This window comes from Streptomyces sp. NPDC088810 (assembly GCF_044750305.1).
Lineage (GTDB): Bacteria > Actinomycetota > Actinomycetes > Streptomycetales > Streptomycetaceae > Streptomyces.
In genome coordinates this window covers 1-55,191 of the sequence record NZ_JBIVJQ010000020.1, presented here as the reverse complement: position 1 = coordinate 55,191, position 55,191 = coordinate 1, and the positions used below count along the sequence as shown (strand labels likewise).

Genomic DNA, 55,191 nt, shown 5'->3' with positions numbered 1-55,191 from the left:
TCCGGGCACGGCCGGCGCGAAGGAGGGCTACCAGCCCGAGCACGGCACAGTGGCCGGGGAGCCGCTGCGCGGCGTAGGCACGGAGGAGCAGGAGGGGGAGAAGCGGCAAGAGGGCGAGGGCACGGGTTCCGGCGGGTAGCCACCGGCCGGGCCTACGGCACGGCGCGCCGGGGACGGTTCAGGAATCGGCCGACTGCCGCTCTCCGTCCCCGGCCGCCGTCTCCACGCGCGGCGAACCGTCCGCGGACGGACGCCGTACCACCAGGCTCGCCACCTCGAACGACATCTCGGTCGTCCCGGGGTCGGGTGCCGGGTGGTAACGACCGGCGCTGACCGAGAGATTGACGATCAGGTAGGCGTGCCAGGTGTGCCCCACTCCTCGTCTGTCCGCGAAGACCCGCGCGCCGTTCAGCCACCAGACCACCGAGCGCGCCCCGAAATCGGTGCGCAGGTCCACCCAGGCGCCGGGTCGGACGGAGTCGTCCCGGAGGTAACTGCTGCCGCCGCGCACATGGTTGGTGAACTCCAGCAGGTCAGGGTTGTCGGGGTGGTACTCGAAGACGTCGACCTCCTGGTCGCCGTCCCGCCAGGTCCAGATGGCCGGCCAGGCACCGACCTCCTCGGGCAGTCGTACGCGCGCCTCCAGTACGTCCCCCGACTGCACGGTGAACTCGTCCTGGCTGCCCTCGGTGGTCAGCAGCCCCGTGTTCCACCGTCCGTCCGGCCGGCGGGTGGCCCGGAAGACGCCCGAGCGGCTGTAGTCGGCGTCGGGCACGAGGTAATCCAGCTTGTTGTCGCCCGGGTTGACCGGTCCGCCTCCCGGATAGGCCCACGAGCGCCCCGCCACCCACTGGGTCTCGGAGGCGAAGTCCGCCGTGAACACGACGTCGGGCGGGGGCGGGACGCGAGGACCCGGCAGCGGGCCACGGGATGTCGATTCGTCCATATGCGATGTCTCACCGGCTGGCGACCGGCCATGCGCCCGGGCGGCGGCCCAGCCGGGGGCACATCCGTTCGGCGCTTCCACCGCCCGATGCCGGTCCGCACGTGCCGGGTCAGTGCAAGCTGGCGCCCTGCGCACGGAGTTCCCGCTGGACCTCGCTCACCGGGACGTCACGCGGCTGCCGGCCCCGGGTCGCGGCGAGGGCCGCGCAGACGCCCGCCGCTTGCCCGGTGGCCATGGAGATCGGCATCACGCGGTAGGAGGAGTGCGCCACGTGGTCCCCGGAGATGCAGCGGCCCGCGACGAGAACGCGTTCCACGTCCCGGGGGAGGAGGCAGCGCAGGGGGATGTCATAGGACTCCCCGCGCGGCAGGCGTTTCAGCGTGGTGCCGCGACCGCTCGGGTTGTGGATGTCCACCGGGTAGGCGCCGCGGGCGACGGCGTCCTCGAACGTGCGGGCCTTGAGCACGTCGTCGCCGGTCAGCTGGTACTCGCCCAGGATCCGGCGGGTCTCCCGCACGCCGACCTGCACACCGCTCTGGACGACGTAGGAGTCGGCGAAACCGGGCACACGGTCGCGCAGGAAACGGGCGATCTGCGCCATCTGGCGGTGGGCCGTGAACTCCGCACGGGTGAGGTCCCAGACACTGGTGCCGAGCACCTCGGTGACACGCGTCGAATTGACCGCCACCTCACCGCTGTTCGGCGTGGCGAAGAACAGCACGTCCTCGCGCGGCAGGTCCAGCTCCCCGGCGTCCGCGGCGGCCCGGACCAGGTCCCACAGGCCGTGCACGCCCCTCCACTGGTCCGGGTGGGCGCGGGTGTAGGCGGTGAACTCCTCGTGGTCGAAGCGGACCATGCGGAACATCAGCGACATGGGCTGCGTCCAGCCGTCCTCCGGCCGGCCGATCTCGTACGACGCCCCGGCCGCCGCCGCGATGTCGCCGTCCCCGGTGCAGTCCACGATCACGTCCGCGTCCATGACGAGGGGACCCGACTTCGTCTCGAACACCGCACGCGCGCGGTCGGGCAGGCTGATGACGTCGGAGGCGAAGGCGTGCAGGAGCGTACGGACCTCGTGGCCCTCCAGCAGCTCGTACAGCACCAGCTTGAACAGCTCCGGATCGAAGGGCACGGTGTAGCCGGTCTCCAGCGAGGGCCGGATCGCCGCTCCCACCCGCACCAGCTGGTCGAGCAGCACCCACAGCACCCCGCCGACGACCGGCTCGCCCTCGCCGTGATCAGGCGGCAGCAGGCGCGTGGTGTCACCGGCCACGGCCTGCTTGACCTCGTTGTGGAAACTCATCAGCGGCATCACCAGCGCCGCGGTCGCATTGCCGCCGAGGAACCCGTACCGCTCGACGAGAACGACCTCGGCGCCCGCGTTGGCGGCACCGAGGGCCGCGCCGATGCCGGCCGGCCCGCCACCGATCACCAACACCTGCGTGGAGCCCGCGTGCAGCGCCCGACGCGGCGGAAGCTCCACCGTCCGGGGAACGCGGGGCGGCATCAGGTACGACACGTTCACTCCCTCCGGGGACCGGTGGCCGTCGGCCCTAGCCCAGGGTGGAGGCGGGCACGGGCGCGGCACCCTGCAGGACCCGCTGCGCGGCCGCGCCGTCCAGATAGGCGAGGAGCCGCTCGGCGGTCTCCGCCGCCCGCAGCCGCATCGCCGCCGTACGCACGGCTGTCTCGGCCGCACGGGCACGCCGCTCGTCCCACAGGCGGTCCACCTCCGCCAGCAGCAGCCCCGCCGTCTCCCTGACCACACCGCGCAGGGCCGGCGCGCCGATCCGCTGGGCGAAGTCGAAGACCTTGCCCGCGTACGGCAGCGGCAGCAGGGGGATCCCGGCGAGCGCGGCGAAGATCAGGAAGTGCAGCCTCATCCCGACGGCCAGGTCCAACTGGCTGACGATGTCGAGGACCTGCTGCGGCCCGTGGTCGCCGCGCAGCACCGTGCACCGGTCCGCCTTCGCCATGCGTGACGCCACGGCGTGCGCGTGCCGGATGTCGCCGCGTTCCATGGAGACGAAGACGACATGAGCATTCAGCCGGTGCACGAGGAAGTCACCCACACTGGCGAGAAGCTGGTGATACTCCTCCTCGTCCAGGTGCTCCGCCGCACGCCCGGGCTCGCGCACGCTCATGCCCACCAGGCGCACCCGGCGCGGCACGGCCTCCGCCCGCAGCAGCGCCCCGCCGCGATCGCCGGGCACCAGCAGCAGCGCCGGATCGGCGGTGACGGTGACGGGCCGGGCCAGTCCGGCCTCCTCGAGCACGAGCTTCGACTCCTCGTCCCGGACCGTCACCTCGACCGCGTCCGAGAGGACCGTACGGACCCACGCACAGTCCGCCTCGTCGGTGAGCGGACCGGCCCCCACCGCATAGGTGAAGACGGGTACGCCGAGGTCCTGGGCGGTGCGGGCGGTCCGCAGATAGCGACGCGCCTCGGTGTCGTACAGGATTCCGCCGCCCCCGAGCACCAGGACGTCCAGCCGCCGCAGATGGGTGGAGATGCCCTCCCGGCAGACCCCCTCCCAGCCGACGACCTCCACCTGCGGATGGACGCTGCGGGTGTGCTCGGGATGGCGGGAGAAGATCACGAAGCGGGTTCCCGGCCGGCCGGCGCGGACGCGGTCCAGCAGGGCGGTGAGAATCGCCTCGTCGCCCACGTTCCGGCCGCCGTAGGAGCCCAGTACGCCTACGGTCACGTCGTCTGCGCCATCCATGACCGCTCCCTGCCGTACGACTCTTCGGGCATGTCGGTACCAGCTTGCAGCCTTCCGGTGAGAACGCGCGACCGCGTCGCTCAGGGGCGGTCCGTCCGGCGGGACCCTCGCGCCCCGCCGCCTCCCGCACGAGCATTTCCGCCCGTTCGCGCGGTCGGGTGAACATGGGCCAGTGACCGGTGTCCAGCTCGACCAGCCGCCACCGTTCGCCGGTCAGCAGCTCGGCCACCTCGGCGTCGAGCCCGGCACCGTTGAGCAGGCACCTGACGTGCGTCGTCGGGATCTGCGGGAGGGGGCGGGCAAGGACCGCCGGCTCGGTCAGCGTGTCACCTGGATGCGGCGTCGAGCGGTCCACGATGACCGCTCCGCCGTTCGGCCACCGGGCCACGCACGACTCGCCGTCGGCCGGCACCGGCGCGTCCACGAGCACCAGGCGCACCAGCCGGTCGCCGATCCTCCCGGCGGCCTGAGCGGCGGGAACGCCGCCGTAACTGTGTCCGACGAGGACGACGTCCCGCACGCCGGGACGTGCCGCCGCGCCGAGGACGTCCCGGACATGGGTCGACTGCCGTGCCGGAACACCGCGCTTCTGGGCCTCGTCAGCGGACGAGGCGGTGCTTCCTGCCCCCTCGGTGGAAGCGCACGGCGCCGTAGACGAGATCGGCGACGAGCACGACGACGCCGATGACCAGCAGATAGAACAGGCCGTGGGTCACGACACCGATGATGCCCAGGGCGACGGCCACGAGGATCAGGAACAGGAAAATGCTCATCGGAGCTCCCGTCGGCTTCGGTAGGTCAACGGCGGCCCAGGCGCCGCTCGCCGCCGGCGCCCGGTGTGTAGGTCAACTCGTAGTGGGCGAAGATGGACGGCTCGTCGGCGGCGGGCAGCTCCCCGTCGATGTCGATCGACGGTGCCTTCTTGACCCGGTCCTTGCCGTGCGCGACCTTCAGATACCCCGGACCGACGGTCGCACCGGGGAGGGGCACGAACACCAGCCGACGGCGGGTGGGCAGGCCCACGGTCACAGTGGCGAAAAAGGGCTGGTCGGTGCTGGTGTCCACGTAGACGGCCTCCAGCGTGCCGATCTTGTGCCCGTCCGCGTCGACAACGTCGTGCCCTCGCCATTCGCGGATATCGGATGCCTCGAACATCACAACCTCCTTTGCGGGGGTACCCATGCTGGGGCCGGTGATGTCACCCCGCCAGCCGGGTTGCGCCCGAGTCGGTCCCGTTCCCGCCCGGGTCCAGCCGGACCTGCAGGCTCTGGACGCTGCGGGCGACCCGGGCCGGGCTGTACGACACCGGGTGGCCCGTCGGCCGGGGCCGGCGCGGGAGCAGGTGCGCGAGCGCCGCGGTGGCCTCCAGGCGGGCCAGTGCGGCGCCGAGGCAGTAGTGGCTGCCCAGCCCGAAGGCCAGGTGCCGTGGCTGCCGGTCGAGCCGGAGCCGGTGCGGCTCGGGGAAGACGCGCGGATCACGGTTGGCCGCGCCGAGCAGAACCAGGACGAGGGTGCCGCGCGGTACGGGCGTACCCGCGATGTCGGCGTCGACCAGGGCACAGCGGGGCGCCAGCTGGATCGGCGGATCGAAGCGCAGCAGTTCCTCCACGGCCACGGCGCACGCCTGCTCCGAGTGGCCGGCGGCCGCGAGCCACGCCAGCTGGCCGGGATGCCGGAGCAGGGCGTGCGTGCCGTTGGCGATCAGGCCTACGGTCGTCTCGTATCCGGCCGCGACGAGCTGTGCGCACGTCGCCACGGTCTCCGCCGGTGCCGGCCGGTCGTCGGAGCCCTGGGCGAGGGCGCGCAGGATTCCCGTGCCGGCCGGACGGCGCAGGGCGACGCCGATGTCCCGCGCCAGCCAGACCCGCGCCCGCGCGATCCGCTCCCGCGTGCCCGGGTCGATCAGACCGGGCGGATCCATGCCGCGCACCAGCAGCGCGGCCGCCTGCGTGAAGCGGTCACGCAGATCCTCCGGCACGCCGATGAGATCGGCGACCACCCTCGCGGACAGGGGCCGCGCGACATCCGCGACGACGTCCGCCGTACCGGACCGTGCCGCCTCCTCGACCAGACGCGCCGCCACGTCGCCGACGCGGCGGCGCAGGGACAGGACCTCGCGCGCGGTGAAGGCGCGCCGTACGCGTTCGCGCTGCCGGGTGTGGCCGGGCGGATCGGTCAGCAGGAAGGTGCGGGCCGGCACGCCGTAACCGGTCCGGTCCTGAGCCGTCTGGGCGCCGTGGCCGAAGCGCGGATCGCCCAGGACGGCCTTTGCCTCGAAGTAGCCCAGAACGACGATGTCACCCGAGTCCGTGCGGTGCACCGGACCACTCGAACGGCGTACCTCCTCGTAAAAGCGGTACGGATTCCGCACGAACTCGTCGGTGCCGATGTCGAAGGGCAACTGGCCGGTCAGACAGTCGATGAACGTATCGGATGCTTCCATGCGGACTCGGCTCCATTGCCGTAGCAGCGGGCACACATTCTGATAAAGAGTGCACATGACGGCTGAGCGCGGAACGGATGGCGTCGCTTTTCACGCGAGTGCGGGAAGAACGCGGGGACGCTGGGTGAGCGCCGGGGCCGTCTGCTCGGGGCTCTTTCTGCTCGGCATGGATCTCACCGTCCTCAACGTCGCGATCCCCGAACTGCAGAGCGCGCTCGGTTCGTCCGCGGGGCAGACCCAGTGGATCGTCGACGCCTACGCGCTGGTGCTGGGCGGTCTGGTGCTGTCGGCAGGAGGCGTCACCGACCGGATCGGCCGCAGACGAGCGTTCCTCGCCGGCCTGGTCACCTGCGTTTTCGCCTCCGTGGCGGGCGCGCTGGCCGCCGTACCGTGGCAGCTGATCCTCGCCCGTGGCGCCATGGGCGCGGGCGCGTCGCTGATCATGCCCGCGACCCTTTCGCTGCTCACCACCCTCTTTCCGGAACGGGAACTCCGGCGCCGGGCCATCGCGCTGTGGGCGGCCGTGGGAGGGGTGGGCGGTGCCCTGGGGCCGGTGATCGGTGGCTGGCTGGTCAGCCATCACTCCTGGCGGGCGGTGTTCTGGCTGAACGTCCCGTTCACCGCGGCCGTCATCGTGCTCACGCTCCTCGTGGTCCCCGCACCACCGCCCGCCCGCACCGAGCCCGTCGATCTCCCTGGAACCGTACTGTCCGCGACCGGGCTGCTGGCGCTGGTCTGGGCGATCATCGAAGGCCCCGCCCGAGGGTGGACCAGCACGCCGGTCCTCGCCGTGTCCGCCGTGGGCGCCGGGCTGCTGGCGTCCTTCGGGGTGTGGCTGCGGCGGGCGCCGGCGGCCATGCTGCCCCGGCATGTACTGCGCCGTGCGGTCACCGTCCCGGCGGCGGCCCTGGCCATGATGTCGTTCGCGATGTTCGGCGCCCTCTTCGTCATTTCCCTCTATCTGCAAGGAGTGTTGGACTGCACTCCCTGGGAGGCCGGTGTGCGCACCCTGCCGTTGCCGGGCGCTCTCATCGTGGGCGCGGGGCTGGCCGCGCCGCTCACCGTGCGGCTGACCCACCGGTCGGTCATGGTGAGCGGCCTCCTCGTGACCGCCGGCTCCTTCGTGCTGCTGTCCCGTACGACCGCGGAGTCCGGTTATCCGTACCTGGCCCTGGTGCAGATCGTCGCGGGCCTGGGGGCGGGCCTGACGGCCGCGGCCGGAACCGCCGCGGTGATGGAGAGCGTGGGCGAGCCGTACGCCGGTGTCGGGTCCGCCGTCAACGACGCCAGCCGCCAGGTCGGCGCGACCCTCGGCGTCGCCGTCCAGGGCTCCGTCCTGGCCACTGTCTACCGGGACAGGATCAGCGACGCGCTCTCCCATGCGGGACTGGGCGGCCTGCCGTCCGCCGCCCGGGACGGCGTCGTCGCGGCCGCGCGGGCGGGCCGGCAGGCCACGCCCGCCGTGAGGCACCAGTTGCTGGCCGCCGCGACAGACGCCTTCGTCGCCGGGCTCACCCGCACCGCGTGGGTGGCGGCCGTGGTCGTCGTCGCCGGTGCGGTGGCCGTATGGCGGGGGCTGCCCCGCCTCCCCGCCGTCCCCGCTTCACCCCGTTCGGAAAGGTGCGCCGCGCAGAGCAGCGCTCCGTAGACCACTCCGGTCATTGTTCGCCGACACGCGCCGGTGCTTCCCCGGCGCGACTGTCCCGGGTGCGCTTTGCTGGCTGTCCGCCGAATCGAACTTTCCTTCCCGGGGTGAATTCTTGGCCGACCAGCTGATCGTCGACACACTTGTCCGTCTCATCGTCCGCCATTTCGAAATGGACCCGGCGCAATTGAGCGCCGACAGCAATCTGCAACACCTCGGCCTCGACTCGATCGCCCTGGCGGAACTACTCGTCGTGGTCGAGGAGGAGACCGGCATCGACGTCCCCCTCACCGACGAGGCCATGCCGACGGGGCCAGAAGTCACCCTCGGCGCGGTGGCCGACTACGTGGCCCGGTTCGCCGACGAGTCCACCCGTGCCGTTCTGCACACCCTGGCCGCCGCACCGGCGGACGTGGACGCGTGAAGAGGTCCCGGACCGTCGTCACGGGCATCGGTCTGGTCACCCCGGGAGGTGTCGGGGCCGACGCGACCTGGCAGCGGCTGTGCGCGGGGGCACCGACGGCGTCCACCGACCCCGGGCTGGCGGGCCTGCCCGTGGACTTCAGCTGCCGGGTCCGGGACGAGGAACTCGCCGCCGCGCTCGGACGGGGGCTGCGCTGGCGCACCGACCGTTTCATCCACCTCGCCCTCGTCGCCGCGCGGGAGGCCGCCCGGGACGCCGGTCTGGAACCGGGGCGGTGGGACGCCGACCGGGTCGCCGTGGTCATCGGGGTGGGCAGCAGCAGCCACGACACCGACGTGCACGTCCTGCGCTGCCTGACGTCCGGCGCGTACCGGAAGATCTCACCGACCACGGTCCCGCGGGCCTTGCCCAACATGGCCGCCGGCGAGGTCGCCGCCGACCTCGGCGCGAAAGGACCCGGTTTCGGCGTCAGTACCGCCTGCGCGTCCGGCGCGACCGCCATCGGCATCGGCCGGCAGCTGCTGAACGCGGGCATGTGTGACATCGCGCTGGTCGGCGGGGCGGAGAGCGCCTGCGGGCCGCTGTCCAGCACGGGGTTCTGGCGGCTGGGGGCGCTTTCCACCCGCTGCCACGACCCGGTGGGTGCCTCACGTCCCTTCGACGCGGAACGGGACGGCTTCGTGCTGGGCGAGGGCGCTGGTGTGCTCGTCCTGGAGCGGGCGGAGCACGCACACGCCCGCGGCGCCCGGGGGAAAGCCGTCCTCTCCGGATTCGGCGCCACCAGCGACGCCCATCATCCGACGAGCCCGCATCCCGAGGGGGAGGGCGCCGAACGCGCGGTGCGAGCAGCGCTGGCGGAAGCCGGCCTGACGCCCGCCGATATCGACCACGTCAACGCGCACGCCACGTCGACGCCGCTGAACGACCGCAGCGAGGCCGCCGTCCTGCACCGGGTGTTCCGCCGGCCGCCGCCCGTCACCGCCACCAAGAGCATCCTGGGGCACTCGCTGGGGGCCGCGGGTGCCGTCGAGGCCGCCGTGTGCGTGCTGTCCCTGCACCACCAGACCATCCACCCGACCGCCAACCTCGGCACGCCCGAACCCGGCATCGACCTCGACATCGTCACCAAGGCCGTCCGCGTCTGCCGGATCGAGACGGTCCTGAGCACCTCGTTCGGCTTCGGCGGTCAGAACGCCGTCCTCGTCTTCCACACCCCCTGACCGGTGCGCCGAGCGTCAGCCGAGCGATACGCCGGTGAGGCGTTCCAGTTCCTGGACGAGCCGGGCCTGGAACGCTTCGTCCTGCGCGGCGGGGTGCGGGGTCTGGGTCTGCCGGTGGTACCAGTAGCCGCCGGTCGCCGGGGTCACGTCGTGGCCGGTGGCGAGCCACACCTGGGTCTGGTGCCCGGCGGCCAGGTCGTCGGGTGCGCAGGCACCGCCCATCCGGGTGGGGACCCAGCCGGGGTCGACCGCGTGGCTGGTGGTTCCCTCCCAGCGGGACGCGCAGGCGAGCGCGAGGGCGGTGACCCACAGCTTGCTGTCGTCGTAGGAAGCGGTGCCGTCGGCCAGCCGTCGCAGGTCGGTGGAGCCGGTCCGGTGCATCGAACTGCTGAGGTAGACGAGCCGGGCCGGCTTGTCCATGAGGGCAGTCAGCAGGTAGGGCGCGACGGTGTTGACCGTGCTCACGTCGGGGGAGTGCAGGACGCCGGCATTGTGGATGACGGCGTCGAAGCGGCCGAACCCGCCGGACTGCCGGGCCACGTCACGGATCTGATCGACTTCGGCGAGGTCACCCGTGACGACACCCTTCCACCGGGCGGTGTCGTCCGCGCCCGTGAGACGGGACGGGTTGCGGACGTGGACGACCACGTCGTGCCCGTCGTCGGCCAACGCGTGCGCCGTGTCGCGCCCGAGCCCACTGGATGCGCCGGTCACCAGAATCAGTGCCATGTCCGTCCGTCATCTCCCGTGCTTCCCTCGTCTTGCACCTGCCCCACCAGCGTCGCATTCCGCCGCGCGGCGCGGCGAGCAACGTGCCGAGGTGTCGGCTCGCCGCCCTGAGCAGCTCCTTCACGGACGGTGAGCCTGCTGTGCATGGCGATGTGCCTGTCGGACGGCGTGGCGGGTGCTCTGGACGCGACGGGCGGCCGGGAACTACGCCGAGCCCCTGCCCGACTGCGGGGGCGCACGGCGCCGGCGCCATTGGCGAACAGCAGCGTGCCGCGGCCGAACCCGGGGGGCCGGGCATCCGCTGCCGGGCCCCGGACGTGTGAGGCTGCGGTCAGGGCTTGAGCAGGGCTTTGATGGCGCGGCGCTCGTCCATCGCCTTGTAGCCCTCGGCGACCTGGTCCAGGGGCAGGGTCAGGTCGAAGACCTTGCCCGGGTTGATCCGGCCGGACAGGACGCGGTCGATCAGGTCGGGCAGGTAGCGACGGACGGGCGCGGGACCGCCGCGCAGGCCGACCTGGGAGAAGAACAGCTCCTGGCCGTCCACGGCCACCTCGTGCGGGACGCCGACGAAGCCGACGTTTCCGCCGGGCCGCGCGGAGTGCAGGGCCTGCCGCATGGCCTCGGGCGTGCCGACGCACTCCAGCACCGAGTCGGCGCCGATGCCGTCCGTCAGGTCCTTGACGCGGGCGATGCCTTCGTCGCCGCGCTCGCTGATGACGTCGCTGGCGCCGAACTCGCGGGCGAGCTTCTGCCGGGACTCGTGCCGGCTCATGGCGATGATCCGCTCGGCGCCCAGTTCCCTGGCGGCGATGACACCGCACAGGCCGACCGCTCCGTCGCCGACCACGACGGCCGTGGAGCCGGGCTTCACCTCGGCGGCGAGAGCGGCGTACCAGCCGGTGCCCATCACGTCGGAGACGGCGAGCAGGCTGGGCACGACGTCGCCGGTCGGGTGCTCGTTCGTGGCGACCAGGGTGCCGTGGGCGTTGGGAATGCGGACGTAGTCGGCCTGGCAGGTGCTCATGAACTCGCGGTTCAGACAGCTGGACTGCCAGCCGTTGCGGCAGTTCGCGCAGGTGTTGTCCGAGGTGGCGAAGGAGCCGACCACGAACTGCCCCGGCTTGACGTGGGTGACCTCGCTGCCGACCTCCTCCACGATGCCGACGTACTCGTGACCCATCGGGTGCGGATCATCGATGGGCTCCGCACCGCGGTACGGCCACAGGTCCGAGCCGCACACGCAGGTGGCCACCGTGCGGATGATCGCGTCGGTGGGCCGGCTGATCTTCGGGTCGTCCAGGTTCTCGAAGCGCACGTCGCCGGGCGCGTGGATGACTGCTCCGCGCATGGTGGGTCTTCCTTCGGTACGAGGGTCTTGTGCCGCAGCCCTGGGTGACAGACGGCTGCTCACGGTCGAGCCTCACACCGGAAGGCCGGCGCGAAAAGCGGAGAAATCCATCCGGGGAGGCAAACATCAGCCTGTGCTGCAGGAGACCGTGGGCCAGTTCCAGTTGCCGTTGGGCTGGATGGTGACGCCCCAGTTGTCGCCGTTGCCGTTGGGTTTGGCGACCAGCACCTGGCTGCTGGGATAGCTGGCGCTGACGTTCCAGGTGGAGAGGACCTTCGCCGGGGACGGCACGTTCATCGTGACCGTCCAGTTGCCGGAGCCGGAGACGGCGACGTTCAGGTTGTACCGGTCACCCCACTGCTGGCCGGCGGACAGCGTCGCGGTGCAGTTGCTGCCACCGCCACCGCCCGAACCGGCGCCGTTCACCGTGATGTCGGAGCTGCCGCTGCTCTGGTATCCCTCGGTGGCGAGGATCATGTAGTAATTGAAGCTGCCGAGGGGCATGCCGGCGCGGGCCCAGGCGTCGAAGTGGTTGCCGGTGGTGATGGTGCCGCCGGTCCGCTTGGTCTGCCGGACGCTCCAGTACTGGTTGAAGGTCTTGTTGCCTTCCACGGACGGGGCGTTGTACCGGGTCGTCTGGTAGATGTCGTACGTGCCCCCGTCACTGGTGACCGTGCCCTTGTACGTTCCGGTGGGCCGGTAGGTGCCCCAGTTGTCGACGATGTAGTACTCCACCAGCGGGTTCGAGGTCCACCCGTACAGCGCCAGGCAGGCGTTGCCGGACGGGTTGAAGGTGCCCGAGTACGTCACCGCCCTGCGTCCGCCGTTGCTCCAGCCCTTGCCGGCGACGAAGTTGCCGGTGTTGCTCCAGGAGGTGCTGTAGTTGCCCCCGGAGCCCAGGTTCATGGACACCGTTCCCGGTGCGTCCGTCCAGAACGAGTAGTAGTAACCGTTGTTCGTCCCCGTCTGGTTGCTGGTGATGACCGTGTCGGCCTCGGCGGTGCCGGGCAGCGTCAGCGCGGCCACACCGACCAGCAGCATGGTGCAGGCACTGCTGACCAGCAGCCTGAAGCGGTGTAAAAGTGCGTCCTTCATGCTTCCTCCTCGTCGTCGCGCTCCGACCCCCCTCAACGGCGACAGTGTTGAGCGGCCCTGATGGACTGTCAATATTTTCGGAGATGATTCCGAAACATCAGTGAGGCCCGGCTTGATGGGCTGCGACCTGATCCCCCTGATCAGAGCCATGATTCGTCAGCGCGGGGCGACACACTATTCGCCACAGTTGCCGAGGAGGGGACAGGATGCAGGATCTCCATCCCGAATGTTTCGGATCCGCAAGCGACTTGCTGCGGTCACTGGACGGTCCGCAATCGGCGCGGCGGCTGTGCCACCGGTTCGGGCAGGCGCAGGGGCGCCAGGCCGGGGGTGATGCTGCCGAGCAGCGTGGCCCTGGAGGCGCCGGTGGCGCTGGGGTGGGTGCCGGGCAGGCCGTGGACCGTGAGGAATCCCAGGACGGCGAAGGCGAGGGCCTCCTTGGCGTCGGAGGGCAGGCCCAAGTCGTCACTGGGACGCACCGGTACGCCGGGCAGTTCCTCGGTGATCATGCGCATGAGCACCGGGTTGCGGGTGCCGCCGCCGGAGGCGACGAGCTGGGTGACCCCGTGGGCGCGGCAGGCATCGGCCACGGTCACGGCGGTCAGCCGGGTCAGCGTGGCCAGCACGTCGTCAGCGGCGGGCGTGGGCACGGCGTCGAGCGCCCGCTCCAGGTAGGGGAGGTGGAAGTGTTCCTTGCCGGTGGTCTTCGGGGCGGCCCTGCGGTAGTAGGGGTCGTCCAGGAGGACGCGGAGCAGTTGCGGGCGTACCCGTCCGGCGGCTGCCCGGCGCCCGTCCGCGTCGTAGGCGGCAGCGCCGTCCGTGAAGTGGTGGACGGCCGCGTCGAGCAGGGCGTTGGCGGGGCCGGTGTCGAAGGCCAGCGGTGCGGCGCCGGGCGCGAGGACGGTGACGTTGGCGATGCCGCCGAGGTTCAGCGCGGCGGGGGTGCCGGGGAGGCCGCGCAGCAGCAGGGTGTCGGTCATGCCGACGAGCGGGGCGCCCTGGCCGCCGGCGGCGACGTCCCTGCTGCGCAGGTCGGAGACGACGGGGAGCCCGGTGGCCTCGGCGATCCAGGCCGGCTGGCCGAGCTGCAGCGTGCCGCGGACGATGCCGTCCTCGACCCAGTGGTGCACCGTCTGGCCGTGCGAGACCACCAGGTCCGCGGCGCCCGCGCACAGCTCCCGCAGGGCCCGCCCGGCCGCGCCGGCGAAGGCCTGACCGATCCCGCTGTCCAGGGCACAGACGGCCTGTGCCGTCGTGACCGCCGGCGGCAGGACGGCCGCGACGCGGGCGCGCAGGTCGTCCGCGTAGGGAACCGAGAGGTGCCCGAGGAGCCGCAGGAGCAGGGTGTCGTCGTCCAGGGTGAGGTCCGCGGCGGCCGCTTCGATCGCGTCGTACGAGGTGCCCGACATCAGGCCGATCACCCGCATGGCGTCTCCCGTTCGGCGAGCGGAGTGGACTGCGGCTGGGGCATGGTGCCTCCGAGATGTCGGCCGGACGCGGGGCGCGGGCGGTCAGTTCGGGCGGGTGGCCGCCGTGACCCGGCCCTCGCCGGGGTCCGGATCGTTCGTGCCCACGCGGACCTCGGCCGGCTCGGGGGCGCGGTGCAGCAGGCTCATCAGGCCGCCGACGGCGAGGGTGACGACCACGCCGATCGGGACCAGCCACTGGGCGGCGATCGCCGTCGGGACGGTGGCGCCGGCCGTGGTCACGTCGATCTTCACCGCGCGCACGATGTACGTCATCACCGCGACGGTCACCAGGAAAGCCACGACGGAGTCGGCCTCGTTGGCGCGCCGCACGGTCCTGCCCAGCAGGAACGCGCCGAGCAGGGCGCCGTAGGTGTAGCCGGCGATGGTCAGACCGGTGAGGTAGACGTTGCCGGTGCCGGCACTGAAGGCACAGGCGAAGACCGCCATCAGTGCCGCCCACAGCAGGGTCATCACCCTGGCGAGCCTGAGCAGTGACGCCTCCGAGGGCGTGGTGCGGAAGAAGCTGTGGACGATGTCGGCGACGGTCGAGTTCGACATGGAGTTCAGCGCCGAGGACAGCGAGCCCATGGCGGCGCCGAGGATGCCGGCCACGAGCAGGCCGGAGATCACCACGGGCAGCCCGTGCAGGATGAAATTCGGGTAGAGGTTGTCGGAGCTGCTCAGGCCCAGTTCCTGGAAGCTCTTGCCCTCGTTGTACGACCACAGCAGCGCGCCGACGAGCGAGAAGGCCGCGAACTGGAGGGTGACGAAGACACCGGAGGCGACCATGGCCTTCTGGCCGTCGCGCAGGGAGCGGGTGGCCAGGACGCGCTGGACGATGAGCTGGTCGGAGCCGTGGCTGGCCATGGCGAAGATCGCGCCGCCGACGATGGCGGTGGGCAGGGCGAACGGGCTGGTCAGGATGTGTGCGAGGGTGAAGTCGGTGTCGAACAGCCGGAACCGGCCCGCATCCAGGGCGCGGGAGAAACCGGTGCCGCCGACGTGCGCGGACAGGACGGCGACGGCCAGGACCGCGCCGCCCAGGTAGAGCCCCATCTGGATGGCGTCGGTCCAGATGACCGCCTTGATGCCGCCGAGATAGGTGTAGACGACGGTGATCACGGTGAGCACGACGATGATGACCCGGTAGTCCGCGTGCACGCCGAACTCGTCGAGCAGCAGCTTGATGGGGATCGCGGAGGCGAACAGCCGGACGCCCTCGGCCAGGAGCCGGGTGAAGACGAAGGTGACCGAGGCCAGCCCCTGGAGTCGGCGCCCGAACCTGGTGCCCAGGTACTGGTAGGCGCTGACGAAGCCGCCCCGTTTGTACAGGGGGATGAGCGCGGTGGCGACGACGACGCGGCCGACGACATAGCCCAGGGCCAGTTCGACGTTGCCGAAACCCTGGCCGCTGTAGGCGCCGCCGGGCACGCTGATGACGGTGAGCACGCTGGTCTCGGTGGCGACCACGGAGAACGAGACGGTCCACCACGGCATGCTGCCCTCGCCGACGAAGTAGTCCTTCGACGTCTTCTGCCGGCCGGCCAGACGGAGTCCGAGCACGGCGATCGCCACCAGGTAGACGACGATCACCACGAGGTCGAGTTGGCGCACACTCTCTCCGACTGCTGCTGTCATGCGGCACGCCTTCGTGTCCAGGGATCCGTCACGTATGTCAACAAGTAACCATCCCTGGTGAGTCGCGCGGATACCTGACGCGCCGAACGGGTGCGGTTACCGTCACCAACGCCCCGCGCTCCGCACATGACGGACCGCCCGTTCGTGGGCGTCGCCCAGCGGGGCTCCGACGCCGCGTCCGGCGCCGCAGGCCACCGCAGGGCCGACGCCACACCGCTCAGTCCAGGGGTACGACCACCTCGCCCGCGCCCGTCGCGGTCGTGCCGCCGGCGACGCGGACGGTGAACGGGCGGTCGCTGCCGCGCGCGGTGACCCGCAGCCGGGCGCCCTCGCGGCGGACGGTGAAGGCGGCGGCCGGGGCGCCCGTCAGGTCGGGCACCGTCGTCTCGGCGGTGTAGTCCGGCGCGTCCGTGGGGTGGACCAGCAGGGTCGGCGTGTCCAGCCAGTCGCCGTCGGGGCGGCCGTCGTCGGAGGCGAGCGGCAGGAGGGCGCCCTCGCGGACGTACAGCGGCAGGCTGTCGTAGGCGTGCCGCTCGGTGCGCCAGACCGGGCCGGTGACCCGCTCGCCGGTCAGCAGGTGCGTCCAGGTGCCCCCGGGGAGGTAGACCTCGACCTCGCCGTCCTCCGTGAACACCGGCGCGACCAGCAGGTCCGGGCCGAGCATGTACTGGCGGTCCAGCGGCCGGCACGCCGGGTCCTGCGGGAACTCCAGGAGCATCGGCCGCATCACCGGGACGCCGGTGCGGTGGGCCTCGGCGGCGGCGCCGTAGAGGTAGGGCATGAGGCGGTGCTTGAGCAGCGTGAACTGCCGGGCCACCGCCACGGCCTCGTCGCCGAAGTTCCACGGCACGCGGTACGACGTGGAGCCGTGCAGTCGGCTGTGCGAGGAGAGCAGCCCGAAGGCGAGCCAGCGCTTGAACACCGCCGGGTCGGGCGTGCCCTCGAAGCCGCCGATGTCGTGGCTCCAGAAGCCGAAGCCGCTCAGGGACAGGGACAGCCCGCCGCGCAGGGACTCGGCCATGGCCTCGAAGGACGCCCAGCAGTCGCCGCCCCAGTGCACGGGGTACTGCTGGCCGCCCGCGGTCGCGGACCGGGCGAAGAGGACGGCCTCGCCCTCGCCCCGCTCCTTCAGCAGCAGTTCGAAGACGGTCCGGTTGTACAGGTGGGTGTAGTAGTTGTGCATCCGCTCCGGGTCGGAGCCGTCGTGCCAGACGACGTCGGTGGGGACGCGCTCGCCGAAGTCGGTCTTGAAGCAGTCCACGCCCTGGTCGAGCAGCGTCTTGAGCTTGCCCTGGAACCAGGCGCGGGCGTCGGGGCTGGTGAAGTCGACCAGACCCATGCCGGGCTGCCACAGGTCCCACTGCCACACGTCGCCATTCGGGCGGCGCACGAGGTGGCCGAGGGTGGCCGCCTCCTCGAACAGCGGGGACTTCTGGGCGATGTACGGGTTGATCCACGCGCTGACCCTGAGGCCCTTGTCCTTGAGGCGGGCCAGCATGCCCTCCGGGTCGGGGAATACGGCGGGGTCCCAGGCGAAGTCGCACCACTGGTACTCGCGCATCCAGAAGCAGTCGAAGTGGAAGACCGTCAGCGGGATGCCGCGCTCGGCCATGCCGTCCACGAAGGACGTCACCGTCGCCTCGTCGTAGTCGGTGGTGAAGGACGTGGTCAGCCAGAGGCCGAACGACCAGGCGGGCGGCAGGGCCGGACGGCCCGTGAGGGCGGTGTAGCGGGCCAGGACCTCCTTGGGAGTGGGGCCGGCGATCACGTAGTACTCGAGGCTCTGGTCCTCGACGCTGAACTGCACCTGGCCGACGGACTCGGAGCCCACCTCGAAGGAGACCCGGCCGGGGTGGTTGACGAAGACGCCGTAGCCGCGCGAGGAGAGGTAGAACGGGATGTTCTTGTAGGCCTGCTCGCTGCTGGTGCCGCCGTCGGCCTGCCAGATGTCGACGACCTGGCCGTTCTTGACGAACGGGGTGAAGCGCTCGCCGAGGCCGTAGACCTGCTCGCCGACACCGAGCGCGAGCTGGGCGAGGACATGGTGCGCGCCGTCCTCGGTGGTGGCGAAGGCGGTGCCCTTGGCGCCGGCCCGGGTCACCTCCCGCCCGTCCGGGCCGTGGAAGGCCAGGGCCCAGGGAGCCGCCTCGTCCAGACGGAGGGTCAGCGGGCCGCTGGTCAGCTCCGTGACGGTGCCGTCGCGGCGCACGGCGCCCGCACCGTCCGGCTCGGGGGTGAGGGCGAAGTCCGGGCCGGGGTGGCGCTTGCCGGCGTGGTGCGTGACCCGGACGCCGATGACGCCCTCGGCCGGCGAGAAGCAGTCGACCGTGAGGAGCGGCGCGTTGAGCGTGTCCCCTCTCCGGGTCACCTTCCGCACGGCGGCATAGGCAGTGAAGCGCTTCGATTCACTGCGTACATCGCGTGCCTCGGTGGCGTACGCGATCTGCACGCCGTCGCGGACGCGCCAAAAGCCGTTGGTGAACTTCATGTTCTTCCCTCGGGGGAGCTGGACGGGTGGGAGTGGGGCGCTGAGGCGTCGCCCGGCCGTTTGATCGTACACAGGACAGGTCCCCGGCGGACCGGGTCGAACGGTGGAAAAATCTCTCTGACCTGCCAGGATAAGGGTTTTCTCGGCCATCGTCGTGACGGACTGTGAACGAACGGGCATCTGCCCGGGTCTGGCGCCGGACCCGCGCATGGCGTATTAGTCATGCCAATAAACAAACGCGTCCGGCAGTGCCGCCGGACAGTAGGAAGCAAGGGCCACGCATGTCGAAGCGCTTCAATAGACGCTCCCGCAGTGCCGTGCTACCAGTCGCAGCCGCCTCCGCCCTGGTCGCCGGGGCCGCGCTGACAGGCTGCGGTCAGCAGCGCGACAGCTCCGTCTACACCGTGCTGAACTCGTCGACCGACGAGACGTACCACCGCTGGGACGCGCAGGCGATGGCCCGCTGCGGCAAGCAGCTGGGCGTCACCGTCGAGCAGCAGAGCGTCCCGGCGGCGCAGGTGATGACGAAGGCACTGCGGATGGCGTCCTCCAAGTCGCTGTCCGACATCGTGCAGTTCGACGCATCGGAGATGCCGACGTTCGCCGAGGCCGGCGGACTGATCGACCTCCGCACGCTCGGGCTGGGCACCGAGGACATCCCGCAGGGCATCGTCAACTTCGGCTCGTACAAGGGGACGTACTACGGAGCCGCCCGGTCGGTGAACACTCTCGCGCTCTTCTACAACAAGGACGTCCTCGACCAGGCGGGTCTGCAGGTGCCCGCCACCTGGGCCGAGCTGCGACAGACGGCGAAGGAGCTGACGCGCGGGAAGCGGTACGGCCTCGCGCTCAGCGCGGGCGGCGCCGAGGACGGCGTCTTCCAGTTCACGCCGTTCATGTGGTCCAACGGCGGGGACGAGACACGGCTCGACGGGCCGAAGGTGGTCGAGGCGCTGGACTACTGGAAGAGCCTGCTGAAGGACGGCTCGCTGTCGAAGTCGACGGTGGGCTGGACGCAGGCCGACGTCAACGACCAGTTCATGGCGGGCAACGCCGCGATGATGATCAACGGCCCGTGGCAGGTCGAGACGCTGAACACCAGGAAGTCACTGCACTGGGGCATCGCGCGGATCCCGGTGCCGAAGGCGGGGGAGAAGTCCGTGGGCCCGCTGGGCGGTGCCGTGCTCACCGTCCCGAACACCGGTGACGAACGGCGGGAGCGGATGGCGGGGAAGATCGTCGCCTGCCTGTCGAGCGAGCGGGAGCAGCTGACGTACGCGCGCAACAGCTGGATGGTCCCGGCCAACGAGAAAGCCGCCGCCGCATGGCGCAAGCAGGTGCCCGAGCTGGACGCGCTGGCCGACCAGGTGGCCGCGGCCCGGTCCCGTACGGCCGAGCTCGGCGCAGGCTGGTCGGGCGTGTCGCTCGCCCTGCAGAGCGCCTTCCAGGCCGCCCTGACCGGCCAGTCCAGCCAGGCCGCCCTCCAGCGCGCCCAGCAGCGGGCCACGAGCGGGAACTGAGGAACGCGCAGATGACCACGTCCACCGTCACCGCACCCACTGCGGTGTCCGAGGCCGGCCGACCGGCCCCCGCCCGGCTCCGGCGCCGGCGCAGGCTGGCCCAGTGGGGGTTCGTCGCCCCTGCGGTCCTCTTCATGCTGCTGTTCTTCGGCTACCCGCTCGTCCGCAACGTCGTGATGAGCTTCCAGCACTACACGCCGACGACGTTCTTCACCGGCGAGGCGCCCCTCAACGGCTTCGACAACTGGTCGAAGGTCTTCCAGGACGCCCTGTTCGGCAAGGCGCTGTGGCACACGCTCGTCTTCACCGCGGGCTCACTGCTCGGCCAGTTCTGCATCGGCCTCGCCCTCGCCGTGTTCTTCAGCCGGAGGTTTCCGCTGAACGGCGCCCTCCGCTCGCTGATCCTGCTGCCCTGGCTGGTGCCCATGGTGGTCTCCGGCATCGTGTGGCGACGCATCCTCGACCAGGACACGGGGGTGCTGAACTCCTTCCTCGACACGCTCGGCCTGGGCGGCCACACTCCATGGCTGACCAGTCCGCACATGGCGCTGCTGTCCGTCATCCTGGTCAACATATGGATCGGCATCCCGTTCAACATGGTCATCCTGTACGGCGGTCTCCAAGAGGTCCCCCGTGAGCTGTACGAGGCGGCCGCCCTGGACGGCGCCTCCGCCTGGCGGACGTTCCGCTCGATCACCCTGCCGATGCTCCGGCCCGTCATCACGGTCGTCCTCGTCCTGGGCTTCATGTCGACGGTCAAGATCCTCGACCTGATCCTGGCCCTCACGGACGGCGGCCCCGCCGACGCCACCCAGACCCTGGGCACGCTCACCTACCAGAACTCCTTCGTACGGCTGGACTTCGGGGCGGGCGCCGTCGTCGGCAACGTACTGATCCTGATCTCCGCGGTGTTCGCGGTGTTGTACCTGCGGGCCAACCGCACCGAGGGGAAGTGACCGACGATGGCCGCTGAGAACGCCAAGCCGTCTGCCGGCAAGCGCCGTTGGGGCTCCACCGTGGCCGGTGTGCTCGTCCTGTGCGTGATGCTGTTCCCGCTGTACTGGATGCTCAACACGGCACTGCAGCCCGAGTCCGGGCTGCTGGAGGTCGATCCCGTACCGCACAGCCTGAACCTGTCCGGCTTCTCCAAGGCGCTCGGCGACCAGGGCGGCCACCTGCTGACGTCGCTGGTGGTCTCGCTCGGCGCGGTCGTCGTCTGCCTGGCGATCGCGGCTCCGGCGGCGTACGGGCTGGCGCAGTTCCGGCTGCGCGGCACGCGCACCCTCGTGTTCGGCACGCTGATCACGCAGATGGTGCCGGGGATCGTCATCGCCAACGCGCTGTACACCTCGTACGTCGATCTGGGCCTGGTCAACTCCTACGCCGGCCTGATGCTCGCGGACGCCTCACTGGGCATCCCCTTCTCGATCGTGCTGATGCGGTCGTTCATGCTGTCCATCCCCGGCGAGGTGATCGAGGCCGCGCAGATGGACGGGGCGGGCCGGCTGCGCACCTTCGTGCAGGTGGTGCTGCCGATGAGCCGCAACTCCCTGATCACCTCGGGCCTGTTCGCGTTCCTGTTCGCGTGGAGCGACTTCATGTTCGCGCTCACCCTCAACACCACCGACGACGTCAAGCCGATCACGCTGGGCGTCTACCAGTACATCGGCGCGCACGTGGGCGACTGGGGCTCGGTGATGGCCGCTTCCGTGCTGTCCGCGATCCCCGCCGCCGTCCTGCTCGTCCTCGCGCAGAAGTACATCGCCGCCGGCATCACCGGCGGATCCGTCAAGTGACTTCCGGAGCACCGCACATGACCGACTCCCAGGCCTTCCCCCGCTTCCCCGGGGGGTTCGTCTTCGGCGCCGCCACCGCCTCCTACCAGATCGAGGGCGCGGTGGACGAGGACGGCCGCGGCCCGTCGATCTGGGACACCTACAGTCACACCCCCGGCCGGGTGGCGAACGGCGACACCGGTGACGTCGCCTGCGACCACTACCACCGCTACCCCGAGGACATCGCGCTGCTGCGGGAACTCGGCGTCGACTCCTACCGGTTCTCGATCGCCTGGCCGCGGATCGTGCCCGACGGCTCCGGCCCGGTGAACCCCAAGGGACTGGACTTCTACTCCCGTCTCGTCGACGAACTGCTCGCGGCGGGCATCGAGCCGGCCGCCACCCTCTACCACTGGGACCTGCCGCAGGCCCTGGAGGACCGGGGCGGCTGGCGGGCCAGGGAGACCGCCGAGCGGTTCGCCGAGTACACGGCGGCCGTCGCCGCACACCTGGGCGACCGCGTACCGCGCTGGATCACCCTGAACGAGCCGTGGTGCAGCGCTTTCCTCGGCTACTCCGTCGGCCGCCACGCCCCCGGCGCCCAGGAGGGCCGGGGCGCGCTCGCCGCCGCCCACCACCTGCTGGTCGGGCACGGACTCGCGGTCGGGGCACTGCGGGCGGCCGGGGTGCGCGAGGTGGGCATCACCCTCAACCTCGACCGCAATCTGCCCGCCACCGACTCCGCCGCCGACCGGGCCGCCGTCGTCCGCGCGGACACCCAGCACAACCTGGTGTGGACCGAGCCGCTCCTCGGGGGCCGCTACCCGCGGACCGAGGAGGGAACCTGGGGCGAGCTGATCAGCGGCCAGGACTTCCGGCGCGACGGCGACCTGGCACTGATCGGGCAGCCGCTGGACTTCCTCGGCATCAACTACTACCGGCCGGTCGTCGTGGCCGACGCCCCGCACCGGGAGACCGATCCGGCGCGGCGCACGGCGACGGACAACCGGTACGCGGAGGTACGGCTGGAGGGGGTTCGGCACACCGCGATGGAGTGGCCGGTCGTCCCGGACAGCTTCACCGACCTCCTGGTGGAACTGAAGGAACGGTACGGCGACGCGCTGCCCCCGATCCACATCACGGAGAACGGCTCCGCCGAGCACGACGAGGTGAGCGCGGACGGTGCGGTGCACGACAGCGACCGCGTCGCGTACCTGCGCGAGCACCTCACCGCGCTGAGGGCGGCCCTGGACGCGGGCGTCGACGTGCGCGGGTACTACGTCTGGTCGCTGCTGGACAACTTCGAGTGGGCCCTCGGCTACGGCAAACGGTTCGGCATCGTCCGCGTGGACTACGACACGCAGCGGCGCACGCCGAAGGACAGCTACCGCTGGTACCGGGCACTGATCGCCGCCCAGCGGGACTGACGGCACCTGCGCTCCCTAGGGCGGCGTCCCGCCATCGGCTTGGTTGCGCAGGCCCCGGTACTCGGTGGGTGTCATGCCCGTCGCGGTGCGGAAGGCGCGGGTGAAGTCGGAGGCCCTCGGGTAGCCCCAGCGGGCCCCGATCGCGCTGACGGGCGTGGCCTGGAGCAGGGGGTCCGCCAGGTCCCGGCGGCAGCGGGCGATCCGTTCCCGGCGGATGAACCCGTTCACGGTCGTGCCGTGCACCTGGAAGACACGGTGCAGGTAGCGCGTCGAGATGCTGTGCGCCGCCGCGACCGCGGCCGGACCCAGGCCGGTGTCGTGCAGGTGCCGGGTGATGAACGCGGTGATCTGCTGGTACAGCGTCGCCAGGCGGCTCTCCGGGGGCAGCACGGACGTACGGTCGGCACGCCGGGCGATGACCGCCGCGGCGAGGTCGACGACGGTCGTGCCGAGCCTTTGCCGGTCGGGGGCGGTGAGGTCGGATTCCGCCTGCGCCAGGCTGGCCAGGGTCTGGCGGAAGACGTGCCCGACGCCGTCGGCCGCGCCGAGGGCCGTCCCGCACAGCGGGGCGACCACGCGGTCGGGCAACGGCATGAGGCGCCTGGGGAACTGCAGAACCAGGGAACCGCAGCTGCCCGGGCCGCGGGCCGACGCCTCGAAGGGCCGGGAGCTGTCGTACAGGACGATCTCACCGGGGCTGACGACGGTGTTGTGCCGCGCCTGCTCGATGCCCTGCCGCCCCGAGGTGATGACGGCGATCTGGTACAGCTCCGGGTCCGACTCACGGATCAGGCGCGGAGAGCGGTAGCAGACCAGCTGCGCGTACGAGATCGCCGACACCTGTACCGGCCCCAGCGCCATGGCGCGGATGTGCGCCCCGAAGTTCGCGGGGTCGGGAAACCGGAAGCGGGTTGTCACCAGGGCCAGGGCGGTCGTCTCCGCCCAGGCGGTCGTTCGCTCGGCGGGCGGCAGGCAGGAGGTGTCCAGGACGGTCATCATGACGTTTCCCCGTGGCGTCACCGGTGTTGCTCGTGGTCACCCAGCACTCTCTGCCGCTGCGGGCTGCCGACGGAAGACGCTTCTTCGTCAATCGGCGTGTGCGCTGTGTGCCAAGCAGTGTGCGCCGTGTGCTCACGACGCCGGGGGCGGCGAGCGGGCAGGCTCGGAGCGCACCGCCGGTTTCCGGGCGGTGTGTCCATGAGATGGGAGGATTCTTCGTGCGGACGTCACACAAGGTCGGCCTCGCCGCGGCTGCCGCGATGTTCGGTCTGGCCGGCATGCTCGCCCCCGCCGCCTCTGCTCAGCCCCGGGCGACGGCGGCTCCGTCCGACTGCCCGAAGTACTACTTCTGCGGCTACAAGGAGGCGAACTTCAAGGTACTGGCCTTCAAGTTCAAGGACTGTTACCTGCAGGAGATCCCCGACGGTCTGAACAGCGGCGGGTCCTGGTACAACAACCAGTCGGCGGGGACGAAGGCCCGCATGTACGACAAGAACAAGAGGCTCATCTACACCACGCCGGGCGCCCCCTCCTCGGACGCCCACGGCGACTGGGGCCCCGTCTGGTACATCGACGCCTGCTGACCCCACGCGCATCCCGGCCGGGGCGCCCTACGGGGGCCCCGGCCGCATGAGTGTCCGACGCGGTCCGGTCCCGTCAGGCCGACCGGGACGGCGCAGGCTCCTCGTCCGTGGCGAGCCGCGCATGGCGTTCCACGTCGCACCGCACGCCGTCGTACTCCAGCCTCTGGCGCTCGATCCCCTCCACGGAGAAGCCCGCGGCCCGGGCCACCCGGCAGGAATCCGGGTTGTCGACCCGATGTCCCGACTCCAACCGGAAGAGTCCCGCGTCGTCGAAGGCCCGGCGGGCCAGCGACCGGCAGGCCCGGGCCACCGGTCGGCGGCGTCCAGCGACGCAACCACAACCCCGGGGACGCTTCCAAGCGATCACGCATCCCGCAAGTCTCTCGCAGCTGAGACCAGCAGTCGGCTGGGTTGGCGGAGATCCCCCGGCTCGGGCGCTCGAGCGCTCGGGCGGCGGGCAAGGTGACGGCAGCCAGCGGGGCGGAGAATGTGGGTATATGACCCTGTATACGAGGTCTATCCGGGAGGTGTGATGACTGAGCAGCCGGTGCTTCTTCCTTACGCCGACCCGGCCTTCGTGGCGGATCCGTTCCCGCTCTACCGGCGGCTGCGTGAGGGCGGCCCGGTTCGGCGGGCGGTCATCGCCGGGGGCTTGGACGCCTGGCTGGTCACACGGTATGAGGACGGGCTGGCCGCGCTGTCCGATCCGCGGCTGAGCAGCGATGTCCGGGACGCCTCGGACCCTCGCCTCATCGAACAGCTGCCCGAGTTCGAGCGGGAGTCGATGATGAGCACCATGCTCCGCTCCGACCCGCCCGACCACACCCGGCTGCGCCGCCTGGTCTCGAAGGCGTTCACCGCACGCCGGGTCGCCGAGCTGCGGCCCCGGATCCAGGAGATCACCGACCGGCTGCTGGACGCGGTGGTGCCGGCCGGCCGGGCCGAACTCGTGGCCGACTTCGCCCTGCCCCTGCCGGTCACCGTCATCAGCGAGCTGCTCGGCGTCCCCGTGGACGACCGGCACGACTTCCAGCGGTGGACCGACGCCATGCTCGTCCGAGGCGAGCAGATGCCCGACCCGGCCGTCGTCGACGAGGCGTGGCAGCGGATGCGCGCCTACGTGACGGCGCACCTCGAAGCCAAGCGTGCCCGGCCGGGAGACGACCTGCTCAGCGCGCTGATCAGCGCCCATGACGAGGAGCAGCGGCTCAGCCACGACGAACTGATCGCCATGACCTTCCTGTTGCTGGTGGCCGGGTACATCACCACGGTGAACCTGATCGGCGGCGGCATCGCCGCGCTGCTCGCCCACCCCGACCAGTTGACCCTCCTGCGGGATCACCCGGAACTGCTCCCCGACGCGATCGAGGAGTTCCTCCGCTACGACGGCCCGGTCAGCCCAGGCATCGCCCGCTTCGCCCGCGAAGACGTCGAGATCGCGGGCGTGACCGTCCCGCGCGGCGCGACCGTACTCATCGCGGCCGCGATCGCCGACCGTGATCCGGCCCGGTTCCCCGACCCCGACCGGCTGGACATCACCCGGCGCGACAACGGCCACCTCGCCTTCGGGCACGGCATCCACTACTGCCTCGGCGCACCACTCGCCCGGCTGGAGGGCCGGATCGCCATCGGAACGGCACTGCGCCGCCTCCCGGACCTGGCCCTGGCCGTACCGCCGAGCGAGCTGACCTGGCGGCCCGGCGGTCTGCGCGGCCCGGCGCAACTCCCGGTCACGTTCACCCCGGGCGGCCGAGCGGACTGACCCCCGGAAGCCTTGCGCCGGGTGCCGTACAGGGCCGCCCACCAGCTGGGCCGCTGGTTGCACCGCCTACCGTTCACCGCCACCTCGGCCCGGTCCGCGACGCGCCCGCTACGCGCTGACTCCCGTCAGGGTGTGCGTGAGGTGGTCGGCGAGGTGGGGCAGCCAGTCGGGCCGGGCGTTGCCGAGGAGGTGGTCGCCGTGCGGAACGGAGAGGTACGTGCCGCGGGGTGCCGTGCGGGCCAGCGGCTCGCCGTTGGTCACGCCCGGTATGACGTCCCGGCCTCCGTCCACGACCAGCAGCGGCGCCGCGATGCGCGGTGCCAGCGGGGCGAGGTCCACCCGGCGGGCGAACTCGCGGGCGGCGCCGGTCCCTCCGGTACGGCGGGCCATGATGTCCCTCACCGGTGCGGGCAGGTGCTCCCAGTCCAGGCGGAAGGGACCGCTGACCGTCGCCACCGCGGCCACGCGCGGCTCCAGCGCCGCCGCGCGGGCCGCGAAGAAGCCGCCCAGGCTGAGGCCGACGAGACCGATCCGGGTGACGCCGAGCGCGTCGACGACCCGGCCCACGACCTGCTCGTAGTCCGGCCGGAGCGTCGTCGTCGCGGCGAGCACGCCCTGCCCGGGGCCGTCCATCGCGAACACCGCCAGGCCCCTGGCCAGCAGTGCGGACGCCAGGTCGAGGAACTCCTCCTTGGCCGAGTCCAGGCCGGGGACGACGACCACCGTGCCCGGTCCGCCGGCGGGGCCGCGCAGCCAGCCGGTGAATTCTTCCCCGCTCACGCGCCGCGCACCGGACTCCAGCAGCGCCAGACCGCGGCCCAGGGCGTGGTCCGCCTCGACGGCCGCAGGCCCGGCCTCCCCGTCGGGGGCGAGCGTGGCCAGGTGGAACCAACGGGCCGCCGTCAACAGGTGCCCGCCCGCCGAGACGGCGGACCGCGCCTTCTCCGCGCGCTCCAGGTGGGCCTGTCCGGTGTGCACGAACGCCGGCCCCCAGTCGGCGAGGGAGGTGAGAGCCTCGGTGACGCGACGGTATTCGTGAGGGTCGACGCCCGCTCCGGTGGCGCGGGTCCACTGGGCGGCGGCGAAATCGGCGGGGCTCACCGTTCCGCTGATCAGTCTTCGCATGCCGAGAATGCAACCCGCGCCGCCGCGCCGCGATCCAACAACGAACACGCGCGGCCGACAACTATCGGTTGTCACCTAAGGTCCGGGACATGGATCTTGATCTGGCGCAGGTACGGGCCTTCGTGTGCGCCGCCGACGAACTGCACTTCGGGCGGGCGGCCGGGACGCTCGCCCTCACCCAGCAGGCCCTGTCGAAGAGGATCGCGCGCCTGGAGTCCCTGCTCGGCACCGCGCTGTTCCACCGCGGTGGCACCGGCGTACGCCTCACCGAGGCCGGGCAGCGTTTCCTCCGGCCGGCCAGGCACACTCTGGCCGCTGCCGAAGCGGCGGTCGCGGCAGCGGTCGGAACGGACCGTCCGCTGCGCGTCGACGTCTGGGGACACCTCTACGCGCCGATGCGAACCCTGGCGCAAGTAACGGACGGCGCAGGGGAGTTGGTGCTGGGGCACGGCCGCGACCTGCCGTCGGTGATGGCGGCGCTGCTGAACGGCGACATCGACGCCGCATTCGGCCGGGTCCACCCTCCGCTGCACCCGGGGCTGACACACCGCCTCGTCCGCCTCGAACCGGTGGACGCCGTCCTGAGCGCGGAGCATCCGCTCGCGGCCGAACCGGCCCTGCGGCCGGAGCAGTTGCGCGACAGCGTCCTGTGGGCACCCGGAGCCCTCGAACGGCTCGACTTCCTCCACCGGTTCGCCGACCGGTTCGGCATCCGGGACACAGCCACGAGCGTCAACCTGGGCCTCACCCACTTCCTCGCCGAGGTGGCCGAGGACCCGCGGCGTTTCTCGCTGCTGCCCGCCGACGTGCCCCTGCCGGACATCCCCGGGCTGCGTTCCGTCCCGCTGGTTGACCCCACACCGCTGTACGCGTGGTCGCTGCTGTGGCGCACCGGCACCGGGCACCCGGGACTGAAGAGCCTCACCGCCGCCTGCGCCGCGCGAGCGGGCCGGCACCGCTGGCTGGAGTACGACCCGGCACGCGACTGGCTGTCCGAACCGCCCGCGAAGCCCCTCGACTGACGCTCACCTCGACGGGGACGCCTCCGGTGGTGCCGGCCGGACCGTCGACACGGGTCGGCAGCAGGCGTACGCGCGTGTGCCGATCGGTGGCCGACAACGCGGGCGTCCCCTCCACCAGCGGGTTCGAGGGCACCGCAGCTACTCAGCCGGGAGTTGAGTACGGCGACGCATGATCACGGGCCCGGCCGATGCCTACCGTGGCCTGCATGAAGACGGATCCGACCCTTGACAGCACCACATCCGGCAGCGAAGGCCGCTGGATCGGCTGCTGCGCCTTCGCGGCGATCGCCATCGTTGCCCTGTTGGCCTACGGTGCACTCGCGCTGGACAACCTGCAGAAGGGGATGGACGGGTACGGTCAGATGGAACAGGACGGTGCATCGGGCAGCGTGACCGAACCCCTCGGCCCCGGCTCAACGGCCCGCTACGAAGACGGCCTCAGGGTCACGGTCGGTCCGCCGCACGCGGAGGCCGGCGGCGCCTACGCCTTCTCCGTGACCTATGAGAACGGCACCGACGACGAACTGCTCCCGGGGGGTGAGTCACTCGAAGACAGCGTCCTGGAGTATGGCCCCGCACCGCTCGTCGTCCGCCCCGGCAAGCCGCGCGACGACTACGTCAGCGACTACGACCTGACCGTGCTGGACCGGGAGAAGACCGCCTCCCTGCTGATGCCGCCGCTCGCCGAGGGGGAGACGCGAACCGTCCCCGTCCGCATCAAGCCGACCCGGGCCGGAATCCCCGTCACCGTCGAGGTGGCCGTACCCGACGCCGACTACCGGGAGACGGCTTACTTCCAACTCACCGCGAGCTGACAGGTGACGTCAGCTGTCCGACGTGGCCGCGCTGTCGGTGCGGTCCGCGGTGTGGGCCTCCTCCGTGACGGCCCAGGCGGTGAGGGTGAGGACGCCGACGGGGGGGGGTGGCGGAAGGACTTGCGCCCGGTGTGGTGCAGGCGCACGTTGTGCTCGGCCCAAGCCGTGCGGAACTCTCCGCTACGGGTCACGAGTTCGCCGATGAGCCCGGTCAGCTCACGGTCGTGCGGGGCACACCCGGCCTCGGTGCGCAGCAGGGACACGGTGGTGTTCACGGACTCCTCCCACTCCGGTAAGAAGTCGTGGCCCTGCGGGTGGAGGAACTGACCCGTGGGCGCTGTCCGGCAGCGGGTCGCGGGAGCGCCGGGCGGGGCGCTTGGCGGCGGCGCGGGCGAGGTCGTAGAGATTTTTCTTCGCCGCCCTGACCTGCGATTACCTCGATATCGGCAGCTGCCGGCGCCCCGGCGCCCCGGCGGCCCACGGTATCGGGACCGTAACGGCCGCTGACGGACCGGCTGACCCAGCCTAATTCATGCCGGTTTGTTCGAGGAGTCGTCCCATAGGGAGTGGTACGACTCCGACGAGCGCCGCTTCGGCGTCCCGGTCGCGCTCGTCTGTGAGGCGGCTACGGGCGGCCCCGTGTGCTGTGGCCGTTTCCCCGCCCGGAGGGCCGGGGTATCTACGGAGCGATTCCTCTGACCGGGACGCCGCGGCGCGGACGAAGGGGGCGGGACAGTGAAGTTGTGGAGCGCCCAGACCTTTCTGCTCAGTACGGCGGCCGCTTTCCTCGTCGCGAACGTCACCGCGTTCGTGATCCGGCGGCGTACCGATCGGACCGTGACGCGATTCCTGGCTGAACTCGGCGAACACCCCGGCGCCCTCTACCCGGCGGCACTGTTCACCCATGGCTACGGCCGCCACGACTCGGCCGTCACCGGTTGGGCGGCGGTCCACCGGGCCCGGCGCCCGCTCCCGGACGGCGAAAGCGACCACCCGATCACGGCACTGGCGCGGGGTGTCGTCGAACGGGACGGCGGAGTCGAGGACATCACCGAGGTCACCGGCCAGGAGGGTTTCTTCCACGAGCACTGGAAAGAGGCCACTTGGCTGATGGACCGGCTGCCCCGCAGCGGGGACGACATCATCGACCTGCGCGCCGAGTTGATGGCCTACCCGGCCGCAGCCGTCTCCGGCTGGATGGCGTTCTCCGTGTTCGCGTACCTCACGGCGAGCCTCAAGGCCGAGGGCGCCGGGCTCGACGTCGTGGACGCGGACGACCCCGCGGCCGCCTACGGAGGAGCCATCCTGATCGGGCTGCTGCTGTGGCTGGTCGGATTCTTCGTGATGCTCGCCGTGCAGGCCGCCCTGTGGTCCCCCGCCTACGGGCGATGGCTGCAACGGGTACGCGACCGCGGGGCTCACGTGCTCCGACGGGAACTGGGGGAGGCGTACGACGACTTCCTCGCCGATCTGCGCCAGTCCAAGTCCGCCACACTCCGCCCCCCGATACCACCACGTCGAGGCACCGGCCTCCGCGCCTGACGGGACCTGGGTCACGGAGTGGTGGAGACGGGCTCCTTGGCCGGCGGCGGAGCGGGCGAGGGCGGCCGACGCGTCGAGATGAGCGACGGCTTCGTCCTCGTCGATGTCCTCACCATCGCCCGACGCAACTGGGAACTGTTCCCGTTGACGGAGCTCTTGCACTCGACGACCGCGTCCGAGGGGCGTAGCCACCACCCGGCACCGACTCGAAGGCGCCACGCGTAGCGAAGCCTTGACCTGCGCGGCCGCCTCGTCGTCCGGTACTGTGAAGGACTCACACCCTGACCTTGTACACCTCGCTGACGTTCGGGCGCGCTGCCGGCCGGTGATGGGCGGCGGGGCCCTCCGCGAAGGCCCGCAGGACGTTCTCCGTCGTGCGGGTGACGAAGGTGCGGGTACGGGCATCCATCCCGTGGTCCCGGCCGCCGTCGGGGGTGCCGGCCATGAGGGCCTCCACCCAGCGCATGGTGCCGGTGGCGAACACGCCCGCGCCGCCCGGGACCGTGTAGTAGGCCGAGTCGCTGTGGCTACGGCGGCCACCGCACACCAGCGGAGAGTGAGCCGTTATCTCCAGCGGCTCGGGGACGGGCGCCGTAGGCGTGACCCGGTCGTACTCGACGCCGACCAGGTGGCCGAAACCGTCGCCGGGCCGTACGCCCGTCCCTTCGTACAGCCAGTGGTCCGCCGCGTGGACGACGTACGGCGCGTCCACCGGATAGCCCTCGTACAGCACTCCCGTGAGCGACGACTCGGGATCCGGCGCCGGAGCCCGGCGGAAGTCGGTGGTCACCAGGGCGGGCCGGCTGGTGTAGAAGGGGTCGGCCCGGACCGAGGACTTGTAGCAGACCACCGTGCGGTCCGGCCGCGTCTCACCCGGCTCCAGACGGACCCGGCGGAAACAGGTGTTGGCGCCGAGGAAGAGCACATTGGTACCGGCGTCGCGGGCCTCCGTGACGTGCCGGCGCTGCTGCGAGGTCCAGTACTCGTCGTGCCCCAGACAGACGACCGAGGCCGCCCCGCGCAGGACCTCCGGGTCGCGGTGCACATCCGTCCCGGTGGTGTAGGCGAGGGGTATGCCGAGCCGCTCCGCCAGCACCACCGCCGCCCGTTCGTACACCATGAACTTCTCCGCGCCGTCGGCGTCGTAGGGCCGGTCGAAGCTGACGGCCAGGGAGCGGGTGGCGTACGAGCCGGAGGCACCGGCGTAGAGGCTGTAGCCGCCCCACCGGTTGTAGGCCTGCCAGGTGGCCGGGGCGTGGATCAGCACCGTACGGCCTGTGCCCTGCGTGGAGCGCACGATCAGCGGGACGTAGCGCTGGTGGCCGCTGTCCGCCTCCAGCCGCAGCAGATAGACACCCTCCGGCCAGCCGGCCGTGCCGAACGTGAGCGTGCGCGGCCAGTCCGCGCGCACGGTGCGGGTGGCCGGCAGGAAGCGGGGTTCCGGCCGGACGCGGCCCCGTATGCGCTCCGACGACCACACGAGCCGGGCCTGGGCCCCGCCGTACCAGCCGACGCGGAAGGCCGAGACCCGGAAGGACGCCGCGGCCGTCGAGACGTACAGGCCGCATTCCTCGCCCGGGGTCACGCTCACCCGGTCTGCGTAGCCGGCGACGGCCGGAGCGGGACCGCGGGACGTGATACGCCAATCGGGTGTCCCCGGCCGGCCCCGTTCCACCTCGGGCCGGTGGGAGAGGTCCGCCCGGTGCGGCCCACGCGGGGGAGCGGCCCCGTCGCAGGCGACGGCCGTCACCGAGGCGAGCCCGACTCCGGCGCACGCCCCGACGAAGCGCCTGCGCCCCAGTCGCCGTACCTGCTCCGGACCTCCTCGCCGGCCAGAACCCATGCCCATACCGCCTCCCGCACCCGGGCTCGCGCCTCACCCTGTTCTCCGGCCAAGGTGACACAGCAACGCGAACGGCGCGCCCTGCCACGGTTCGCGTGACCGTGCCGGCGCCGGGGTCCGCGCCGTCTGCCTCAGGGCGGAGGGGCTGAGGCCGGCGTCGCAGGGGTATGCCGGTTCAGGAGGGTGTCGGTGCCAGGGGGGCGTCGCCGTGGGGAGCAGCCGGAGGGGGAGGCGCGTGGTGGCGGGGGCTGCGAAGATCCGGAGGGCCTGCCCGGCGGCCGCGCAACGACGATCTGGCGACACCGCCGACCCGCGTAAGCCGCGCCCCATCGCTCCGATAGCATGTTCGAACTCTCGCACAGCGCTTTTCATCCACCGAACTCATACAAACAAAACGGCCAAACGATTGAAATCCAGAGCGTCACGGGTGTTCCCGCAAAAAAACGACAGAACTGCGTTGGCCGCATGGCGTCAACGGCGAGCGATGATCTGGGTCGCAGTGGGTGTGGCGGCTCTTGGATTCATGGTCGTGCTGGAGATCGTCGCACGCCGTTACGGTCAACCGGGGCCGCTCACCAGTCAGGTGGGGGAGCTGGTATTCGCCCCCAAACCGGGGCCGCTGTACGGCGGCTTGGCGCTGATGATGGTGGTGCTCACCTGGCGGCAGCGACTCATCGCGGCTGGGATCGCGATCGGGATCGACGTCGTTTTCGTGCTGGTGCGGTGGGCGATCGGCGCCGAGATGACCGACGGCCGTTACTTCGGCAACGGCGCACTGTGGGTGATGTCGGGATATGCGGTCGTCGCCGTCACGCGCCGCACAGGCCAGGAACGCGTCCTGCTGCTGAAGGGCGTCGGGCTGGGCCTGCTGCTGGTGGCCGGCCGCAAAACCGGCGATACCTGGCTGTTCATCACATCCAAGGCCCGCCCGGCGGTGCTCGACCAGTACGTGGCGACCGCCGACCATGCGCTGGGCAACCCGTCATGGCTCGTGGGCCGGATCGTCAGGGCCACCGACCCGATCGGCACCCATCTTCTGCACCTGGTCTACGCGCAGCTTGCGGTGGCCGCAGTCGTCGTCGCGCTCTACCAGCTGCGTAACGTGGCGGTCGAGCGCCGCTTCCCGAGCCACCACCTGGTGCGCACCTTCCTGGTGATCGGCCTCCTCGGACCGGGCATCTACATGCTCTTCCCGGTGGTCGGACCGGTCTTCGCCTACGGCCCGGGCGCCTCCGGCACCGGCGGCGTGCAGTGGGCGGTGGCCAACCTGTGGCCGGACACGCCGCCGTCGATCACCGCCCCGCACCCGATGTCCTACGACGAGATCACCCCCCGCAACTGCATGCCCAGCCTGCACACGGCGTGGGCCACCGCGATCTTCATTCATTCCCGCAAGGGCCCACAGCTTCTGCGATACGCAGGGACGTTCTGGCTGATAGCCACGCTCACGGCCACGCTGGGCTTCGGCTACCACTACGGCGTGGATCTCGTCGCCGGCGTCGTGTTCGCGCTCACCATAGAGGCAGCGCTGCGCTCGCTCGACCACGGCTGGGACCGGCGCGGAATCCAATTGGTCGTCTACGGCTCCACGGTCTTTGCCGCGCTCTTGGTCTCGTACCGCTATCTGCCGATGGAGCTGGCCACACATCCAGGGTTTTTCGGGCCGCTTCTCCTTCTGGCGATGACCTCAGTGATATACGGCTACCTACGGACCACCAAACTATGGGAACCGGCGGCCGCACCAACACGACAACCGGAACCGCAGCCCGAACCCGTCTGAGCGAGGGGACCCGTGGGCGTCCGCGCGGTAGGACGCCCCGGGCGTTCGCCGCCGCGGTGAAACTCAGCGGGTCCCGGCCGCCTCGGTGTCGGCCGGGGTGTCGCGCAGGCCGAGACGCAGGTGCTCGACGTGGTGGAGTGCCTGCTCCAGCAGTTCCGCGACGTGGTTGTCGTAGAGGGCGTAGATGACCGAGCGGCCCCGACGCTCCCCGGTGACCAGGCCGAGGTTGCGCAGCAGGCGCAACTGGTGGGAGCAGGCGGACTGCTCCATGCCAACGGCATCCGCGAGTTCGGTCGCCGCGCACGGACCCTCCCGGAGGCGGGCCAGGATGCGCAGGCGGGAGGGGGTGGCCAGGGCCTGGAGTGTGGCGGCCACCTCGGTGGCGCCCACGGACTCCAGGCGCTCGCGCGCGGTGGCGGTGGTCTTGGCGTCGGTTCCGTGGCCCATGGCCCTCATCCTACGGAGCCCCTTCCATGAACGAATGAATGGCTCTTCATGTGGTCCTGTACGGTGGTGGGAGTGGCGCCGGAGACCCGGCTGACCGCTGTTTCGTCATGCCTCCGTCCGTGAAGGACCTGCGCTCCGATGACCTCCACCCTCACCCAGCCGTCGACCGACAGGGCCGCACCAGCGCGCGACGGTGGTGCGGCCCGGCCCCGCACCCGTGTCCTCGCCCTGCCCGAGGTGCGCTGGGCGACCGCGGCCACCGTGTTCTTCGTGCTCGCACTCCCGTTGCAGCTGACCGGCGCTGCGCTGTGGACATGGGGTCCGCTGTACGCGCTGTCGTATGCGACCGGCGGCTGGGAGCCCGGCTGGGTAGGGCTGAAGGCCCTGCGGGAGAAGTCCCTCGACGTCGATCTGCTGATGGTCGTCGCCGCGCTCGGTGCGGCGGCGATCGGGCAGGTCATGGACGGGGCGCTGCTCATCGTCATCTTCGCCACGTCCGGCGCGCTGGAGGCCCTGGCCACGGCACGCACGGCCGACTCCGTGCGCGGGCTGCTGGATCTCGCGCCGGCCACCGCGACCCGTGTCGACGCCGACGGCGGGGAGCAGACGGTCGCGGTCGAGGAGCTGGCCGTCGGCGACATGATCCTCGTACGTCCCGGTGAGCGCGTCGGCGCCGACGGCCGGGTGCTGGACGGCGCGAGCGATGTCGACCAGGCGACCATCACCGGGGAACCCCTGCCCGTCGCCAAGGAGAAGGGCGATGAGGTCTTCGCGGGCACCCTCAACGGCACCGGGGCGCTGCGCGTCCGCGTCGACCGGGACGCATCCGACACGGTGATCGCCCGGATCGTCCGCATGGTGGAGGAGGCGTCCGAGACCAAGGCACCGACCCAGCTGTTCATCGAGAAGGCCGAACAGCGCTACTCGCTGGGCATGGTGGCGGCGACCCTGGCCGTGTTCCTGGTCCCGCTGGGTTTCGGCGCACAGCTCACCGACTCACTGCTGCGAGCGATGACCTTCATGATCGTGGCCTCGCCGTGCGCGGTCGTGCTGGCCACGATGCCGCCTCTGCTGTCGGCCATCGCGAACGCCGGACGGCACGGTGTGCTGGTCAAGTCGGCCGTGGTCATGGAACAGCTCGGGCAGGTCGACGCGGTCGCGCTCGACAAGACGGGCACGCTGACCGAGGGCACACCGCGGGTCACCGACCTCCGCCCGCTGCCCGGCTGGGACCCGGAGGAGCTTCTCGTCCTCGCAGCGGCAGCGGAGCACCCGAGTGAGCATCCGCTGGCACGTGCCGTCGTGGACGCGGCGCGTGAGCGGGGGCTCGCGCTGCCGGTGGCGGAGGACTTCGACTCCACGCCGGGCGTCGGCGTGAGCGTCACCCTGGGCGGGCGGGTCGTCGCCGTCGGGGCACCGGCCCGGTTGCTGAACGGCGCGACGGACGACGACTCGGCCCGGGCAGCGGCCCTCGCCACCGACCTGGAGGACGGCGGGCGGACCGCCGTACTGGTCAGTCTGGACGGTACGCCGGTGGGTGTACTCGGCATCGCCGACCGGCTGCGCCCCGATGCCACCGCCACCGTCGCCGCGCTGACGTCCCTGACCGGGGCCGCGCCCCTGCTGCTGACCGGCGACAACCCGCGCGCCGCCGCTCGCCTCGCCGCCGAGGTCGGCATCGAGGACGTACGCGCCGGGCTGCTGCCACAGCGCAAGGTCAGCGCCGTCCGGGACGCGGAGAACGCGGGCCGCAAGATGATGGTGGTCGGCGACGGTGTCAACGACGCCCCGGCACTCGCCGCCGCCCACACCGGCGTCGCCATGGGCCGCGCGGGCTCCGACCTCGCTCTGGAGACCGCCGACGCGGTGATCGTGCGCGACGAACTCGCCACCGTTCCCGCCGTGATCGCCCTGTCCCGGCGCGCCCGCAGACTCGTCGTGCAGAACCTGGTCGTCGCCGGCGTCTTCATCGCGGGCCTGGTGGTGTGGGACCTGGCCGGCAACCTGCCGCTGCCGCTCGGAGTCGCGGGCCACGAGGGTTCCACCGTCCTCGTCGGCCTCAACGGGCTGCGGTTGCTGCGCGAGGCGGCCTGGCAGCGGGCCGCCGAGTGAGCCGGCGGAAAGGGCCCACGGCCCAGGCGGCGTCCCAGTGCACGGTGACCGTCTGCCGGGGCTGCTGCTGCGGCACCGACAAGGTTCCCGGCGTCGACCACCGCGCTCAGCTCGCCACGCTGAAGGCCGAGCTGGCGCCGGTCGCCCGGATCCGCGCGGTGAACTGCCTCGACGCCTGCGAGCAGGCCAACGTCATCGTCGTCCAGCCATCCTCCGCCGGGAGGGCCGCGGGCGGCCGCCCCGTCTGGCTCGGGCTGGTCAACGACCCGGACGCCACGGACGACATCGCGGCGTGGGTGCGTGCGGGCGGGCCGGGGCTGGCCGGTCGGCCGGACATCCTTGACCTGTACGAGTTCGCTCCGTCCCGGCGCGTACGGCGGAGCCTGGAGGACTGACCCTCCTCAGGGGTTGCATGGAGACCGTCGGGGAGGCGGGGGTGCCCCCGCCTTCCGGGAAGGCGCCCCTCTTGCCTACGGTGCGGATTCCTTGATGCGGTCCCACAGGGCGGAGCAGTCCACCGCCCACCCGGCGGCCCCCGGACCCGGCCGGAAGAGATCGATCCCTAGGATCTTCAGTAGGTGTTTTTGAACTGGGTTGACCTGACTTGCTGGTTGCCCGCAGGGAGAATGGAAATCGGTTGTCGCTCGGGCAAGCCACTGTGCCAGAATCCCGCGCATGCCAGTTCGATACCCGAGCCCCCTGCGCCCCGGTGACCGTGTCGGCGTGACCGCTCCCTCGAGTGGAGTCCCGAAGGACATGCGTGAGCGGCTCCATGTCGCTGTCCGTGACGTGCAGGCACGTGGGTACGAGGTCGTCGTCGGGGAGTGCATGGACGGCTCGGGGCACGTGAGTGCCCCGGCCGCCGACCGCGCGAGTGAATGCATGGCGATGTTGACCGACCCGACTGTCCGGGCGGTTGTGCCGCCGTGGGGCGGAGAGACTGCGATCGACCTGATTCCGCTGCTCGACTGGGACCGGCTGCGCGAGGCGGAGCCGACCTGGCTCGTCGGGTTCTCGGACATCTCGATCCTGATGACACCACTGACCCTGCTCACCGGGACGGCGACCCTGCACGGCAACAACCTTATGGACACGCCCTACCGCGTCTCCGAGGGACTGTTGTCGTGGCTTGACATCGTCGCCGCACCCGCGGGTCACCGGTTCACGCAGTATCCGCCCGGTTGCCACCGGACCACGGGCTCCGACGACTTCGTCGGCCATCCCGAGATACGTGAGTACACGCTTGACGCCGTCGGCACGTGGACCCGGCTCGACGGCACCGGGGACGTGGAGGTCGAGGGCAGGCTGATCGGTGGCTGCATCGAGGCGCTGTGCAACCTCGCGGGAACGAGCTACCTCGATGTCGCCTCCTTCGCCCGCGATGAGTCCCCGGACGGGCTCCTCGTGTACGTGGAGGATGCCGGCAGCGACGTCTTCACGATCTGCCGTAACCTGCACGGCATGAGGATCGCGGGATTCTTCGACCGCGCGAACGCGATCCTCGTCGGTCGGAGCAGCGCACCGGGCCACAGCTCCCTCAGCCACCATGAGGCTGTCCTCGACGCGCTCGGCTCCCTGAACGTGCCGATCATCGCCGACGTCGAGTGCGGCCACATTCCGCCCTACATGCCGATCGTCAACGGGGCACATGGCCGGATCGTCCATTCATCGAGCCGTAGCGAGCTGACGCAGACCTTGGGCTGACGCTCCGAGCCGGTCTGGCTTCGTAACTGACGGGCGACACCGCTTGTCACCGAGTCTGGACAGCACTTGGTGCTCACAGGGTGAGAAGGCGTCGATAAGAACTGACACCGGTCCTGGGCGCACCGCGGCGCGACGCTGATGACGATCTCCGAAACCTCCACCGCAGCTCGGTTGATCCACCAGACTTGCTCGTGTTCACCAACGGAGAAGGGACGGCAAGCGTGGCGAACAGCGCACTTCTGGTTATGGACGTCCAACGGGACGTTGTGGCCATCGCCGACGACGGTTCCGGATATCTTCCGCGCTTGCGCAGGGCGATCGACGGTGCCCGGGCTGCCGACATCCCCGTGATTTACGTGGTGATGGGGTTACGGCCGGGCGACCCAGAAGTCAGCCATCGCAACAAGGTGATGACGAACGCCGTGCGGGCCGGTCTGTTCACCGAGGGTGCCCCTGGCACCGAGATCCATCACGACGTCGCGCCCCAGCAGGGCGACGTCGTGGTTACCAAGAGGCGGGGGAGCGCTTTCTCGGGCAGCGACCTCGACTTGGTACTCAGGACTCGCGATATCGACAGCCTTGTTCTCACCGGCATCGCCACCAGCGCTGTAGTGCTGTCCACCCTGTGGCACGCCATCGACCTGGACTTCGGCCTCACCGTCCTGGCGGATGCCTGCCTCGACACCGACCCCGAGGTGCACCGGATACTCACCGAGAAGCTGTTCCCGCAGTGGGCCGATGTCCTCGCCGTCGAGGACTGGCTCAAAGCCATCACACCGCAACAGCAGTAGAGATGGCTCTTGGCGACATTGTCCGTGAAAACCAGAAGCATCCTCCCCCGGTGTGCGGCTGCGACCACAGCTGTACTGGCGCTATACGCTCGTACGGCATCGTCCCTGAGCAGCCGGGGACTTCTTCGACCAGCCGTCGGTCCGGGGGCTTTTGCGGGTCAGCCGCCTGGCCATGAGGGTGATGAGTGCCCAGTTCAGGTGCCCTTCGCTGTGCTGGGGAAGGCGCTCGTAGTCCCTCGCAATGCGACGAGCGTTCATGATCCATCCCAGGGTGCGTTCGACACGCCAGCGGCGCGGGAGGACGACGAACCCTTTGGCGCCCTTGGGGCGGGAGACGGTTTTGAGGGTGATACGGAGGAAGTCCTTGGCCCAGGTGACGAGCTGGCCGGCGTAGGCGGAGTCGGCCCAGACCTGCGTGATCTGCGGGTGGGTGAGGCGAAGGCGCCAGAGCAGTTCGCGGGCGGCGTCCCGGTCCTGCATGTCGGCGGGCGTCACCATGATCATCACAGGGAAGCCCTTCGTATCGACCGCGACGTGTCTCTTCCTCCCGTTGATCATTTTCGCGGGATCGAAGCCACGCGTCGCCTGGCTCACTGTGGATGCGCCCTTGACCGACTGCGAGTCGACGATCAGCGTGACCGGATGGGGACATCGTCCCAGGCCGGTGCGGAGACGGCGACGGAGCTGGTCGCGGATGAAGGTGACCACGCCGCGGCGGTTCCACCGCCAGAAGAACCCGTAAACCGTCTCCCACGGAGGGAAGTCGGCAGGCAGGGCCCTCCACTTGGCGCCGTTGTCGACGATGTAGCGAATGGCATCGACGATCTGGCGCCGGAGCCACTTCTCGGGGTGTCCGCCGGTCTTGGTCTGGCAGGCCGGGACGGGCCGGAGCGGTTCAAGAAGGGCCCACTCGGCAACTGTGGTGTCCGAGGGGTAGCGGCGTCGGCGCATGCCCGTCTCCTCAGCGGCCGACGCGAGCGGTGCCGCCGCGCCGGAACTTCACCAGCATGTCCAGCGCGGCTTTGATGCCGTTGAGCTGGGCCAGGACCAGCTGCACCCACTCATCCTCCGGGTCGAGTTCGGCGTGCGGACCGATGGTTCCGGTGATCAGCCTGGCGAACTCGTTCAGCTTCCTGCGGAAGATCGCCTGCTCGTAGGCTTCCAACTCCACCGGGTCCCCGGAGAAGCAGTAGCCGTCGGCGAGCGTCCAGATCAGCGGCGGCAGGTGGTCCTGGGCGGCGATGTCCCGCAGGATACCCAGGCCCCGCCGGGTCTGAGAGGGCGACAGCTCGGTCGCCGCGACCAGCTGCTCGAAGCGCAGCCCGGCCGGGCGGGCCTCCATCAACGCGACCCGGATCCGTTCGGCGGACACGGTCGGCTTCAACGGCCCTCTTCGCACCGCTACTCGCCCCGCAGCATGCGGGTCAGCTCCTCGTCCAGGTCGACTTCGCCGGTGTCGACGGCCGTCTCCACCCATTCACAGGCGGCTTTGACCCGGTCGACGTTCTTGTGCACCACCGTCTGCTCGTCATCGGACAGCCGACGGTCCCGCAGCTGCGGAACGATACGGCCCGTCGTGGTGACGAACCGCTGGCAGGCCCCGACCAGGTCGAGGAACTCGATCGCGTGCTCGATCCGGCTGACCGCCGGGGCCACCGGCGACTCGCGGCGGAAGGCTTCCCCTGCCTGCCGGGAGCGTTCGACCTGAGCCTGGTTGACCTGATGGCGGGCGGTGTCATCGGTCATCGCCCGGAAAGCGACCTCCGGACGGTGCAGCATGCTCCGTGTCACCGTCGAAGCGACCTCGTCATCCCGGGTCAGCTCCTCCACCGCCCGCACCTTGTCCTCCACCGGGACCTGGGAGGCCACCGCCGGACGGCGCAAGAGGTCCGTGGTCACCGCGGCGGCGACCTCTTCATCACGGGCCAGGGTATGGATCGCGCGGATGCGGATCTTCTCCTGCGGGGTCACTGGCCTGGACACCTGGTGCCCGACCTCCCGCCGGGCTGCGTCCAGCGTCCACCGGTTCGTCCCCGACCGCTCGTGCACTGGAGGGTGGAGGATCTTTTCCCACCGCACGGTCTCATCTGAGATGTCCGCGAGGATCCGGTGCACTCCGTGGGGCACGGCATCCTGCCTGTAGTCCTTGGGCCAGCGAGCCGAGACCCACCGGTACGTCTTGACCGTCGCAACAGGAATCCCGATGTCCTCGGCGAACAGACCCAGGGCTTCTTCCACGGTGAACAGTTCCTCACCGGGATCAGGCTGTGCGCCACCTCGATCCCGCAGTGGTTCGATCTCCAGGGCGAGATCCCCGATCGCGAACTGGCACCGGGACTGCTGCAGGACAAGCTGCCGGGCCTCGGCGATGATCTCCTCGTAGCGGATCTGGCTGACCGACCCAACCTTGCTGGGCATGGCGATCACCACCTCTGCATGCCGGGGGCGGCTGATGCCGACGGTGACACCGGCATGCGAAGTAGCGCCAGCCTGGCCCCCTGATTCCAGCCAAACAAGCCCTTCCGAAGCGTAATTGACGAGCAATCAGAGGATCCTTTCTGAAGCGTTCGCGTAGCCGTCACGGTGACGCTTCCGCGAACGCTGACCTCCTCCTTCGCCAGGCCCTCGTACGGCACCGCGGCGAGCAGTACACCGCATCCGCCCGGCGTCCCGACCCTGCGATCCACTCCGCACCGCACTCCGGACACACCGCCCGCTCGCCCTCACCCCGAAGCGCGGCAACCCGGTTCCTGGTCCGGCGCACCATCCGCCAGTGCCTGGAACGACATACCGACGAGCAGTACACGGCGCCCGGCTGAGCATCCGGCTTCAGCCGGCCACCACACGCCGGGCAGATCCGCCCGAGCCGTCGACCGCCGACTCCGGCCATCCCATGAGGCTACGGCTCATGCCACTGCTTCCGGGAGGGATCAAAAACACGCACTCAGCATGGCGAAGCGGAAGGTACATCGGCGGGCAAAGGACGGCTGAAGCCGGGCCGGCACTGGCTGTTCTACGCCGGTCCGGCACTGGCGGCGGTGATCGTCATCCCGTGGTTCCTGGTCGACAAGCTCGACGAACTGCTGACGTCCAAGCGCGCGCGCCAGGAGCTGCTCGGCCGGCGGGCCGACCGTGCGTCGGAGCCCCAGCGCGCCCACGGTGACCGGCATCGCCTCCCGGAGCCGTCCGACGACGTCTTCGACGGCGACTGGGCCCTCACCGCCGGCCGGTTGCTGCTGCGCTGGTACGGGCAGTCCCCCAACCTCAGGCGCCTGCTGCTCCTCACCGACGACCGCATCTGTCTCGCGGCCTCGCCGGGACGACGTCTGTCGCCGACCAAGGCCGACGACTTCGACATCGTCACGGAGTTCGCGCACGGCGAGGTCCGGATCCACCGGGAACCGGGCCAACGCCACTTCTTCCTGCGCTTCTCGGACGGTTCGTGGCTCAACCTGGGGCGGTTGGCCGACAACGAGGACGCCGACCACTTCCTGAAGGCGATCAGCGCCTGACGCGCCGGCCGCCGGGATCAGACCTCGGCGTCTTGGAACCCGGACGCAGTGGTGATGGACGGAGGGAAGCCGTCCACGCTCACCGACGTCAGGCCGTAGTCCCGCCCGGCATCCATGTACACGCCGTTGCCGGTCTTGTCCCCGCACACGTCGAGCGGGTTCGCGAAGGCCAGCCCGTAGACGGTTCCGGCCCCGTAGGCGGCGATCGCCGCTGCGCCTCCGATCACGGCCCAGCGCGCCGGCTGCGGGGGCTTCCTCCTTACGCGCCCGTCGGCCGTGGCTGAGAGCCGCTCGTGACGGCGGTCAGTGCGGCCGGGCGCGGTAGAGGTCGCGCAACAAGGCGATCTCGGCCCCGTGGTGCAGCAGTTCCTGGTTGACCCACCACACGATGTCGATGAACGGCTCCTCCGGGTCGCTGCCGTGCGGGTAGGTGCAGTACCCCACGGTGTCGAGTGCGGCGTCGTCGATGTTCAGCAGCGCCTTTCGCCAGGCCGCGGCACTGGCGTCGAAGGCCGCGCCCGCCCCTGCGGCGTCCCCGCTGACGGGGTGGTCGTCCCGGGTCAGCGCGTGGCTGCCGGCGGTGTGGTCGGCGCGCAGGGCCAGCATTTCGGTGAGGTGGCTCAGGCGCCACGCGATGGTGGTGAAGGGCGGTGGCCAGGGATGCGGGTAGGGGGCGGCGTCGCGGCCCCAGTCGCCGGTGCCGGCCAGGAACGTCGCGCGCGGCCCCGGCCCGTCCACGCGCCGCCGTACCGACCAGCAGCCGGGTACCGGCTCCCACAGGTATTCCTCGTCGGTCAGGGGGCCCACCTCGGTGTCCGCCCCGTCGCCGCTGTCCATGACCGGCCCTGTCATGCGGTCGGCGAGGCGTTTGAGCGCGAAGTCGAACTGCTCCAGCAGGGGAGACAGGCGGGACGGTGTCGTCGTCATCGGACGCTCCTGTGTCGAACCGGTCCAGGGACGATCCGTCAGCCTGGCACAGACGGCACCACTACCGCGTCACTGTTTACGAGGAGTGTCCCCTGCGCCGCCCGCGCGTACCGGGTGCCGAACCGACCCGCACGCTCAGTCGGCCGGCCTGGGAACAGGAGCACTGCTGCGCCCGTGATCGCGACCGCTCAGCTCGGCGTCGAGCGTCTCCTGTGCCACGCGCATGACCTCGGCGTACACGGGTTCCTGCAGCCGCTTCCACATCTCGTCCTCGGCGACTTCCTCGACGCGGCTGACCACCCACCAGATGGTGCCGAAGGGGTCCTTGACACGGCCCCCGCGCTGCCCGAAGGCGTCGCTGGCCAGAGGCGTGACGACGTGGCTGCCGGCTGCGACGGCTTCGGAGAACGCTTGGTCCGCGTCGGCGACGAACACGCGCAGCAGGCTCGGCATGGTGGGCCAGTCCGCGTGCCGGTCGAAGGCCAGCACGACGGTGTCGCCGACCCGGATCTCACCGTGCCCGATCAGACCATCCTCGGTCGGTACCCGCGCCAGCTCTTCACCCCCGAATACCCGGGAGACGAAGTCGAGGAAAGCCCCGGTGTCGTCGGTGACGACCCAGGGTGCGACGGTGGTGTAGCCCGCCGGTGCGGCGTTGGTCTGCTCGGGCATCTCGATCCTTCCGCCGGTGGTGGTTGTCGGCAGCGACGATAGGCAGGGGATAGGTCAGTTGCTGGCCTAAATCCCGGAGCACGGCAACCCTTGCGTGGCCGACCGACCGGTGACGCTCACCTTCCACTTCTGGAGCGGAGCTTCAGTGACCTACCACGTCACCAGGTCAGGCACCACCGTCACCGGCTCGAACCAGTTAGCGCACTCCCCAAGACCCAGAGTCGGCGGATGCAGGTGAGGTGGTTAAGGGAGATCCCGGCGGCGCGGGCCACGCCCGGGACGGTGAGCGCATCGGCGAGCCGGGACTCGATGGAGGGGATCGCGGCGGCGACGGCCGGGTGGGGGCCGTCCCCGAGCGCCTGCCCGCCACCGGCGAACCCCGCATGGTGCCCGTTGAGGGCTCCTGGAGCTGAACGACACCAGGGGTGATCGCGTCTGACGGCAGACGCACTTGACGGGTCCGCCGGGGCCGGTCCGTTCAGGGACCGGCCCCGGCGGGGGCTCACGGCCTCAGGGTGTTACGGCAGGGGCGGGTAGGCGTTCTGCACGAGCTGCCGGAACTGGGCGGAGAACCAGTGTCCGGCCAGGGGTGCGCCCGGCAGGGCGTCGGTGGGGTTGTTGCCGTTGCGGGCGTTGCCGCCGTAGGTGGGGTCACACATGCGGTCGAAGCCCTTGCCCTCGTCGTTGGAGACGGCGGAGCTGGAACCGTCGGACTCCCCCGGGGGCTTGACCCAGACGTAGGCGTCGATACCGGCGGCCGGGGCCGCGGTGGGCCGCTGGCCGAGGCCGGCGCCGCTCTGGTTGCACCAGTTGCCGACGTGGATGCGCCGGTCGATGCGGCTGCCGTTGACGTAGTCGTCGACGGAGGTCAGGGGGCCGGGCTTGGTGGGCCGGGCGGAACCGCCCCAACCGTTGCGCGAGGTGTCGATGAGCATGCCCAGACCGGAGTTGAACCCGGCCCCGACCAGCTTGTCCCGCAGCGCGAGGGCGAAGGACTGCTCGTCCACGTACTGGTTCCAGTCCACCCACTTCGACTGGCGCACGGTCTGGCCGTTGACGGTGTCGGTGACCTTGAAGTTCGGTTCCGTCGTGGGGCTGTAGTTGGCGGTGTTGACGATGAAGCCGGTCACGTCGTCGACACTGGCGCCGTTGGTCGTGGCGACCTTGGCGAACTCCTGGACGGCCGGGCCGAGGTTGCTGTCCCAGCCGAGCCAGCCGTGGTGGCCGGCGTCGATGTAGTTGTAGACGTTGGGGATGGCGCCGAGCTTGTCCAGGGCGTACGAGACGCCCTTTTCGTAGTTGCCGTTGCTCTTCATGGTCACGCAGGCGTCGGTGGTGGTGTTGGTGCCGCCCGCGTTGGTGACCAGGTTGGGCAGGGAGTCGGGTTCGATGACGGTGGCGATCCGGAGAGAGGCGTACTTGGGGTCGGACAGGATCGAGGCGATGGGGTCGATGTACTGGCTCTTGTACTTGTCGATGTCGTTGGGGCCGAGTTCGCCGTTGGAGGCCAGGGCGGCGCAGTCGCGGCCGGGAAGGTCGTAGATGACGAGCTGCACGACGAGGTCGCCGGAGCCCTTCTGCCTGAGTGCCTCGTCGAGGTGGGCGCGCAGACCCATGCCGCCGCCCACGCCGTTGATCGCGGCGATGCGGTCGAGCCAGACGGCGGTGGGCTGGTTGGAGATGCGGCTGCCGCCCGGTTCGGCGGCGGCCTTCGCCGACCACTCGGGATTCACGTACGCCTTGGCCCCGACGTAGGGATTGCCGGCCTTGCCGCCGCTACCGCCGTTGTCGCCACCGGTGCTGCCGCCCGTGTCGCCACCGGTGCTGCCGCCTCCTGTGGTGCCTCCCGTGCTTCCGCCGTTGTCGACGTTGCAGGTGACGCCGTCGAGGGTGAACGTGGTGGGTACGGCATTGGTGCCGCTGTAGGTGCCGTTGAACCCGAAGCCGACCGAAGCGCCGGTGGCCAGGCTGCCGTTGTAGCTCTCGTTGGCGGCGGTGACCGCGGTGCCGCTTTGGCTGACCTTCGCGCTCCAGCCCTGGGTGACCTTCTGGTTCCCGGCGTACGACCACTTCAGTGACCAACTCGACTTGGGAGCCGCGTTGTTCGTGACGGTGACGGCGGCGGTGAAGCCGGTGTCCCACTGGCTCTGCACCTTGTAGTCCACCGAGCAGGGGACGGAGGTGGCGGCGGCACCGGCCGGTGCCGTGAGGATCGCCGTCCCCGAGGCCCCGGCGAGCACCGCCAGGGCAGCGAGGAATGACAACTTGGTACGACTCATCAGTGCGGATTCCTTCGTTTCGTGAGTTCTTGTGGGGTGGGGTTACGGGTTGAGGGCGCGCAGGTGGTCGCGCAGGCCGGTGCCGTGCGCGGGTTGTGGTTGTCGAACCACCTCATGACCTGGTCGAGAACCCGTGTGAGCAGGTGTCCTGGCCGATCTCGCCGGCGATCAGGGGACCTGGGCGGCGACCGGGGCGAGCAGCCTCCCGGCCTTGCCGGCGGTGTCCACCAGCTTGTTCCCGGAGACGTGCAGGGCGGGCGCGGTGCCGCCCGCGACGGAGGCGGGGGGTCGGCGGTGGCGTCGGCCCGGCCTCGCCGTTGCAGGTGGTGCCGTGTGCAGCCGGACGTGGCTCCCTGGGCCGAGACCACCGGCACGCCCACGCTCGTGACGAGCGCGACCGCACCGCTAGCGGCTAAAAGTACTGAACGCGGGAGGTGCCGCATGAGCGACTCCTTGCAGCGTGGCGCGCCGAGACGGACGCGTCGACTGATGGAATCGCTCCCACTGGTGTGAGGGACGGTAGCGCCAACCCCGCTGCTTTCACAGGGCTGTTGCTCAACTTTCCCTGGATGGTTCGCTTCTGACGATTCAACTTCTCAACGTCTTGACCGGACCCGCCCTCGTCCGCACTATGGGAGCGCTCCCACTGGTTCAAGCCTTGTCCCCCACGTACCGCACGCCGCAAGGAGAGACCAGAACGATGGATCCCGGACGCAAGACGCTCGCCATCGGCACGCCGGCCGCGTACGCGGCGTCGGTGCACGGGCCATCAGAAGCCGAGCAACGGCTGGAACGGCACCTGCTCCCGGTCGCTGGTCGAATGTCGAGGCCTGCCTCAAGGGCGGCGCCGCACCCGTCATCACCTACCACCGCTTCTGGGCACAGGCCGACAACCCGGCACGGTGCATAGCGGTGGCGCGACCGGTTGGGAGCGCTCCCGGCTGCCGGCTGTCGCTCCAGCCGCTTCTCACCACCACATCGTCCACCCTCGCGTAACGGAGTCGGCGCATACGGCCGGATGCTTCAGGCAGTCATGACGGAAGAGCCGGAGGACTGAGTACTCCCCCTGACCGGAACCCAACTGATTACTTGCGGAAGCGGTGTTGCCCGGTTCCAGGGCCCGTAAGATCAGTGATCTCGTGGGGGAGGTGGTCATGGTCAAGCGACGTCCTGGTACGCCGACGCTGGAAGAGGTGGCCGCCCATGCCGGGGTGGGGCGGGGCACGGTGTCCCGAGTCATCAACAACGCGTCCGGCGTGAAGGAGTCGACACGCCGGGCCGTGCAGCGGGCCATCGAGGAGCTGGGGTACGTGCCCAATCTCGCGGCCCGCTCCCTGGCCGGGCGGCGGGCCGACGCCGTGGCCCTCGTCCTCACGGAGCCGGACTGGAGGCAGTTCGCGGAGCCGTTCTTCTCGGAGATCGTCCGCTCGCTCGGAGATGCGTTGGTGGACACCGGGATGCAGCTGCTGCTGACCCTGGTCCGCTCGGAGGCCGAGCGGCAGCGCTTCCTGGAGTACGCCCGTGGCGGCCGGGTCGACGGCATCCTGCTGATATCCGTGCACGCGGGCGATCGGCTGCCGGACATGCTCGCCGAGGCACGGTTGCCGACGGTGCTGCTGGGACGCCGCTCGGGTGACGAGTACGTCAGCTATGTGGACGCGGACAACGTGGGCGGTGCCCGGAGCGCCGTCTCACACCTGCTGGAACGGGGCCGTAGAACGATCGCGACCATCACCGGGCCGCTCGACATGTACGCCGCCCAGTCTCGGCTGCGCGGCTACCAGGATGCCCTTGCGCTGGCCGGGCTGAAGGTCACGAGGTCGTTGGTCGCCGAGGGTGACTTCACGGAGGAGAGCGGGCGCCGCGCCATGGCGGAACTCCTCGAACGGCACCCGGAGATCGATGGCGTCCTCGCCGCGTCGGACACCACGGCGGTGGGGGCCCTGCACACGTTGCGCGCGGCGGGACGGCGGGTGCCGGAGGATGTGGCCGTGATCGGTTTCGACGACTTTCCGCTGGCGCAGAGCACGAAGCCGCGCCTGACCACGGTGCGTCAGCCGCTGGAGGAGATCGGGCGGGCCATGGTCAGGCTGCTGATGGAGGAGATGGAAGAGCCGGCGGTGGCCTGGCGGCACGTGATTCTCCGTACCGAACTGGTGGTCCGAGAGTCGTCCTGACAGCCGTCGCCGGCCTCGGGCCGCACACGAACCGGTCTCGGCCGGCCGAGTTCTTGGAGCCTGCGCACCTGTTCGCCGACGGCGGCCGGTGAGCTCGTGGTTCTCCCGCGTGCACGAGGCCGGTCTCGTAGGCGATGACGACGAGCTGGGCGCGGTCGCGGGCGCCGAGTTGGGCCATGGCTCGGGTGGCGTGCGTCTTGACGGTGACCGGGGTGACGTAGAGGCGTTCAGCGATCTCGTCGTTGCTCAGACCGGTTGCCACCAGGGTCATCACTTCGCGCTCCCGTGGCGTGAGCGAGGCGAGACGTGCTGGATCCGTGAGGTCGCCGGGTGAAGGCTGGGCGAGGAAGCGGGCGATGAGTCCTTTGGCCGCCACCGGGGAGAGCAGGGCTTCTCCCGCGGCGACGAGGCGGATGGCGTCGAGGAGTTGGGCCCGTTCGACGCCCTTGCCGACACCTCGAACGTGGTGCCGACCAGGTCCTCGTCGCGGCCGATGAGCCGGGTGGCCTCGATGCCGTCGACCTCGGGCAGGCGGATGTCCATCACCACGACGTCGGCGGGCTCGGACCGGGCCAGTTCCACGGCCTCGCGCCCGTTGGACGCCTCGGCGACGACCTCCATGTCCGGCTGTGCGTCGATGAGCAGTCGGAAGGTGCCGCGCGGCAGGGCCTGGTCGTCGGCGAGCAGGAGGCGAATGGTCATCGGAACCTTTCACGACGAATCCGGACCGGCGATCCCGGCCCACCTCACGCGCACATGTGCCTGGTCTCACGTCGTTGGCCGAGCGCAGACACTTGGATCTACTGCGACCGCAGTAGAAGGGCGACACCGGAACGCGGTCAGCCGGCGGAGACGGCAGCGACGAGGAAGCCGCGGTCCAGCGTTGCGGTGCTGCCCCAGGGGGTGTCTCGCCGATTGGTGGGCATCGTGGCGTTGCTGATGAGGTCCGTCCACGCACCGCTGTCCATCGAGCAACGGCGACTGGTGTGCATCGGGCGAGCGTCCCATGGACGCACGGCGCGTGGGGAGGGCGCATGGGTGCATTCACGCGAGGTGTGGGCGGATGCGCATGGTGCTCAGGACACCCCGGTGCCACCATGACGGAGGCCGCCGGGTCGGGCCTTCGGGGGGTGTCCGTGGAACTGCTCTTCATCGGCTTCGTCATCTTCTGTGTCTGGGCGTACGTCAGCGACAAGCAGGCGGAGAAGCGGAAGAGGGAGGCGGCCGAGGCGGAAGCGGCTCGGGTGGCGCGCTTCGGTGATCCCGCTCAGGTCGGTGGCGAACTCGCGCGGATCACGCGGCAGGGCGAACCGCAGCGGATGCGTGAAGTCGTCGCGTACCTGCCGGCCTGGCCGGTACGGGATCCGCTGCTCCACACGGCCGAGTGGCTGGCAGGGCTGACCGACAACGCCGGGGTGGCGGAGGCGGCGGGCGTGCACAAGGACATCACGGACCGAGTGCGGGCGACCGTGGAAGCGGCGATCGCGGAACTCAGCGCGCTGGCCGTCAAACAGGTCTCGCTCGTACGGCTCTTCGGCCCTGACTGGCAGGCGCTGGATGCGGAGATCCGAAGTCGGCTGGAAGCACAGACCTGGCAGCTGGGCCTGGTCTGTTCCGCGGCGTCCTCCTTGCGCAAGAGTCTGGGTGTCGCCGTGATGGAACAGCGTGGGGACGGCGGCGGTGTGCCGGCGGTGGAACAGGATCTGCACGCCTTGGCCGATGCGATACGCCAGCTGTCCGAGGGCAACGACCAGTGATTTCGAGGGGGGAACGAGGGCAATGGCGGACGAGGAACGCGGTCTCCCGGCGCGGGTGGAGGAGGTGCTTGGAGTCGCCGAGCGTCTGGTGCACTTCCTTGGGGCGGTGCATCGCGGTGATCCGCACGACCCGTCACTGGCACGCGGAGTGATCGACCAACTGGACGAGATGGAACGTGAGTTGAAGGGGCGGCTCATCGAGGCCACGTTCGAACGCAACCGGCTCACCAGGCGCATCGCCGGAGCGTCGGAGAACGCGCGGGAACTGCGGCGTCTCGTGGCGCCCTTCGCCAGGGCGAGCGATACCGTGGCCGACCTGCCACCGGGGGCCGTAGACGCCCTCCGCAGAGCGCGCCGACTGCGTGCGGACATGGCAGCGTGGGAGACCGGGGTGAAGGAGGCGGCAGAAGGCATCCGTGTGTGCCGGGCTTTCGAGGCCCTGCTCCAGGAAGCACGCGCGGATCTGCAGCGCACCCTGGACTCCCTCGAACGACGTCGCCGCGCCGCCGAGACCAAGTTCGCCCTGGCCCGCCTCGCCGACCGGCTCGGCATCATGGAGCGCACGGTACGGGATGCCCTCACCGCGCATACCGAGGACCTGGGGGCCGGGGCCGACACCGCGTACGAAACAGCCCTGGACCAGGAAGAGCTGAGGGTCCGGGAACTGTACCGGCTCAGTGGAGACGCTGAGCTGGAGGAGGACCTCCGGCGGCTCCGTGAGGATCCGCCGTGATCCCGGCCGGAACCGGGATCTTGCATGGTCATGGATGACTCCCTGGTCGAGTGGGGGGTGTCCTCACCCGTTCCGTCCGGCCATGGGCGTGGTGACCCTGCCTTCCGTCAGGTACCGATGCGCGCGGCGATGAGGGGTGCCGGGCGGTCCGCGATGGCGCGGTGGCCTTGGTCGTTCGGGTGGACGGAGTCCGTGAGGTCGCCGGAGTCCAGCCAGCCGGTGGTGTCGACGAGGGAGATCCGTGAGTCGCCTGCGGCGAGTGCTGCCTGCACCGCTGCCTGGGTCTGGGGGACGTACCGCCCGCGGAAGGTTTCCAGCGCGAAGATGCATGCCTTGGGGTACGCGGTGCGGACCTTGCGCAGCAAGCTCCCGTACGCCGTCTGGAACTGCGCGGAACTCACCCGTGACCGGCGTCGTTGGTGCCGAGGTTGATGACGGCCACGTCGGCCTGGTAGCGGGAGAAGTGCCAGTCGGGCGTCGAGGCGTTGGGGTTGAGCTTGGTGAACTGCCGGTCCGGACTCACGCATCCGTCCGAGGTGGCGACCAGGCAGGCGCCGCCCTGGGCGATCTGGGTGTGCTCGGTGCCGAGGCGTTCGCCGATCAGCCAGCCGTAGGCGGTGCGTGGTCGCGCCGCTGTCGAGGACCAGTCCTTGGAACACTGCGCCACCGTGGTAAGAACCGGCGACCATCTGGTAGTTGACCCGGAGGGTGTGATTACCGGAGGACAGCGCCGTCGGGGTCAGGTTCACGGTGCCCTTGACGTCGTTGGAGAACTTCACGGGCCCGTTGTCGATGCGCGCCCACAGGTCGATCGCGCTCCGCTGCCTGAGCTTGACGGTCCGGCCGGTGAAGCCGAACCGGTAGTAGGCGCCGGCCCAGTACGGGGTGTAGGCGGTGCTGGAGCTCGTGGTGTCCCAGCGGCCGACGAACTTCACGTGGGGGTCGCCAGGCTGTCCGGCGGGCGCGACGGCGGGCCGGGATCCCTCGCCCGGCGCTGCCCGCGCAGGGCGTTCGCCCGACCAGGACAGCAGACAGACGGCGAGAAGAGTCGTGAGTAAGGCAGTTGAAGCGCGGGCTGGGGGCGGGCGTCCGGACGGGTGTGCGAGGATCGCCGGGTGAATGAGCTACGCGTCCGCGCGGCCACGGAGGCCGACTTGACTGTCCTCGTCCGTCTGCGCGACGACGCGGCACGCTGGATGGTGTCCCGCGGCATCACCGGGCAGTGGCGCCCGGGAGAGCTGGACGAGGACCACTTCCGCCGGGCCATGGCGCACGGCGAGGTCTGGCTCGCGGAGGTGGGCGGACGCGTTGCCGGCGCCTGGGAGCTGTGGTGGGAGGACGAGGCCGCCTGGGGTTCGCAGCCGCCCGTGGCCGGATACGTGCACCGGCTCATGGTGGACCGGGGCGTCGCCGCGCCCGGGACGGGAAGGCTGTTGCTGAGTGCTGCGGAACGCAGAGTGGCCGCGGTGGGACGGGCATGCGTGCGCCTGGACTGCTTGGCCGGCAACGGACAGCTCAACGCCTACTACCAGCACGCCGGTTACCGCGTCGTGGGGCACAAGGAGGGGAAGCCGCAGCCGAGCGGGCCGTCCAAGTCCTTCACCCTGCTGGAGAAGGAGCTTCCGACGGCAGCGTAGGGCTGGACCGACGAGTCCGCTTCTGGCCCATCCCCTTCACAGAGCGATCAGACCGGCTGTCGTCTCCTTGAAGCCGCAGGCATCGGAATAGAACGAGCGCAGCTTCTCGTCGAAGTCGAGGTGGAGCCGTTCGCACTTCGCGGCACGAGCTTCGTGAGCCGCAGCCGCGACCAGCGCGGGTGCCGAAGTCGTCCGCCACTCGTACTTGATCGCCACTTCGTGATCGTAATCCAGAAGAGGGCTGAGCTGGTCGCTGTCGCACCGGGCGGCGGTAATCGAGGCTCATGTCCGGGCAAGTGCTCCGCGGTGTCGCGTACACGGGGGACGATGAAGCATGCGCCCGGATGACTGGCACCTCACCGAAGACATCGACGATTTCCTCGCCCGAGCCGGCGACTTCCTGCGTTCGCGCCCCGCCCTGCACAACACGCCGCTGACGGTGATCGAGAGACTGCGAACACGTGGGGCGGCCGCGTACGGAGCCGAAGCCACCGTCTTCGGCCGGCTGGAGTCAGGGGGCGAAGTCCACGCCATCTTCTACCGCCTTGCGTCCCGGCGCGTGACCCTCACCCCCCTCACCACGGACCAGGCCGACACCCTCGCCGCCCGCCTGGCCGACCTCGGCCGCCCGGTGTCCGGCGTCACCGCGGACCACGACACCGCCACCGCGTTCGCCGAGGCATGGCAACGGCACACAGGCGCAGCAGCCGTGGCCCACTGGTGGGGCCGTCTGTACCGTCTCGGCACGCTCACCCCACCGGAGCCGCACCCGGAGGGCAGGGCTCGTGTCGCGGAGGCGCACGATCACAGGCAACTCATCCGGTGGTGCAACGAGTTCGCCGCCGACGTGGGCGAGGCCCCCACCTTGGACGCCGACTCCTGGCCCGACTCACGCTTCGCCGACAAGCACTTCACGTTCTGGGAGGACCCGGACGGCACTCCCGTCTCCATGGCCGGCTCGACGTCGATGGTCGGCGACATGATCCGAGTGGACCCCGTCTACACCCCGGCCCGCCTCAGGGGCCGCGGCTACGCAGGCGCTGTCACCGCCGAGGTGAGCAGAGCCGCACTGACCGCAGGCGCGACGGACGTCGTCCTGTTCACCAACCCTGCCAACCCCACCAGCAACGCCCTCTACAAGCGCATCGGATACGTCCCGATTGCCGACTTCACCGGGTACAAGTTCTCCCCGACCACTCCTTCCCCAGAACATGGTGATCGAGAAAGCTCAGCACCGTCTCGTACATGATCCGGATATGGTTCGGTGCCCCGATGGTGTGCCCCTCGGAGGGGAAGTGCAGGAATCCGGCCGGCACACCGAGCCGCTGGAGATCGCTGTGCAGGCTGAGTGCATGTCCGTGTCGGTCTGCAATGCCTCCAGGTCCCGGTCGTAGATCATGGCGATCACCCTGCCTGCCGCACCCGGTCTGGAGGAGGGGGCTGACGAGCGCCGCTCCGATAGCATGATCCAAGCCATGACGAGTGCACGAAGATCGAGCCATTCGGATAACAACTAACAAATCGGCCAGAGAATTGATACCTGAGACTTCGCGGGCGTTTTCGCGCAAAAACGGAAGAATCGCCTTCGCTGCGTGGCGTGAGCCGCGGGTGGTGCTGTGGACCGTGGCGGGTGTGACGGCCCTGGGATTCCTGATCGCGCTGGAGATCGCCGCGCGCGGTTACGGTATGCCGGGGCCGATGACCAACCAGGCGAAGGAGGTGATCCTGCCGCCGAAATCGGGCCCCTTGCTGTATGCGGGGATGGCGTTGATGATGGTGGTGCTCACCTGGCGTGAGCGTCTGGTCGCCGTCGCTGCCGCGGCCGGTATCGACCTCGTCTTCCTGCTGGTGCGCTGGGCGGCCGACGTCGAGGTGCCGCACGGCTACGGTCATCCCTTCGGCAACGGCGCGCTGTGGGTGCTGCTGGCATACGCGGTCATCGCCGTCACCCGCCGCACGGGTGCGGACCGTGTCCTGCTCCTGAAGGGAGTCGGCCTGGGCCTGCTGCTGGTGGCCGGCCGCAAGACCGGCGACACCTGGCTGCTGATCACCTCCAAGACCCGCCCGCTGGTCCTGGA

General features: G+C 70.5%; 55 protein-coding genes and 2 pseudogenes (1 of these 57 only partly in view). 26 read left to right on the top strand and 31 right to left on the bottom strand.

The genetic code is table 11. The features are described from left to right. Nucleotides 1–139, top strand: the 3' portion of a protein-coding gene (locus tag ACIP4Y_RS37980) for a hypothetical protein (protein WP_358646029.1). Its footprint begins 107 nt before the window's first position; 139 of the gene's 246 nt are visible here — the last part of the coding sequence; the start codon falls outside the window, past its left edge; it ends in the stop codon at nt 137–139. Nucleotides 140–178: 39 nt separating this feature from the next. Here ACIP4Y_RS37980 and ACIP4Y_RS37975 read toward each other — a convergent pair whose 3' ends face one another. The 6 genes from ACIP4Y_RS37975 to ACIP4Y_RS37950 all read right to left on the bottom strand — a co-directional run bounded on the left by ACIP4Y_RS37975 (nt 179) and on the right by ACIP4Y_RS37950 (nt 6,115). Beyond that, a complete protein-coding gene (locus tag ACIP4Y_RS37975) occupies nt 179–946 on the bottom strand; it encodes a beta-glucanase (protein WP_401401580.1) in 768 nt (255 codons plus the stop codon). Nucleotides 947–1,055: 109 nt separating this feature from the next. After that, a complete protein-coding gene (locus ACIP4Y_RS37970; protein ID WP_401401577.1) occupies nt 1,056–2,465 on the bottom strand; it encodes an FAD-dependent oxidoreductase in 1,410 nt (469 codons plus the stop codon). A 34-nt stretch (nt 2,466–2,499) separates the two neighbouring features. Next, complete coding sequence (locus ACIP4Y_RS37965; RefSeq protein ID WP_401401575.1) at nt 2,500–3,672, bottom strand: polysaccharide pyruvyl transferase family protein; 1,173 nt, start codon at nt 3,670–3,672, stop codon at nt 2,500–2,502. Between the two features lie 599 nt (nt 3,673–4,271). Continuing rightward, nucleotides 4,272–4,445, bottom strand: a complete 174-nt coding sequence (locus ACIP4Y_RS37960; RefSeq protein WP_401401572.1) for a hypothetical protein — start codon at nt 4,443–4,445, stop codon at nt 4,272–4,274. Between the two features lie 25 nt (nt 4,446–4,470). Further along, the gene (locus tag ACIP4Y_RS37955; protein WP_401401569.1) at nt 4,471–4,827 is read right to left on the bottom strand and encodes a PRC-barrel domain-containing protein; all 357 of its coding nucleotides are present in this window, start codon (nt 4,825–4,827) and stop codon (nt 4,471–4,473) included. A gap of 43 nt (nt 4,828–4,870) precedes the next feature. Beyond that, nucleotides 4,871–6,115 (bottom strand): cytochrome P450, encoded by a 1,245-nt coding sequence (locus tag ACIP4Y_RS37950; protein WP_401401566.1) that lies wholly within the window; start codon nt 6,113–6,115, stop codon nt 4,871–4,873. Nucleotides 6,116–6,239: 124 nt separating this feature from the next. On the opposite strand from ACIP4Y_RS37950, the gene ACIP4Y_RS37945 reads away from it, so the two are divergent. The 3 genes from ACIP4Y_RS37945 to ACIP4Y_RS37935 all read left to right on the top strand — a co-directional run bounded on the left by ACIP4Y_RS37945 (nt 6,240) and on the right by ACIP4Y_RS37935 (nt 9,404). Next, the gene (locus ACIP4Y_RS37945) at nt 6,240–7,763 is read left to right on the top strand and encodes an MFS transporter (protein ID WP_401401564.1); all 1,524 of its coding nucleotides are present in this window, start codon (nt 6,240–6,242) and stop codon (nt 7,761–7,763) included. A gap of 112 nt (nt 7,764–7,875) precedes the next feature. After that, entirely contained in the window at nt 7,876–8,184 is a 309-nt protein-coding gene (locus ACIP4Y_RS37940; protein WP_401401562.1) for an acyl carrier protein, read from the top strand. Continuing rightward, nucleotides 8,181–9,404 carry a beta-ketoacyl-[acyl-carrier-protein] synthase family protein gene (locus ACIP4Y_RS37935; protein WP_401401560.1) on the top strand — a complete coding sequence of 408 codons (1,224 nt, stop codon included), beginning with the start codon at nt 8,181–8,183 and terminating at the stop codon, nt 9,402–9,404. Before ACIP4Y_RS37940 ends, ACIP4Y_RS37935 begins: the two co-directional genes overlap by 4 nt. 15 nt (nt 9,405–9,419) lie before the next feature. Here ACIP4Y_RS37935 and ACIP4Y_RS37930 read toward each other — a convergent pair whose 3' ends face one another. The 6 genes from ACIP4Y_RS37930 to yicI all read right to left on the bottom strand — a co-directional run bounded on the left by ACIP4Y_RS37930 (nt 9,420) and on the right by yicI (nt 18,171). After that, on the bottom strand, nt 9,420–10,133 hold the full coding sequence (locus ACIP4Y_RS37930; protein ID WP_401401557.1) for an SDR family NAD(P)-dependent oxidoreductase: 714 nt from the start codon (nt 10,131–10,133) through the stop codon (nt 9,420–9,422). Between the two features lie 331 nt (nt 10,134–10,464). Continuing rightward, nucleotides 10,465–11,481: a zinc-dependent alcohol dehydrogenase family protein gene (locus ACIP4Y_RS37925; RefSeq protein WP_401401554.1), complete on the bottom strand. Its 1,017-nt coding sequence runs from the start codon at nt 11,479–11,481 to the stop codon at nt 10,465–10,467. Nucleotides 11,482–11,607: 126 nt separating this feature from the next. Next, nucleotides 11,608–12,576: a glycoside hydrolase family 11 protein gene (locus ACIP4Y_RS37920; protein ID WP_401401551.1), complete on the bottom strand. Its 969-nt coding sequence runs from the start codon at nt 12,574–12,576 to the stop codon at nt 11,608–11,610. A 257-nt stretch (nt 12,577–12,833) separates the two neighbouring features. Beyond that, nucleotides 12,834–14,003, bottom strand: coding sequence for an anhydro-N-acetylmuramic acid kinase (locus ACIP4Y_RS37915; RefSeq protein ID WP_401401548.1), 1,170 nt, complete (start codon nt 14,001–14,003; stop codon nt 12,834–12,836). A gap of 84 nt (nt 14,004–14,087) precedes the next feature. After that, nucleotides 14,088–15,659 (bottom strand): sodium:solute symporter, encoded by a 1,572-nt coding sequence (locus tag ACIP4Y_RS37910; RefSeq protein WP_401401640.1) that lies wholly within the window; start codon nt 15,657–15,659, stop codon nt 14,088–14,090. 241 nt (nt 15,660–15,900) lie between these two features. Continuing rightward, entirely contained in the window at nt 15,901–18,171 is a 2,271-nt protein-coding gene (gene yicI / locus ACIP4Y_RS37905) for an alpha-xylosidase (protein ID WP_401401545.1), read from the bottom strand. Between the two features lie 281 nt (nt 18,172–18,452). Here yicI and ACIP4Y_RS37900 point away from each other — a divergent pair, with 281 nt between their 5' ends. Genes ACIP4Y_RS37900 through ACIP4Y_RS37885 form a run of 4 tightly spaced genes read left to right on the top strand, consistent with a single transcriptional unit; the run spans nt 18,453 to nt 22,893 of the window. Continuing rightward, nucleotides 18,453–19,691, top strand: a complete 1,239-nt coding sequence (locus ACIP4Y_RS37900) for an ABC transporter substrate-binding protein (RefSeq protein WP_401401542.1) — start codon at nt 18,453–18,455, stop codon at nt 19,689–19,691. 11 nt (nt 19,692–19,702) lie between these two features. Beyond that, entirely contained in the window at nt 19,703–20,647 is a 945-nt protein-coding gene (locus ACIP4Y_RS37895; protein WP_401401539.1) for a carbohydrate ABC transporter permease, read from the top strand. Nucleotides 20,648–20,653: 6 nt separating this feature from the next. After that, nucleotides 20,654–21,487: a carbohydrate ABC transporter permease gene (locus ACIP4Y_RS37890; protein ID WP_401401536.1), complete on the top strand. Its 834-nt coding sequence runs from the start codon at nt 20,654–20,656 to the stop codon at nt 21,485–21,487. Nucleotides 21,488–21,504: 17 nt separating this feature from the next. Continuing rightward, entirely contained in the window at nt 21,505–22,893 is a 1,389-nt protein-coding gene (locus tag ACIP4Y_RS37885; RefSeq protein ID WP_401401533.1) for a GH1 family beta-glucosidase, read from the top strand. A 15-nt stretch (nt 22,894–22,908) separates the two neighbouring features. Here ACIP4Y_RS37885 and ACIP4Y_RS37880 read toward each other — a convergent pair whose 3' ends face one another. After that, entirely contained in the window at nt 22,909–23,892 is a 984-nt protein-coding gene (locus ACIP4Y_RS37880) for a helix-turn-helix domain-containing protein (protein ID WP_401401530.1), read from the bottom strand. Nucleotides 23,893–24,110: 218 nt separating this feature from the next. Here ACIP4Y_RS37880 and ACIP4Y_RS37875 point away from each other — a divergent pair, with 218 nt between their 5' ends. Next, complete coding sequence (locus ACIP4Y_RS37875) at nt 24,111–24,476, top strand: hypothetical protein (protein ID WP_358645956.1); 366 nt, start codon at nt 24,111–24,113, stop codon at nt 24,474–24,476. A gap of 73 nt (nt 24,477–24,549) precedes the next feature. Here ACIP4Y_RS37875 and ACIP4Y_RS37870 read toward each other — a convergent pair whose 3' ends face one another. After that, nucleotides 24,550–24,996, bottom strand: coding sequence for a GNAT family N-acetyltransferase (locus ACIP4Y_RS37870; protein WP_401401637.1), 447 nt, complete (start codon nt 24,994–24,996; stop codon nt 24,550–24,552). 12 nt (nt 24,997–25,008) lie between these two features. Here ACIP4Y_RS37870 and ACIP4Y_RS37865 point away from each other — a divergent pair, with 12 nt between their 5' ends. Beyond that, nucleotides 25,009–26,238, top strand: a complete 1,230-nt coding sequence (locus ACIP4Y_RS37865) for a cytochrome P450 (protein WP_401401526.1) — start codon at nt 25,009–25,011, stop codon at nt 26,236–26,238. Between the two features lie 108 nt (nt 26,239–26,346). Here the strand turns inward: ACIP4Y_RS37865 and ACIP4Y_RS37860 are convergent, their stop codons facing one another. After that, on the bottom strand, nt 26,347–27,363 hold the full coding sequence (locus ACIP4Y_RS37860) for an alpha/beta hydrolase family protein (RefSeq protein ID WP_401401523.1): 1,017 nt from the start codon (nt 27,361–27,363) through the stop codon (nt 26,347–26,349). A gap of 89 nt (nt 27,364–27,452) precedes the next feature. Between ACIP4Y_RS37860 and ACIP4Y_RS37855 the strand changes: the two genes are divergently transcribed. Beyond that, entirely contained in the window at nt 27,453–28,385 is a 933-nt protein-coding gene (locus tag ACIP4Y_RS37855; protein ID WP_401401520.1) for a LysR family transcriptional regulator, read from the top strand. 206 nt (nt 28,386–28,591) lie between these two features. Further along, entirely contained in the window at nt 28,592–29,200 is a 609-nt protein-coding gene (locus tag ACIP4Y_RS37850) for a hypothetical protein (RefSeq protein WP_401401517.1), read from the top strand. On the opposite strand, the gene ACIP4Y_RS37845 is transcribed toward ACIP4Y_RS37850, so the two are convergent. Further along, nucleotides 29,176–29,475: a hypothetical protein gene (locus ACIP4Y_RS37845; protein ID WP_401401514.1), complete on the bottom strand. Its 300-nt coding sequence runs from the start codon at nt 29,473–29,475 to the stop codon at nt 29,176–29,178. The two genes, ACIP4Y_RS37850 and ACIP4Y_RS37845, sit on opposite strands and share 25 nt — an antisense overlap. A 562-nt stretch (nt 29,476–30,037) precedes the next feature. Between ACIP4Y_RS37845 and ACIP4Y_RS37840 the strand changes: the two genes are divergently transcribed. Then, nucleotides 30,038–30,742 (top strand): hypothetical protein, encoded by a 705-nt coding sequence (locus tag ACIP4Y_RS37840; protein WP_401401511.1) that lies wholly within the window; start codon nt 30,038–30,040, stop codon nt 30,740–30,742. A gap of 274 nt (nt 30,743–31,016) precedes the next feature. On the opposite strand, the gene ACIP4Y_RS37835 is transcribed toward ACIP4Y_RS37840, so the two are convergent. Beyond that, nucleotides 31,017–32,333 (bottom strand): N,N-dimethylformamidase beta subunit family domain-containing protein, encoded by a 1,317-nt coding sequence (locus ACIP4Y_RS37835; protein WP_401401509.1) that lies wholly within the window; start codon nt 32,331–32,333, stop codon nt 31,017–31,019. A gap of 736 nt (nt 32,334–33,069) precedes the next feature. Here ACIP4Y_RS37835 and ACIP4Y_RS37830 point away from each other — a divergent pair. Continuing rightward, entirely contained in the window at nt 33,070–34,365 is a 1,296-nt protein-coding gene (locus ACIP4Y_RS37830) for a phosphatase PAP2 family protein (protein WP_401401507.1), read from the top strand. Nucleotides 34,366–34,428: 63 nt separating this feature from the next. Here ACIP4Y_RS37830 and ACIP4Y_RS37825 read toward each other — a convergent pair whose 3' ends face one another. Continuing rightward, entirely contained in the window at nt 34,429–34,812 is a 384-nt protein-coding gene (locus tag ACIP4Y_RS37825; RefSeq protein WP_401401504.1) for an ArsR/SmtB family transcription factor, read from the bottom strand. Nucleotides 34,813–34,950: 138 nt separating this feature from the next. Between ACIP4Y_RS37825 and ACIP4Y_RS37820 the strand changes: the two genes are divergently transcribed. The 4 genes from ACIP4Y_RS37820 (at nt 34,951) to ACIP4Y_RS37805 (ending at nt 39,419) form a co-directional block, all read left to right on the top strand. After that, the gene (locus ACIP4Y_RS37820; RefSeq protein ID WP_401401502.1) at nt 34,951–36,924 is read left to right on the top strand and encodes a heavy metal translocating P-type ATPase; all 1,974 of its coding nucleotides are present in this window, start codon (nt 34,951–34,953) and stop codon (nt 36,922–36,924) included. Then, entirely contained in the window at nt 36,921–37,319 is a 399-nt protein-coding gene (locus ACIP4Y_RS37815; protein ID WP_401401499.1) for a (2Fe-2S) ferredoxin domain-containing protein, read from the top strand. Before ACIP4Y_RS37820 ends, ACIP4Y_RS37815 begins: the two co-directional genes overlap by 4 nt. A gap of 361 nt (nt 37,320–37,680) precedes the next feature. Next, nucleotides 37,681–38,628, top strand: a complete 948-nt coding sequence (locus ACIP4Y_RS37810; protein ID WP_401401496.1) for a S66 peptidase family protein — start codon at nt 37,681–37,683, stop codon at nt 38,626–38,628. A 221-nt stretch (nt 38,629–38,849) separates the two neighbouring features. Further along, nucleotides 38,850–39,419, top strand: coding sequence for a cysteine hydrolase family protein (locus ACIP4Y_RS37805; RefSeq protein WP_401401493.1), 570 nt, complete (start codon nt 38,850–38,852; stop codon nt 39,417–39,419). An 81-nt stretch (nt 39,420–39,500) separates the two neighbouring features. On the opposite strand, the gene ACIP4Y_RS37800 is transcribed toward ACIP4Y_RS37805, so the two are convergent. From ACIP4Y_RS37800 to ACIP4Y_RS37790, 3 genes are read right to left on the bottom strand one after another with little or no spacing between them, the layout of a single operon-like run. Then, the gene (locus tag ACIP4Y_RS37800; RefSeq protein ID WP_401401490.1) at nt 39,501–40,370 is read right to left on the bottom strand and encodes an IS5 family transposase; all 870 of its coding nucleotides are present in this window, start codon (nt 40,368–40,370) and stop codon (nt 39,501–39,503) included. A gap of 10 nt (nt 40,371–40,380) precedes the next feature. Continuing rightward, on the bottom strand, nt 40,381–40,803 hold the full coding sequence (locus ACIP4Y_RS37795) for a RacP protein (protein ID WP_401401488.1): 423 nt from the start codon (nt 40,801–40,803) through the stop codon (nt 40,381–40,383). Nucleotides 40,804–40,820: 17 nt separating this feature from the next. Beyond that, on the bottom strand, nt 40,821–41,837 hold the full coding sequence (locus tag ACIP4Y_RS37790; protein ID WP_401401634.1) for a DUF6192 family protein: 1,017 nt from the start codon (nt 41,835–41,837) through the stop codon (nt 40,821–40,823). A gap of 620 nt (nt 41,838–42,457) precedes the next feature. Between ACIP4Y_RS37790 and ACIP4Y_RS37785 the strand changes: the two genes are divergently transcribed. After that, complete coding sequence (locus tag ACIP4Y_RS37785; RefSeq protein WP_401401485.1) at nt 42,458–42,931, top strand: hypothetical protein; 474 nt, start codon at nt 42,458–42,460, stop codon at nt 42,929–42,931. A 17-nt stretch (nt 42,932–42,948) separates the two neighbouring features. Here ACIP4Y_RS37785 and ACIP4Y_RS37780 read toward each other — a convergent pair whose 3' ends face one another. The 3 genes from ACIP4Y_RS37780 to ACIP4Y_RS37770 form a co-directional block, all read right to left on the bottom strand. Then, nucleotides 42,949–43,158 (bottom strand): hypothetical protein, encoded by a 210-nt coding sequence (locus tag ACIP4Y_RS37780; RefSeq protein ID WP_401401482.1) that lies wholly within the window; start codon nt 43,156–43,158, stop codon nt 42,949–42,951. Between the two features lie 76 nt (nt 43,159–43,234). Beyond that, nucleotides 43,235–43,858, bottom strand: coding sequence for a DinB family protein (locus tag ACIP4Y_RS37775; RefSeq protein ID WP_401401479.1), 624 nt, complete (start codon nt 43,856–43,858; stop codon nt 43,235–43,237). A 135-nt stretch (nt 43,859–43,993) separates the two neighbouring features. Continuing rightward, nucleotides 43,994–44,530, bottom strand: coding sequence for a VOC family protein (locus tag ACIP4Y_RS37770; protein ID WP_401401477.1), 537 nt, complete (start codon nt 44,528–44,530; stop codon nt 43,994–43,996). A gap of 94 nt (nt 44,531–44,624) precedes the next feature. Here ACIP4Y_RS37770 and ACIP4Y_RS37765 point away from each other — a divergent pair, with 94 nt between their 5' ends. Then, nucleotides 44,625–44,768 carry a hypothetical protein gene (locus ACIP4Y_RS37765; protein WP_401401475.1) on the top strand — a complete coding sequence of 48 codons (144 nt, stop codon included), beginning with the start codon at nt 44,625–44,627 and terminating at the stop codon, nt 44,766–44,768. 280 nt (nt 44,769–45,048) lie between these two features. Here ACIP4Y_RS37765 and ACIP4Y_RS37760 read toward each other — a convergent pair whose 3' ends face one another. After that, complete coding sequence (locus ACIP4Y_RS37760; RefSeq protein ID WP_401401472.1) at nt 45,049–46,809, bottom strand: glycoside hydrolase family 6 protein; 1,761 nt, start codon at nt 46,807–46,809, stop codon at nt 45,049–45,051. A 1,154-nt stretch (nt 46,810–47,963) separates the two neighbouring features. On the opposite strand from ACIP4Y_RS37760, the gene ACIP4Y_RS37755 reads away from it, so the two are divergent. Then, on the top strand, nt 47,964–48,986 hold the full coding sequence (locus tag ACIP4Y_RS37755; RefSeq protein WP_401401469.1) for a LacI family DNA-binding transcriptional regulator: 1,023 nt from the start codon (nt 47,964–47,966) through the stop codon (nt 48,984–48,986). A gap of 100 nt (nt 48,987–49,086) precedes the next feature. Here the strand turns inward: ACIP4Y_RS37755 and ACIP4Y_RS37750 are convergent. After that, a pseudogene (locus ACIP4Y_RS37750) lies at nt 49,087–49,688 on the bottom strand (response regulator transcription factor); the annotation flags it as partial. A 137-nt stretch (nt 49,689–49,825) separates the two neighbouring features. Then, complete coding sequence (locus tag ACIP4Y_RS37745) at nt 49,826–49,978, bottom strand: hypothetical protein (protein WP_401401466.1); 153 nt, start codon at nt 49,976–49,978, stop codon at nt 49,826–49,828. A 144-nt stretch (nt 49,979–50,122) separates the two neighbouring features. Here ACIP4Y_RS37745 and ACIP4Y_RS37740 point away from each other — a divergent pair, with 144 nt between their 5' ends. After that, complete coding sequence (locus tag ACIP4Y_RS37740; RefSeq protein WP_401401463.1) at nt 50,123–50,743, top strand: hypothetical protein; 621 nt, start codon at nt 50,123–50,125, stop codon at nt 50,741–50,743. A 22-nt stretch (nt 50,744–50,765) separates the two neighbouring features. After that, the gene (locus ACIP4Y_RS37735; RefSeq protein WP_401401460.1) at nt 50,766–51,476 is read left to right on the top strand and encodes a hypothetical protein; all 711 of its coding nucleotides are present in this window, start codon (nt 50,766–50,768) and stop codon (nt 51,474–51,476) included. A gap of 107 nt (nt 51,477–51,583) precedes the next feature. On the opposite strand, the gene ACIP4Y_RS37730 is transcribed toward ACIP4Y_RS37735, so the two are convergent. After that, nucleotides 51,584–51,877 carry a hypothetical protein gene (locus ACIP4Y_RS37730; RefSeq protein ID WP_401401458.1) on the bottom strand — a complete coding sequence of 98 codons (294 nt, stop codon included), beginning with the start codon at nt 51,875–51,877 and terminating at the stop codon, nt 51,584–51,586. Beyond that, nucleotides 51,874–52,143: a hypothetical protein gene (locus ACIP4Y_RS37725; protein WP_401401456.1), complete on the bottom strand. Its 270-nt coding sequence runs from the start codon at nt 52,141–52,143 to the stop codon at nt 51,874–51,876. The genes ACIP4Y_RS37730 and ACIP4Y_RS37725 overlap by 4 nt, the downstream gene beginning before the upstream one ends. 448 nt (nt 52,144–52,591) lie before the next feature. On the opposite strand from ACIP4Y_RS37725, the gene ACIP4Y_RS37720 reads away from it, so the two are divergent. Then, on the top strand, nt 52,592–53,113 hold the full coding sequence (locus tag ACIP4Y_RS37720) for a GNAT family N-acetyltransferase (RefSeq protein WP_401401453.1): 522 nt from the start codon (nt 52,592–52,594) through the stop codon (nt 53,111–53,113). 36 nt (nt 53,114–53,149) lie between these two features. Here the strand turns inward: ACIP4Y_RS37720 and ACIP4Y_RS37715 are convergent. Beyond that, a pseudogene (locus ACIP4Y_RS37715) lies at nt 53,150–53,290 on the bottom strand (GNAT family N-acetyltransferase); the annotation flags it as partial. 157 nt (nt 53,291–53,447) lie between these two features. On the opposite strand from ACIP4Y_RS37715, the gene ACIP4Y_RS37710 reads away from it, so the two are divergent. Next, entirely contained in the window at nt 53,448–54,362 is a 915-nt protein-coding gene (locus tag ACIP4Y_RS37710; protein ID WP_401401450.1) for a GNAT family N-acetyltransferase, read from the top strand. Here ACIP4Y_RS37710 and ACIP4Y_RS37705 read toward each other — a convergent pair. Beyond that, the gene (locus tag ACIP4Y_RS37705; protein ID WP_401401448.1) at nt 54,283–54,615 is read right to left on the bottom strand and encodes a prolyl oligopeptidase family serine peptidase; all 333 of its coding nucleotides are present in this window, start codon (nt 54,613–54,615) and stop codon (nt 54,283–54,285) included. The two genes, ACIP4Y_RS37710 and ACIP4Y_RS37705, sit on opposite strands and share 80 nt — an antisense overlap. Nucleotides 54,616–54,691: 76 nt before the next feature. Here ACIP4Y_RS37705 and ACIP4Y_RS37700 point away from each other — a divergent pair. Continuing rightward, nucleotides 54,692–55,191: DUF5933 domain-containing protein (locus ACIP4Y_RS37700; protein WP_401401631.1), on the top strand; the 500-nt coding region annotated here is incomplete at its 3' end.

Coding starts and splice junctions, on each gene's coding strand:
- ACIP4Y_RS37975 (WP_401401580.1), bottom strand. CDS start 946: ATGGACGAATCGACATCCCGTGGCCCGCTGCCGGGTCCTCGCGTCCCG.
- ACIP4Y_RS37965 (WP_401401575.1), bottom strand. CDS start 3,672: ATGGATGGCGCAGACGACGTGACCGTAGGCGTACTGGGCTCCTACGGC.
- ACIP4Y_RS37960 (WP_401401572.1), bottom strand. CDS start 4,445: ATGAGCATTTTCCTGTTCCTGATCCTCGTGGCCGTCGCCCTGGGCATC.
- ACIP4Y_RS37955 (WP_401401569.1), bottom strand. CDS start 4,827: ATGTTCGAGGCATCCGATATCCGCGAATGGCGAGGGCACGACGTTGTC.
- ACIP4Y_RS37950 (WP_401401566.1), bottom strand. CDS start 6,115: ATGGAAGCATCCGATACGTTCATCGACTGTCTGACCGGCCAGTTGCCC.
- ACIP4Y_RS37930 (WP_401401557.1), bottom strand. CDS start 10,133: ATGGCACTGATTCTGGTGACCGGCGCATCCAGTGGGCTCGGGCGCGAC.
- ACIP4Y_RS37925 (WP_401401554.1), bottom strand. CDS start 11,481: ATGCGCGGAGCAGTCATCCACGCGCCCGGCGACGTGCGCTTCGAGAAC.
- ACIP4Y_RS37920 (WP_401401551.1), bottom strand. CDS start 12,576: ATGAAGGACGCACTTTTACACCGCTTCAGGCTGCTGGTCAGCAGTGCC.
- ACIP4Y_RS37915 (WP_401401548.1), bottom strand. CDS start 14,003: ATGCGGGTGATCGGCCTGATGTCGGGCACCTCGTACGACGCGATCGAA.
- yicI (WP_401401545.1), bottom strand. CDS start 18,171: ATGAAGTTCACCAACGGCTTTTGGCGCGTCCGCGACGGCGTGCAGATC.
- ACIP4Y_RS37900 (WP_401401542.1), top strand. CDS start 18,453: ATGTCGAAGCGCTTCAATAGACGCTCCCGCAGTGCCGTGCTACCAGTC.
- ACIP4Y_RS37895 (WP_401401539.1), top strand. CDS start 19,703: ATGACCACGTCCACCGTCACCGCACCCACTGCGGTGTCCGAGGCCGGC.
- ACIP4Y_RS37890 (WP_401401536.1), top strand. CDS start 20,654: ATGGCCGCTGAGAACGCCAAGCCGTCTGCCGGCAAGCGCCGTTGGGGC.
- ACIP4Y_RS37885 (WP_401401533.1), top strand. CDS start 21,505: ATGACCGACTCCCAGGCCTTCCCCCGCTTCCCCGGGGGGTTCGTCTTC.
- ACIP4Y_RS37880 (WP_401401530.1), bottom strand. CDS start 23,892: ATGATGACCGTCCTGGACACCTCCTGCCTGCCGCCCGCCGAGCGAACG.
- ACIP4Y_RS37865 (WP_401401526.1), top strand. CDS start 25,009: ATGACTGAGCAGCCGGTGCTTCTTCCTTACGCCGACCCGGCCTTCGTG.
- ACIP4Y_RS37860 (WP_401401523.1), bottom strand. CDS start 27,363: ATGCGAAGACTGATCAGCGGAACGGTGAGCCCCGCCGATTTCGCCGCC.
- ACIP4Y_RS37855 (WP_401401520.1), top strand. CDS start 27,453: ATGGATCTTGATCTGGCGCAGGTACGGGCCTTCGTGTGCGCCGCCGAC.
- ACIP4Y_RS37850 (WP_401401517.1), top strand. CDS start 28,592: ATGAAGACGGATCCGACCCTTGACAGCACCACATCCGGCAGCGAAGGC.
- ACIP4Y_RS37830 (WP_401401507.1), top strand. CDS start 33,070: ATGATCTGGGTCGCAGTGGGTGTGGCGGCTCTTGGATTCATGGTCGTG.
- ACIP4Y_RS37825 (WP_401401504.1), bottom strand. CDS start 34,812: ATGGGCCACGGAACCGACGCCAAGACCACCGCCACCGCGCGCGAGCGC.
- ACIP4Y_RS37820 (WP_401401502.1), top strand. CDS start 34,951: ATGACCTCCACCCTCACCCAGCCGTCGACCGACAGGGCCGCACCAGCG.
- ACIP4Y_RS37810 (WP_401401496.1), top strand. CDS start 37,681: ATGCGTGAGCGGCTCCATGTCGCTGTCCGTGACGTGCAGGCACGTGGG.
- ACIP4Y_RS37800 (WP_401401490.1), bottom strand. CDS start 40,370: ATGCGCCGACGCCGCTACCCCTCGGACACCACAGTTGCCGAGTGGGCC.
- ACIP4Y_RS37790 (WP_401401634.1), bottom strand. CDS start 41,837: ATGCCCAGCAAGGTTGGGTCGGTCAGCCAGATCCGCTACGAGGAGATC.
- ACIP4Y_RS37775 (WP_401401479.1), bottom strand. CDS start 43,858: ATGACGACGACACCGTCCCGCCTGTCTCCCCTGCTGGAGCAGTTCGAC.
- ACIP4Y_RS37770 (WP_401401477.1), bottom strand. CDS start 44,530: ATGCCCGAGCAGACCAACGCCGCACCGGCGGGCTACACCACCGTCGCA.
- ACIP4Y_RS37760 (WP_401401472.1), bottom strand. CDS start 46,809: ATGAGTCGTACCAAGTTGTCATTCCTCGCTGCCCTGGCGGTGCTCGCC.
- ACIP4Y_RS37755 (WP_401401469.1), top strand. CDS start 47,964: ATGGTCAAGCGACGTCCTGGTACGCCGACGCTGGAAGAGGTGGCCGCC.
- ACIP4Y_RS37745 (WP_401401466.1), bottom strand. CDS start 49,978: ATGCACACCAGTCGCCGTTGCTCGATGGACAGCGGTGCGTGGACGGAC.
- ACIP4Y_RS37735 (WP_401401460.1), top strand. CDS start 50,766: ATGGCGGACGAGGAACGCGGTCTCCCGGCGCGGGTGGAGGAGGTGCTT.
- ACIP4Y_RS37710 (WP_401401450.1), top strand. CDS start 53,448: ATGCGCCCGGATGACTGGCACCTCACCGAAGACATCGACGATTTCCTC.
- ACIP4Y_RS37705 (WP_401401448.1), bottom strand. CDS start 54,615: ATGGCTCGATCTTCGTGCACTCGTCATGGCTTGGATCATGCTATCGGA.